This is a genomic window from Rhodoferax sp. SPJ21, from assembly GCF_058216335.1.
This window is the reverse complement of sequence record NZ_JBYZMO010000001.1, coordinates 512,794-568,991: the sequence shown is the minus strand read 5'-3', so window position 1 is coordinate 568,991 and position 56,198 is coordinate 512,794. Positions and strand designations below refer to the sequence as shown.

Here is a 56,198-nt window from a genome sequence, read left to right as displayed (position 1 = left end):
TGGATTGCCGCGGGGGCGGCTGTGGTTTGCTCGTTCACCTATGTGGTGGCGCAGATTTACGCCGTGGGCTTGATCACCTCGCGTTTGACCGGGGTGCAGTTTGAGATCGGCATTCTGTTGGGTCTAGGGGGCGTGCTGGTGTGCTCTTTCCTGGGGGGGATGCGGGCGGTCACCTGGACCCAGGTGGCGCAGTATGTGATCTTGATACTGGCGTTTTTGATCCCCGTTTCCTGGCTGGCATATAAGCAGTTGGGCAGCCCCTTGGCACCCTTGGCACCCTTGGTCTACGGGCAGCAATTACCCAAGATTGCCGCCCTGGAAAAGCAACTTACCGAGTCGCCCGCAGAGATTGCTGTGCTGGCTGAGTACAGCCGCAGAGCAGCGCGGTATGAGCAGATGTTGCTCGACGTGCCTCAAACTCTGGTGCAAGAGCGTGTGGCTGCGCAGGCGCATCTGCGGCAGCTGAGGGCAGACCACGTGGATGCAGCGCTGGTGCGCAAGGCCGCACGTGAGTTGGCTGAACTGCCGCCCGATGCAGCTTCGGCCCGTGAGCAATGGAGCCGAGCCCGGCAAGACAACCTGGACCGAGCCAGGCCGCTGGGCGGCATGTCGCCACATGCTCAGGTATTTGCTGGCGACCCGGAGGGAGCCCCAGCCGAGGCGGCCCTGTTCAATACCAGCCGTTTGAACTTTCTGGCCTTAGTGTTTTGCCTGATGACCGGCACCGCAGGTCTGCCGCATTTGTTGACGCGTTTCTACACCACTCCCTCGGTGGCCGAGGCCCGTAGCTCGGTGGCGTGGTCGCTGCTATTCATTGCCTTGTTGTATCTGGCGGCGCCGGCCCTGGCTGTGCTGGTCAAATTCGAGGTGATGAGTCATTTGGTGGGCCAAAGCTTTGAAAGCCTGCCTACTTGGATCGCCCAGTGGGCCCAGGTGGATCCAGGCTTGCTGGCAGTGAATGATGTGAATGGCGACCATGTGCTGCAATTTGCTGAATTGAAGCTGGGGGCAGACCTGGTGATGCTCGCAACCCCCGAGTTGGGTGGTTTGCCCTATGTCGTGTCTGGTCTGGTGGCTGCGGGCGGCTTGGCGGCGGCCCTGTCCACGGCCGATGGTCTGTTGCTGACGATGGGGAATGCTCTGGCCCACGATTTATATTTGGAAGGGAGGGGGGGGCGGTCCGATCCCATGGTGCGGGTGCTGTTGTCTAAGTTTGCTTTGTTGTTGTTAGCCCTGGTGGCGGCCTACGTGGCAGCGCAGAAACCTGCAAACATCCTGGTTCTAGTTTCGGCCTCGTTTTCTCTGGCGGCCGCAGCATTCTTTCCGGCCATGGTGGCGGGTATCTTCTGGCAGGGCGCGACCCGAGCCGGAGCAGTGGCCGGCATGCTGGTGGGCTTGGTGGTCACCACGGGGTATATGGGTTTGAACGCATCTGTTGTGCGGGCATTTCTCGGCCTGCATGAAAGCGGACTGTGGTGGGGTATTCAGCCGGTTTCTGCCGGGGTGTTTGGACTGCCAGCCGGTGCGCTAACGGTCTGGCTGGTCAGTCTCTTATCGAGGCGATGGGCTGGGGGCGAAAAAGCCGCGCTATAATACTTGGCTTTGCCCTTGCTACACCACTACAGACGCAGTGGGTGGCTTTACATCCCTAAGGAGAAATATGCGTCATTACGAAATCATTTTGATGATCCACCCGGATCAAAGCGAACAGGTTCCAGCCATGCTGGAGCGCTACAAGGGCATGATCACTGCCGGCGGCGGCAAGATCCACCGCGTGGAAGACTGGGGCCGCCGTCAACTGGTGTACCTGATCAACAAGCTGGCCAAGGCCCACTACCTGTGCGTCAACATCGAAGCCGACCAAGCCATCATGGCTGAACTGGAACACGCGTTCAAGTTCAACGACGCCGTGCTGCGCCACCTGACCGTGGTGATGAAGAAGGCTGAAACCGGCCCATCTTCGATGATGAAGACCGTTGAGCGCGAAGAAGCCCGCAAGACGCAACAGGCGGAGTACGCAGCCCACTAAGGTGGTGTGCTTACGCGGAGTCACCGAACGGAGTGAACCACGTTGTTTTGACGGCCTGTATTGCAGAGCTTAAAAGTCTGCGCTACACGCCCGCCGGGCTGCCGGCCCTGGATATGGTGCTCGAACATGAGTCCAGTCTGGAGCAAGCAGGCCACACAAGGCAAATCAAACTTGTGGTCAAGGCAATTGCCTTTGGCGCGATAGCCGAGCGGATCCAGCAGCAGCCCTTGGGCAGCCGTTGGCAATTCACCGGTTTTCTTGCAAGCCCCCGATTGGGTAAAAACCCCGCGCTCCATATTCAAGAATTTCAACCAGATTAATTCAGGAGTCCATCATGGCCGGACCAAAACGTTTCAATAACAAAGACAAGCGCCCGAAGCGCAACACCCAGTCCCTGCTGTTCAAGCGCAAGCGCTTCTGCCGCTTCACCGTGACCGGTGTGGAACAGATCGACTACAAGGACATCGACACGCTGCGTGATTTCATTGCTGAAAACGGCAAGATCATTCCCGCACGCCTGACCGGCACCCGCGCTATTTTCCAGCGCCAGCTCAACACCGCTATCAAGCGTGCGCGTTTCCTCGCCATGCTGCCGTACAGCGACCAGCACCGCATCTAAGGAAGTACGAACATGCAAATCATTCTGCTCGACAAGGTTGTGAACCTTGGAAACCTCGGCGACATCGTTAAGGTCAAAGACGGCTACGCCCGTAACTTCCTGATCCCTTCTGGCCGCGCTCGTCGCGCCACCACGCTGGCCAAGGCCGAGTTCGAAGCCAAGCGCGCCGAACTGGAAAAGGCTGCTGCTGCCAAGCTGGCTGAGTCGCAAGCTCTGGGCGCAAAGCTCGGTGGCACGACCATCAAGCTGACGCAAAAAGCCGGTGTGGATGGCCGTCTGTTTGGTTCCGTGACCAACGCCGACATCGCCGAAGAGCTGAGCAAGCAAGGCTACAAGGTTGCCAAGGCCCAGGTTCGTCTGCCTAACGGCATGATCAAGACCATCGGCGACAACACCGTGAACGTGGCTTTGCACACCGACGTGGTTGTGGAAATCACCGTTTCCGTCTACGGCGAAACCGCTTAATTAGCGTTTTTCTGTATGAGGCCGCCAGGGCGTAAGCTCTGGCGGCCTTTTCCTTTGGCGCCGGGCTTTATACCGGGTTGTCCAGAGCTTATCCACGGCTTGCGCACAGACTTGTGCCTAGCCGTTCCCGGCGCCACCGCGTAGCATCCAGCCTCACCCCAGGAAGCAAGCCCCCATGTCTGCCGTTTTCCCCCCCTTGGACGAGTCCCCCAGTCGTGACCGCGAAGTTGCGCAGCTGCGCATTCCTCCCCATTCCATTGAGGCCGAATCCAGCGTGCTGGGTGGCCTGTTGCTGGACAACAACGCCTGGGACCGGGTGGGTGATCTGCTCAAGGATGACGACTTTTACCGTTACGAGCACCGGCTAATCTTCACCGCGGTGCGCGAGCTGATCAACGCCAGCAAGCCGGCCGACGTGATTACCGTGTTCGAGCGCCTGCAGGTGATCGGCAAGTCTGACGAGGTAGGCGGCTTGGCCTATCTGAACTCGCTGGCGCAGTACGTGCCCAGCGCCAGCAATATCCGCCGCTATGCTGAAATCGTGCGTGAGCGCGGCGTGCTGCGCAAATTGGTCACGGTCAGCGATGAGATCGCCACCAATGCCTTCAACACCCAGGGCCGGCCTGTGGAGAAGATCCTCGACGAGGCCCAGCAGAAGATCTTCAATATCGGCGAAGAAGGTGCGCGCAGCAAACAGGGCTTCCAGGCCATGGACACCCTGGTGGTTGACTTGCTGGACCGCGTGCAGGAGATGGCTGACAGTGCCGGCGATGTGACCGGTGTGGCCACGGGTTTTGCTGATCTGGACCGCATGACCTCTGGCTTGCAGCCAGGCGACATGATCGTGCTCGCAGCGCGTCCGTCCATGGGTAAGACGGCTTTCGCGGTGAACATCGCCGAACATGTGGCGCTCAACGAAGGCCTGCCGGTTGCCATCTTCTCGATGGAAATGGGGGCATCCCAGTTGGCTGTGCGTATCGTGGGCTCGATCGGCCGCGTCGACCAGGGCCATTTGCGTACCGGCAAGCTGACCGACGAGGAATGGCCGCGCCTGGCCGAGGCGGTGGAGCGTCTGCGTACGGTGTCGTTGCACATCGATGAAACCCCGGGTCTGTCGCCCAGCGAGCTGCGTGCCAACTCGCGCCGTCTGGCGCGCCAGTGCGGCAAGCTAGGCCTGATCGTGGTTGACTACTTGCAGCTGATGAGTGGCTCCAGCTCCAGCGGAGGTAGCGACAACCGCGCCACCGAACTGGGCGAAATCTCGCGCGGCTTGAAGATGCTGGCCAGAGAATTGCAATGCCCGGTGATCGCCTTGTCCCAGCTCAACCGTTCGGTGGAGCAACGCCCGGACAAACGTCCCATGATGAGTGACTTGCGTGAATCCGGCGCCATCGAGCAGGATGCGGACATCATCATGTTCATTTACCGCGACGAGTACTACACCAAGGACGCGTGTAAAGAGCCGGGCGTGGCTGAGGTCATCATCGCGAAGCACCGTAACGGGCCCGTCGGCACCGTCAAGCTGGCGTTCTTGCGTAACATCACCAAGTTTGAAAGCCTGGCCAGCGGCTATGGCAGTGACGGCTATTAAAGTATGAATCACTCTGAAATTGATAGCGCCTTGCGCAGGTTCGATCTGCGCTCCAGCCCTTTTTTACGTAAAACACCGTTGTGGAAGTTATCCGGCGCAGCGCTGGGCCTGGGCTGCGCCGAGGTCTGGCTCAAGCTGGAGCACACCCAGGTAGGCGGCAGCTTCAAGGCCCGAGGCATGCTGAACCGCCTTCTGGCCAACCCCATCCCGGAAGCGGGCGTGGTGATCGCCTCGGGTGGCAATGCGGGTATTGCGACGGCGGCTGCAGCGCAGGCTTTGGGCGTGCGCTGCGAGGTATTTGTGCCCACCGTGTCGCCCGAAGCCAAGCGTGCCCGCTTACGCGATCTCGGAGCCGAGGTGGTGGTGACCGGGGCGGTGTATGCCGAGGCTTTCGAGGCCTGCATGGCGCGCCAGCAGACCACCGGTGCCCTGTTGACCCATGCCTACGACCAACCGGAAGTGCTGGCTGGTGCCGGCACCCTGGCCCACGAGATGGAAGCCCAAGGCGGCCTGCCCGACAGCGTGCTGGTCAGCGTAGGCGGTGGTGGCCTGATCGGCGGCGTGGCGGCCTGGTTTGAACAGCGCAGCCGCGTGGTGGCCCTGGAGCCTAGCTTGGCACCAACGCTGTACCGTGCGCGCCAGGCGGGGGCACCGGTGGATGTGGCGGTGGGTGGTATAGCCGCTGACTCACTGGGTGCCAAGCGCATCGGGCAGTTGGGCTGGGACGTGACGCAACGTTTTGTACGCGACGCCTTGCTATTGGAAGACGATGCCATCCGGGCCGCGCAGCGCTGGCTGTGGAAGGAGCTGAAGCTGGCCGTGGAGCCCGGTGCGGCACTGGGTTTGGCCGCCTTGCAGTCTGGCGCCTACCAGGTGCGTGCGGACGAAAAAGTGGCGTTGATACTCTGCGGCGGCAACGTCGATCCAGCCACGCTGGCGTGAAACTAAAATGCGGGGATGCTAGACATCACCTTCCTCCGCAAAGACCTCGACGCCGTCGTAGCCCGCCTGCTAACGCGTAAAAATCCGCAAGCCTTCCTGAACGTGGACTCGTTCCGCGCGCTGGAGTCCGAGCGCAAAACCATACAGACCCGTACCGAGGAGCTGCAGGCCCAGCGCAACGCGCTCAGCAAGCAGATCGGTCAGCTCAAGGCCAAAGGGGAGAGCGTTGATGGCGTGATGGCTGCCGTGGCAGCTATCAAGGACGAGCTGGAAAGCTCGGCCCTGCGTCTGGACCATCTGCAAGCCGAGCTGCAAGCCCTGCTGCTGGCCGTACCCAATCTGCCGCACGCCAGCGTGCCGGTCGGTGCCGACGAGTCTGGCAACGTGGTGGTGCGGACCTGGAGCCCCGCCGAACGCGCGCCGGGCGCTATGGATTTTGCAGCTAAAGACCATGTGGATCTGGGCGAACCCCTGGGCCTGGACTTTGAAATGGGCGTCAAGCTCACCGGTTCGCGCTTTACGGTCATGCAGGGCCCGATTGCCCGCTTGCACCGGGCTTTGGCGCAGTTCATGCTGGATGTGCAGACCACCGAGCATGGCTATACCGAGTGCTATGTGCCCTACATCGTGAATGCCGACTCCATGCGCGGCACGGGCCAGTTGCCCAAGTTCGAAGGCGATTTATTTGCCGCTAAAAAAGGTGGCCAGGACGGCGAAGACGTGCCTGACAACAGCGCGCTCTACCTCATCCCCACCAGTGAGGTGCCGTTGACCAATTTTGTGCGCGACACCATTGCTGCCGAGGCCGATCTACCCATTAAGCTGACCGCCCACACACCGTGCTTCCGCTCCGAAGCCGGCAGTGCCGGACGTGACACGCGGGGCCTGATTCGCCAGCACCAGTTCGACAAGGTCGAGATGGTGCAAATCGTCCATCCCGACCACAGCTACGAGGCTTTGGAACAGATGACTGGCCACGCTGAAGCCATTCTGCAAAAGCTCGGTTTGCCCTACCGCGTGATGTCCTTGTGTACCGGCGACATGGGCTTTGGCGCGGCCAAAACCTATGACCTGGAAGTCTGGTTACCCGCACAAAACACCTACCGCGAAATCAGCTCGGTCTCCAACTGCGAAGCCTTCCAGGCCCGCCGCCTGCAAGCCCGTTTCAAGAATGCGCAGGGCAAGAATGAATGGCTGCACACGTTGAACGGCTCTGGCTTGGCCGTGGGGCGTACTCTGGTGGCCGTTTTGGAGAATTACCAGAATGCCGATGGCTCGGTCACCGTGCCGCAGGCGCTACGTCCTTACCTGGGCGGTTTGGAAAAATTGGGCGGATAAGCCGAATATGGCCGCGCCAGCTGCTAGAATGGCGGGCGTTGCTTAGTCCCGGGGCCACTAGGACCAAGCTAAAGACACACCAGGAAAGGTGGCAGAGTGGCCGAATGTACCTGACTCGAAATCAGGCGTACCGCAAGGTACCGTGGGTTCGAATCCCACCCTTTCCGCCAATTGTGCTTGTAAGTCGTTGATTATTAAAAGATTTTTAATTTAATACCATCTGACTCATAAAGCAACTCATAACGGCACAGCGAGTTATATCGTTGTGCCGTTTGTGTTTTCTGGATCGTATTTCCGTACCTTTGAATGACAGCGCTCGGCTAGAGTTGATGTCATCCAAAGTTATTTAGTCGGTCGTCACAAGTTTGTAGGCGCCTACGCTGAAAACGTCTTGGACCACCGCTGCAAGACGGGCGCATGGACGGCGCGGGACAACGCTAGGAGTCTGCCGGACGCTGGAAAGCGTCGGCTGCCAATCGACCGCAGCGGTCCATTTTTATAGAACCTGCGCTTGCACCGTCTTTTTTCCCTGTAGTGGAGCTATGGGCCCGCAAATCCGGCAAAACTGTCTTGGCTGGGGCCGATTTGGGTGAAGTCATCGGTTTTCGCATTCGATGTTCCAAGCCGGATAGGCTCCTAGGTAAAGAAGCGCTACCCGCGTCGGAATGGCGGTGAAAACAGGTAAAAAGGGCGGATGTTAGATCGTGTGTTGAAGCGTTCCCTGGCCTGGGGCCTGGGACTATGGTGGGGTGTCTGCGCCGTCGGTTTGCAGGCGGCAGAGCTGGCTAATGTGGGCAAGGGCGCGCTGGTGCTGGATGTGTGCAAGATCCATGTGCCGGGTGACGCCTTGCGTACCTTTTGGCGCGGGCCCGATGGCCAGGCCTTTGCCAGCCTGCCGCAGGTGGATGGCTGGCTGCGCACCCGCAACGAGCGGCTGCTTTGCGGCAGCAATGCCGGCATCTACGGCAAGGACCTGCGACCTATCGGGCTGTATGTGGAGGACCGCCAGGTCTTGCGGCGCTTGAGCACCCGCAAGGATGGCTACGGCAACTTCTACCTGCAGCCCAACGGTGCCTTGGTGCTGACCGAGCAAAGCGCCACCATCTGGGACACCGATGCGCTGGCTACCGTCTGGGACCAGCTGGCGCCCAGCGTGCGCTACGCCACGCAGTCGGGGCCGCTGCTGCTGCAGAACCGGCAGATCAACCCGCTGTTCACCCCCGGGTCGGACAACCGCCTGGTGCGCAACGCCGTGTGCACCCGCACGCCGCAAGAGGTGGTGCTGGCCAAGAGCCGCTACCCCATCAATTTCTACGACTTTGCGATTACGCTGCGCGACAGCCTGGGCTGCCAGGACGCGCTGTACCTGGATGGCTCCATCTCCGAGCTGTTCCCGCTGGAAGGCGGGCTGGGCGCGCCGCTGGGGCCCATGCTGGGCGTGGCCGTGCCGCTCAAATGATGCGACGGAAACTTTAAGGAAATAGTGGCTCAGGCGCAGGTAGAACCTGCGCCAGTAGCTATTAATTGTGTAGCGTTTTGCGCACCCAGGCCTCGAAGTCCGCCAGCGGCAGCGGGCGGCTGAACAGATAGCCCTGGTAGGCGTGGCAGCCGTGGCGGGCCAGGAAGTCGCGCTGGGCTTCGGTTTCCACCCCTTCGGCGATGACGTCCACGCCCAGGCTGTGCGCCAGGTTGACCACCATGCAGGCGATGGCCGCGTCGTTCGGGTCGGTCAGCAGGTCTTTGACGAAGCTTTGGTCGATCTTGATCTGTTCCAGCGGCAGCAGCTTGAGGTGGGACAGCGACGAATACCCGGTGCCAAAGTCGTCCAGCGAGAAGCCCACGCCCACGCTTTTCAGCGCATGCATCTTGGCGCCCACCTCGGTGATGGAGGCCACCAGCAGGCTCTCGGTCAGCTCCAGCTTCAGGCGCTGTGGATTGGCGCCGGTGTGGCGCAGCACGCTGAGCACCTGCTCCACAAAATCGGGCTGGCGGAACTGCCGAGGGCTGACATTGACCGACAGCGTCAGCATGGCCAGCTCTGGAATGGCAGCCCACTGCGCCAGCTGCGCGCAAGCCGCGTGCAGCACCCACAGGCCCAGCGGCAGTATCAGGCCGGACTCCTCCGCCAGCGGGATGAATTCGGCCGGCGACACCATGCCGCGCTGCGGGTGCAGCCAGCGGACCAGGGCCTCGGCACCCGTCACCTGCAGCGAACCCAGCATCTGCGGCTGGTAGTACAGCTGGAATTCGCCCTGCGCCAAGGCCTCGCGCAAGCCCATCTCCAGCGCCGAGCGGGCGTGCACCACGGCCTGCATTTGCGGGTCGAAGAAGCACAGGGTGTTGCGGCCTGCCGCCTTGGCCTGGTACATGGCCATGTCGGCGCGCTTGAGGGGCTCCTCCAGCCCCTCGGCCTGGGGGCCGAACAGGGTGATGCCCAGGCTGGGCGTGACGTGGTAGCGGGTGCTGCCCAGCAGGTAGGCCTGGTTGAGGGTGGCCAGGATTTTCTCGCCAGCCGCCTGCGCCTGCTCGGTGGCCAGGGGCGGCAGCGGGTCCAGGTCGGCCAGCATGACCACGAATTCGTCGCCACCCAGACGGGCCACGGTGTCGCTGTCGCGCACACTGGCGAGCAGGCGCTGGGCCACCTGCTGCAGCAGTTGGTCGCCCATTTCGTGGCCGTAGCTGTCGTTCAGGGTCTTGAAGTTGTCCAGGTCGATGAACAGCAGGGCGCCGTGGCGGGCGTGGCGCAGGCAGGCAGCCATGGCCTTGTCCAGGCGGTCCAGCAGCAGGCGCCGGTTGGGCAGGCTGGTCAGCTGGTCCGAGAAAGCCAGGTGTTTGGCCTGGGCTTCGGCGTCTTTGCGGTCGGTGATGTCGATGGAGATGCCGCCCACCGCGTCTACCTGGCCTTGGCGGTTTTGCAGCGGAAATTTGATGGTGTAGTAGCAACGCCTGCCGTTCGGCGTCTCGGCCCAGCCCTCGCTGATCCGCTGCTGGCCGCTGTCCAGCACCTGCTGGTTTTCCAGCGCGTATTGCTGCGCCAGGGTGACGGGAAAGACCTCATCCATGCGCCGGCCTACGGCGTCGGCGCGCGGGGTGGCTGTGTCGTATTCCCATTGCCGGTTGACCAGGTGCAGGCGTTGGTCGTGGCCGGTGACGAAGATAGACACCGGCGCAAAGTCCAGCAGATTGCCCATGAAGACCTGCGTCTCCTGCAGCTGCAGCTCGGTGCGCCGGCGCGCCGTGATGTCGCGCCAGTAGACGATGACGACCTGCTGCTCGGCAGCGGTGAGCGGGCTGGACGCATACCGCTCCAGGATGCGGCCGTCGTGCAGCTCGAATTCTTGCGGTTGGCCGGGTATGCCCCAGCACGCATGCGGTTCGCAAGCCTCTGTTGCCGCTGAGCGGACCAGCTGCCTGCACTGCTGTAGCAAGTCTGCCGGGTTGCACCGCTGCAGCACATCCGGCGGGATGCACCAGATCTTTATGAAGTGGGCGTTGAACGCCAGCAGTTCGCCCTGTGTGGTGATGGCCGCCGCGCCGTCCGGAGATGCATCCAGCAAGGTTCGCAGCAGGGCCAGCCCGGCGTGCGGCGCATTCGGCAATGGCGCGGTACCGCTGGCCAGGGCGGCAGTGAGTAGGTCATCCAAGGGGTGCATAGGCCGTAGGCGTTGGAAGGCCAGGGCTGAAGTGCTGGCCGACGGGGGCGGAGGAAGGACCCATACGCCAGCAATCTACCTGCAACTGCCAGGCTTGGCCAGGGGCGCGTGCGCTTGCGATGTTGCGGATGCGTCGCAGCTGCCTTCTGGATATAAGAGAAATAGGCCACCAGCGCAGGTAGAGCGTACGCATGGTGCTATTAAATAAGTAGCGTTTTGGATGCGGCCGTGAACGCTACTGGGCTGCCGCGCGCTAGCGTGTGCTGCCGGGCTTGGACGGCAGGTTGAGGTTGATCTGCGTGAGCCTGACGCGGACCTTTTCAGCCGAGACAGCACCTTCTACTTCCCGCAGGTTGACGAATAGATCGCCCTTGCTGATAAGCACATGGCCGACGGTGTAGGGCTTGTCTTGAAAGCGGACCTCGGTGCCCGGCTTGAGCAAGGGCATCCACAGCGTGGGTGGGTCCAGAAACGGGGCCTTGACGGCTACCGGTGCCGGTGCTGGCATGGCGGTCGGCGCGGCCGTGGGCGCAGTGACCTGGAGAGGCGTGGCTGGGGATGCTGGCGTCGAAGCGGGGCTGTCAAACAGTTCGTCAAAATCGTCGCTCAACTGCAGATCTCCCTTGTCGATGGCTTAAGGTTTATACGCTGTGTCGGACCGGCGCTGGGTAGAAAGGTTCATACCCGTTCTACCCGCTTTGGGCCCGCCGTTCGTAACTCATTGTATCGACGCCATGCAAGGCTACACGGTTGGGTGCAGGCTATGCCAGGTGCTTCAGCAGGGTTTCGGCTACGGGCTCGGACGAGGCCGGGTTCTGGCCGGTAATCAGCAGGCCGTCGGCCACCACGTAGGGCTGCCAGTCGGCCACTTTGGAGTAGCTGCCGCCATTGGCTTGCAGCATGTCTTCCACCAGAAACGGCACAACGTCGGTCAGGCCCACGGCGGCTTCTTCGGTGTTGGTAAAGCCGGTGACGGCCTTGCCCGCGACCACCGATGTGCCGTCGGCATTCTTGGGGTGGCGCAGCACGCCGGGCGCATGGCACACCGTTGCCACCGGCTTGCCGGCGGCCAGCATGGCCTCGATCAAGGCGATGGATTTGGCGTCTTCGGCCAGGTCCCACAATGGGCCGTGGCCACCGGGGTAGAACACCGCGTCAAAGTCGGCGGCCGATACGCTGGCCAGCGTGCGCGTGCTGGCCAGCACGGCCTGGGCGGCGGCATCGGCCTTGAAGCGTTCGGTGGCCGGGGTTTGCGCGCTGGGGTCGTCGCTCTTGGGGTCGAGTGGGGGCTGGCCGCCCAGGGGCGAGGCTACGGTGATGTCCACACCCGCGTCCTTGAAGACGTAGTAGGGCGCGGCGAATTCTTCCAGCCAGAAGCCGGTCTTGTGGCCGGTGTTGCCGAGTTGGTCGTGCGAGGTCAGTACCATCAGAATTTTGGTCATCTTGTTTCCTTGTGTTCGTGTTGAGTTAGTCGTTGGCCACGCGAATGACCAGCTTGCCGAAGTTCTTGCCTTCCAGCAGGCCCATGAAGGCATTGGGGGCGTTTTCCAGGCCGTCCACGACGTGCTCCTTGAACTTGACTTTGCCGGCGGCCAGCCAAGGGCCCATGTCTTTGGCGAACTCGGGGTAGCGGTGGCCGTAGTCGTCAAAGATGATGAAGCCTTGCATGCGGATGCGCTTGGTCAGCAAGTCACGCACCAGGCGGCTGCTGCGGTCCGGGCCGCTGGGCAGTTCGGTGGCGTTGTACTGGGCGATCAGGCCGCATACCGGCACGCGGGCCTTGTTGTTCAGCAGCGGCAACACTGCGTCAAACACCTTGCCACCCACGTTCTCGAAGTACACGTCGATGCCCTGTGGGCAGGCTGCAGCCAGCTGGGCGGCCAGGTCGGGGCTGTGGTGGTCTATGCAGGCGTCAAAGCCCAGTTCTTCCACGGCCCAGCGGCACTTTTCTGCGCCGCCGGCAATGCCGACAACGCGGCAGCCCTTGAGCTTGGCGATCTGGCCCACGGTGGCGCCCACTGGGCCGGTAGCGGCGGCTACCACCACGGTTTCGCCGGCCTGGGGCTGGCCAATGTCCAGCAGGCCCATATAGGCGGTAAAGCCGGGCATGCCCAGGATGCCCAGGGCGTAGGAGGGGGGCGCCAGTGTGGGGTCCAGCTTGGTCAGGCCCGTGCCGTCAGACACGGCGTAGTCCTGCCAGCCGGTATAGGCCAGCACCCAGTCGCCCTCGGCAAAGCCGGGGTGCTGGCTGGTCTGCACGCGGCAGACGGTGGCGCCGACCATGGTGGCACCCACGGCTACCGGTGCGGCATAGCTGGGCGCGTCGCTCATGCGGCCGCGCATATACGGGTCCAGCGACAGGTAGACCGTGCGCAGCAGCACCTGGCCTGGGCCAGCCACGGGCACGGGGCCGCTGGCCAGGTGGAAGTTGGTCGCAGTGGGGGCGCCGTGCGGGCGCGAGGCCAGCTGGATTTGGCGGTTGACGGTGCTGCTTTGGGTGGTGGTTTGGCTCATGTGTTGGGGTCTTTCGCCGGATCGGTTTAAAGGGCTGCTTCCAGGATACGCCGGCTGATGGCGGGCGTGATGTCACCGTGTTCGCTGAGCTGGGTCATGCCGTGGTCCTGCAGTTGCTGCACCACGGTGTCGATGGCGTCCGCGCCCAGGCCGTAGGCGCTCAGGCGGGTGGCAATGCCCATGCGCTCAAAGAAGCCGCGGGTCTGGGCGATGGCGGCGGTGATGCGTTCATCGTCCGTGCCGGTGCGTATGCCCCAAACGCGTTCGCCGTACTGCAGCAGCTTGTCGCGCTTTTGCACGCGGCGCTCTTCCAGCATGGCGGGCAGCACGATGGCCAGGGTGCGGGCATGGTCGATGTTGTGCAGCGCGGTCAACTCGTGGCCCACCATGTGGGTAGCCCAGTCTTGCGGCACGCCGGAGCCTATGAGCCCGTTGAGTGCCAGGGTGGCGGCCCACATCAGGCTGGCGCGGTCGTCGTAGACCGGGGTGGGGGCTGCCAGCAGGCGCGGGCCTATCTCCACCAGGGTCTGCAGCAGGCCTTCGGCAAAGCGGTCTTGCACCGGTGCGTTGACCGGGTAGGTCAGGTACTGCTCTACGGTGTGGACGAAGGCATCGACCACGCCGTTGGCCAGCTGCTGGGGCGGCAGGGTGTAGGTCTTGGTCGGGTCCAGCACCGAAAACAGCGGGAACACCTTGGTGCTGCGGAAGGGCAGCTTGGCGCCGATGTCGCGCCGGGTGATGACGCCGCCGTTGTTCATCTCTGAGCCGGTGGCGGGCAGGGTCAGCACGGCGCCAAAGGGCAGGGCCTGGCCGATGTTGCGGCCGCGCTGCAGCAGGATGTCCCAGGCATCGCCCTCGAATAGGGCCGCTGCGGCGATGAACTTGGTGGCGTCGATCACCGAGCCGCCGCCCACAGCCAGCAGGAAGTCGAAGCCTTCGGCCCGGATGCGGGCCACGGCCTGCAGCGCGGTGTCATAGCTGGGGTTGGGCTCGATGCCGGCAAACGTGCTGTGCTGGCGCGCGCCCAGGGCCTGGCGCACCTCGGCCAGGGTGCCGGTTTTTTCGGCGCTGGCACCGCCGACCAGGATCAGCACCTTGGCGCTGGCGGGCACCAGCTTGGCGATATCGGCGATGCGGTCCTTGCCAAAGACGATGTGGGTGGGGTTGTGGAAGTCAAAGTTCAGCATGGGGGCTCCTTGTGTGTAGAACGTATGGTTATAAATAGACCGGTCGGCTAGTTTGGCCGGCGAAAAAATTGATGGGCATGCCTGGTTCAGGTGGTGCGTGTGCCCAGCAGCAGTTCGGTGCTGCGGGTGGCTTGGTCAAACGCGCTGCCGTCGCGGCGCAGCTTGGACAAGAGGCTGGCGCCCAGCCACAGTGCGTACAGGGTTTCGGCGGTGCTGGGCGCGTCCAGGCTGGCGGGCACGGAGCCATCGAGCCGGGCTTCTTCCAGGCACTGGGCCAGGCGTTGTTGCACGCCGTCGGTGCCTTCGCGCAGGGTTTGGCGCATGGGTTCAGAGATGTCGGCCACCTCGGCGCTGAGCTTGACGATCAGGCACTTGGGGCTGGACGCAGGCTCTGCGCTGTCGCCGATGCCGCATTGCGACATGTTCCAGTGCGACCAGTAGCGCATCAGCCGGGCACGTGCCGGCGTGCCGTCTGGCTGCAGCAGCGCGTCTAACTGTTGCAAATAGCGCTCGATGTAGCGCGCCAGCAGCACTTCGCCAAAGCGTTCCTTGGAGCTGAAGTAATGGTAGAACGAGCCCTTGGGTACGCCTGCGCTGGCCAGTATCTCGGCCAGGCCCACACCCACGAAGCCCTTGCTGGAGATCAGGCGTTCTCCGCAGTCGAGGATCTGGTTACGTGTGGGGGAGGCGTCGGCAAGCATGGATTGGATTATGGGCTAAGTAGACCAGTCGTCTAGTTCGGGCGTATGAAAAACCCGCCAGTGCGGCGGGTTTTAGCTTGAAGCCAGGTTTGCTATGAAATCAGTAGCTTCTTGCGCAGTAACTACCTGCGCTGGAGGCCTATTCCGTGGCTAGTGGATGAGCTTCACTGCAGCAATTGCCAGCCAGCCCAGCACAAAGTTCAGCACCACCATGTTGTGGATTTGGCCGGCGGCGCGCGCGGCGGTGGGCCATTCGGCGGCAGCTACGGCGCGCTTGAACTTGGCAAAGCCGGCAAAGTAGATGTGGCCAAACACCAGCACCATCAGCAGGCCCAGGCCGGCCATCACGCTCCAGCCCAGGGGCAGGCTTGCACCGGCGGCGCGCGCGGCCTTCATGCTGCTGCCGTACATATGGCCGCCGGTAGCCAGCAGCAGCACGATGGCGCCCAGCACCAGGCGGAAGAAGCGCTGCATCACCTGCACCATCAGCCGGGCGCGGGGCTGGGCCTCCATGGCGACCAGTGCGGCGGGGCGCAGGGCGAACAGCATGAAGGTCATGCCACCCATCCAGACGATGGCGGCCACTAAATGGAGAAAGGTAAAGGCTTCAAACAGCATGGCGGTGTTTCGTGGGGGAAAGCTGGATTGTGACGGCTTCTGGCCCACACCCACGGCATGCTTCTAAATCCATAGCTGCCAGCGCAGGCTTTATCTGCGCTGGGGCCAAATTCCCTTAAAAATTCAGGCGTAGGTATTGACCTGTGTGCCCAGGCTGCCCGAGGTGGCCAGGGCGGGTGCTGGGGCGGGCTGGGGCAGGGCGTCTAACAGGGTTTGCGCGTTGCTTTCCTGCTGGTCCAGGGCCTTTTTCAGCACGCGGATGTTCAGGCTGTCAGACGCGGGGGCCTGGGCGGCGGCAGTGGCCGACTGCACGGCCGTGGTGTTGGCAATTCCCATGGTGCGGGTCTCCTGGTGGGGTGTGAAACGCGGTTCTTGGTTATCGGCGGTTTGCGCGCAGTCTGGAGTCGGGCTTTCCCGCTTCTAAGCAAAACGGCCTGCAGCGCATGTATTACCTGCGCAGCCAGCTATGGAATACATAGCGGCTACCACATAGCAACTACCAAGTGGCCAGCGCCTGCAACAGCTGCTGGCGCGTGGCGGTCGGGGCAAAACTGGCTTCGATAGAGGTGCGGGCCATGGCGCGCAGATCGGCGTCTGTCCAGCCAAACGCGGCCTGGCAGCGCTGGTATTCACCCACCAGGCTGGCGCCCAGCAGCGAGGGGTCGTCGGTGTTCAGCGACACGCGCACGCCGGCACGGTACAGCCGGTCCACCGGATGCTCGGCCAGCGAAGGGTAAACGCCCAGCACCAGATTCGAGCTGGGACAGATGCCCAGCGGTATCTGCCGCTCTACCAGCAGGGCGACCACCGAGGGGTCTTCGATGGCGCGCACGCCGTGGTCGATGCGGTCTGCGCCCAGCAGCAAGATGGCGTCGCGCACGCCCTCGGGCCCGCTGGATTCACCGGCGTGCACGGTGCGCTTCAGTCCGGCGGCCCCGGCGCGCTGGAAGGCATCGGCAAAGCGTGGGCCGGTGCGGCCGGCTGCGGCTTCGTTGCCGTCTATGGACAGGGCCACCACGCGCGGGTGGCGCAGCGCGACCAGTTGGTCCACCAGCTGCACCGCCGCGTCGGCCGACTGGGTGCGCAGCAGGCTGATGCACAGGTTCACCGGCGGCAGGCCTTCCTGCTCTGCCGCACTCAGCCCGGCGTCTATGGCGTCCAGCATGGCGGGCAGCCGGCCGTGCCAGGCCTTCCAGTGGCTGGGGTTGACGATCAGGTCGGCGTAGCCCGCACCGTTGTCGGCCAGGCGCTGGCTGTAGGCATAGGCCAGCTGGGCCAGGCGTTCGGGCGTGTTGGCCAGCCCGCAGGCCCAGTCCAGAAAGTGCAGAAAGTCGGCCAGGCCCTGGAAGGCAAACAGCTGGTCCACCGGGCGGGGCAGCGCCACACCTGCCTGCTGCGCCCAACTTGCCAGCAAGCCGGGCTCGAAACAGCCCTCCAGGTGGGCATGTACTTCGGCCTTGGGCAAGGCTCGCAGGCGGTCTTGGGTGGTGCTGGTGGGGGCAGGGGGCGTATGCATACGGCATCTTAGAAGGTGTTCCGCTTGGAAAACCGCTTTGGATGCGGCGCTGTGGGCGCGGAGCAGTCCCCTAAAATGAAAAGATACAAAAAGTAGGGAGTGCGCATGGAAGCCTCTTATGAAGAGTTGATAGCGCAGGTCTTCAAATTGCAAACCACCTTGGACCATGTGGGCGCCTTTGTGTATGCCAAGGATTTGCAGGGCCGTTACACCTACGCCAACAGCATGGTGTGCAAGCAATTTCGCTGCAGTCTGGAAGACGTAGTGGGTGCGGCGGATGACAAGTTTTTTGATCTCGCGGTGTACAACCACTTTCTGGCGAATGACCGCCATGTGCTCACCACCGGCGAAAAGGTGGAGGTAGAAGAGGTCAGCCTCACCAAGGGCGACCCGGGGCCTACGATCTGCTGGTCCGTCAAGCTGCCGCTGCGCGCACCCGGTGGCGAGATCGTTGGCTTGTGCGGCATATCTACCGACATCACCGAGCGTAGGCATCTGGAAACCACGCTGATGGCCCAGAAGACCCTGCTGGGTACGGTGCTGAACAACCTCGAAGCCCTGGTCTACATGAAGGACCGGCAGCGCCGCTACCTGTACGCCAACGCCAACGCCGCCGAGCTGTTCGGCCAGACGCAGGAGAGCATCGTGGGGCAGACGGACGCGCAGATGATTCCCGCCGAGGAAGCGGAGCGCTTGGGCGTGATGGACCAGCAGGTATTTGACAGTGGGCAAAAATCCACTGGCGAAGAAACCCTGGTGGACGCCGACGGCGTGACGCGCCACTACTGGTCCATCAAGGTGCCCATCACCAACCACGGCGTGGTGGACGCCTATGTGGGCATCTCCACCGACATCACCGAGGTGGTGCAGCTGAAGAACCAGTTTCGCCTGCTGGCCAACACTGACGCACTCACCGGCATCCTGAGCCGGCGGCATCTGTTGGAGCGAGCCGAGCAGGAGCTCAAGCGCGTGCGCCGCGCGCAGACGCAAATCGCTGTGATCGCATTCGATATTGACAATTTCAAGCTGGTCAACGACGGCTTTGGCCACTCGGTGGGCGACCGTGCCATCGTCACGGTGGTGCAAGCCTGCCAGCACAATCTGCGCGAGACCGATCTGTTCGGCCGCATCGGTGGCGATGAATTCGTGGTGGTGGCGGTGGATTCCGATCTGGCCGGTGCCCTGGCCCTGGCCGAGCGCATGCGCCAGGGCGTGGAGCAGGCACTATGCCTGTCCAACGACGGCAAGCCGGTGCCCCTGAGCTCCAGTTTTGGCGTGGTGATGTCCGAGCCCGATGCCACCCTGGACGATCTGCTGACCCAGGCCGACGGCATGCTGTACTGCGCCAAACGTGCCGGCCGTAACTGTGTCTGGCATCTGCCGGGCGACCCGCCATGAGAACCCTGAACCTGGTGGGCGCGGGCCGCGTGGGCCAAACCCTGGCACGTTTGTGGCAGCAGCAGGGCAGCTTTGTCGTGCAGGACGTGCTGACCACCTCCCTGGCGCGCGCCGAGCTCGCCTGTGCCTCCATCGGCGCGGGCCGTGCGGTGGACAGCCCGCAGGCCTTGCGCCCCGCAGATGTGTGGATGCTGGCCGTGCCCGATGCGCAGATTGCCGCCGCAGCCCAGGCGCTGGCGGCGGCCCTGCCTGCCGATGCCGCGCCTACGCTGGCCTTTCACTGCAGCGGGGCCCTGGGCCATGGCCTGCTCGCACCGCTGGCTGAGCGGGGCTGGCAGACGGCCAGTGCGCATTGCATTCTGAGTTTTGCCTCGGTAGACGCGGCCGTGGCCCAGTTTGCCGGCACCGCCTGCGCGCTGGAGGGCGACCTGGCGGCCTGTGAGATTTTGCGCGTCGCCTTTACGGCGATTGGAGCCCAATGCTTTGGCGTGGCCACGGAACACAAGCTGCTGTACCACGCGGCGGCGGTGTTTGCCACCAACTTCTTGCCGGTGCTACAGAGCGTGGCCGAAGACGCCTGGCGCAGCAGCGGCGTGCCGGCCGAGCTGATCCCGGGGTTGCGCCACATGCTGCTGCACAACGCCGTGGCCAATATCACCACGCTGGGCCCAGCTGCTGCGTTGACCGGGCCGGCCGCGCGCGGCGACACCGCAGCGATTGCCCGGCAGGCCCAGGCGGTGACAGCCTGGGACGCCCAGGCCGGCGCGGCCTGTGAGGCGTTGAGTGCGCTGGCTTTGCGGATTGCCGGTAAAACCTAGATCTGGGTGAGCCCCAGTACAGCCATCAGCCGGTTGGCACAGGCACGCAAGGGTGCGCAGGGCGAGTGCAGCGCGAATTCCAGGCAGCCGCTGGCGTAGGCGGGGTCGTGCATCAGCCGTTCGGGGTCTACATCACGGCCCTGGCCTGCCATCAGCCATTTGAAGTCCACCTCTAGCAGCAGGCCGCTGGGCGATGCCCCCGCCGTGCCGCTGTCCAATGTCATCGTGTCCGTGTACATAAAAGCTCCGCCAAAAATGAGGCTGGCTGTCCATTTCAATATAGGCAAGGCCATGCAGAACAAGGGCTGGAATAAAGCCCTGGATAGGCCGTATATAGGGCCGTATTTACAAAACGCATCAGGCGCACAAAGCGGCTACGTGAAACAATATTGGCAATGGCAAAAAATGCACGCAAACCCTTGTTTCTGGCCACTGCCGGTCTGTGGCTGGCCCTGCCTGCGCTGGCACAGCTGCCGCAGCGCAACCTCACGGTAGAGTTGCGCCAGATCGACGAGGCCGCTGCCTACACCGTCAGCACCCAGGCCACCAGCGCCCCGTTGGTGGCACAGCAGGTACAGGTGCGTAATGGCGAAAAGGCCACGCTGCACATGGGCCAGACCGTGCCGATCCGCTTTGTGCAGTCGGTGGCCGGGGGCAGCAGCAGCCAGTCGGGCAGCAACGGCACGGGTAGCAGCAGCGGCGGTGGTGTCAGCTACGGCATGGTCTGGATGCAGGCTGGTCAAAGCATGGCGGTGCAGCCGCGCTGGCCCGGTGGCAAGCAGCCGGTGGTGGTGCAGATCGACGTGCAGGCCGCTGGCGTGGAGGCACCCACGGCCAATGCCGAGCTGCCCAGCCAGTCGCGCAGCCAGATGGCCAACACGGTCAGCGCAGCGCTGGGCCAGTGGGTCACGGTAGCCGCTACCGGTGCGCAGGCCCAGGCCAATACCTACAGCAGCGAAGCCGTGGCGCAGACGCGCCGTCTGGTGCAGATTCGCGTGCTGGCGCCCTGACGCCATGCTGGGGCTGCGCTTGAGTTGTGCCGTGCTGGCGCTGGTGGCGGGGTTGGTCCATGCCGAGCCGGTGGTCTATGTGATCGACCCTGCGCGCACCGTGACCCAATATGAACTTGGCAGCATCCAGAGCGGCCGGTTCGAGCAGCACACGGGCAGCATCCAGCTGGACCTGCAAGCCAAAACCGGCTTGGCCGACGTGCATATCGCCGCTGCGTCGGTGCGTTCGGGCGTGGCTTTTATCGACAGCATTTTGCAAAGCGCGGAGCTGTTCAACGCCAGCCAGTACCCGACCATCCATTTCATGGGCGACCAGTTTGCCTTCAACGGCGACACACTGACCGAGGTGGGCGGCAGCCTGACTCTGCTGGGCAAGACCCTGCCTGTAGTGCTGCACGTCACCCATTTCGCCTGCACCGTGCCGCCCGCGCCCGAGGTGTGCAGCGGTGGTTTTGAAACCACCATAGACCGTACCGACTACGGTATGGACATGGGTGTCAGCTGGGGCTTGCCCAAGGCTGTGCACCTGCTGGTACAGGTGGAGGCGGTGCGCCTGCCTTAAGGCGACGCTGAATAAGTCCCCGCGAGGCTGCGCGCCCTGGCTCGGGATGGGATGCAAGGCGCAAACCGCAGACATAGCTTTGTCTATGGCGAGGATTTGCAACGCCGCAGACCGCCCGAGGCCAGGGATGCGCAGACCGCAAGGGACTTGTTCAGCGTCGCCCTAGCGCTGGTCGGTCGGTGATGTCGATGATCTTCATCTCGCAGACATCGGCCGTCTTGGTTGTGCTGCTCAGCGGCGCGTCGGCGGTGTCAGCCAGGCATTAGAGGTGCCGGCTCTGCGGCGTGGGGCACCGGAAGAAGCCGAAGTGCCGGTGCGTGGCGGCCAGCTCGTCGTGCTGGGCCATGCAGCAATCATGCCCGTCTGTGGCCTGCCAACATACCCAGATTCAGTCTGCGGTTCAAGGCCCCACACCAGCGTTTGGCGCAGGCTGGCTTTGCTGCGCCTTGGCCAGCAGGCCCAGCGTCTTGATGCCTTGCTCCAGTTCGCGGTCCCAAGGGCGGGCGATGTTCAGGCGCAGATGGTTGGCAAACTTGCCCGACGCCGAGAACAAGGCACCCGGTGTGAAGGTGATGCCGCGTTGCGCCGCAGCGTGGAGCAGCGCCATGGTGTCCAGCGCGTCAGGCAAAGCGATCCACAGCCACCAGCCGCCAGCCGGGCCCCCGGCACGCGTGCCCAGCGGGAAGTGCTGCAGGACCGCCTGCGTGGCAGGCCCCACCGTGGCCGCCAGCCGTTCGCGCAGCTTGCGCAGGTGCGAGGGCAAGGCCCCGGACGCGATGAATTCCGCTAGCACCGCTTGCTCGAAAAGCAGCGTGGTCAAAGAGTTGCTGAGCTTCAGCGACTCCAGCAGCCGCTGGTGGCGGCCGCCCACCACCCAGCCCAGGCGCATGGCGGGCGCCATGCTTTTGCTGGCCGAGCCGCAGTAGATCACCCGTCCTGTGCGGTCCCAGGCCTTGACCGGGCGTGGGCGCTCGGCGGCTGGGGCCAGGTCCCCAAAGGCATCGTCTTCGATCAGCACGCTGTTGTGCTTCTCCACGATGCCGAGCAAGCGCCGCTTGGCCGCGTCTGGCATGCAGGACCCCAGCGGGTTCTGGAAGCTGGGCATCACTACCACGGCGCGCACGCTGCCGTGCTGTTCAAGGGCGTATTCCAGCGCTTCCAGGCTGATGCCCTGGCTGGCGGTGCAGGGCACTTCCAGCACCTTCAGGCCCAGGTGCTCCAACATCTGGACAATGCCGAAGTACACCGGCGACTCCACCGCCACGGTGTCCCCTGGTCGGGTGACCGCACGCAGTGCGATCTGCAGCGCCTCGGTGGCGCCGTTGGTCACCAGCAGGTCGTGAGGGCCCAGTTCGATGCCGCAGCGCGTCAAATGGCCGACCAAGGCGGTTTTCAAGGCCGGCAGTCCGGTGCCTGTGGCATAGGCGCCGAATGCCAATACGTCGCGGCGCAGTACGCGCTGGCCTATGCGCGTCATGGCATCGCAGGGGTACCACGGTGGGGCGGCCAGTGCCAGGTGCAGCGGCAACGTCAACGGCTGGGAAGTCAGCGCATACAGCTGCGTCATCCGGTGTTGCAGGGATGCCAGCTGCTCGTACTGCACAGCCTGTGCGGGTGGAGGGGCCATAGCCGAGCTGGCGGGGGCGCGTGCCTGCTGCGCTTTCCAGTCGGCCACGTACATGCCCGACTTGGCGCGGATTTCCACATAGCCTTCGCTCTCCAAATGGCGGTAGCAGCGCACCACGGTGGACGCGCTGACACCTTGGGATTCGGCATACTGCCGCACCGACGGCAGCTTGGCGCCCACCTGGTAGCGCTGGCGGCGGATGTCGAGCTTCAAGAGCTTGGAAAGCTGGATGTAACTGTGCTGCATAACAGATATGGTTTGTCGTTATCTGTATAGCACATGTGTCTTAATTTCTGGTGCCGTTGGCCGGTGGATACGCAGCATCATCGGTACTTGCCCCCAGCTAACCCATCACAGGACTTTTCTATGCAAGCCGAGAATTTCAACCTGCAGCGCTACTTTCAGCGGATCGGATACACAGGCAATGCCAAGGCCGATGCCGCCACGCTCGCCGAAATCATGCGTTGCCAGCTGTTTACCGTGCCTTTCGAGAATTTGGACGTGCAGGCCGGCAAGGTCGTTTCCCTGGTGCCGGAGCACATCGTTGAAAAGATCATCGACCGCCAGCGCGGCGGCTACTGCTACGAGGTCAACGGCATCTTTGCGATGGCCTTGCGTGCGCTGGGCATACCGTTCCGGTTGATCGCGGCACGGCCCATGTTCTACCCGGTGCGGCGCCCCAAGACGCACATGGCCATCATTGCCACGGTGGACGGGGAAGACTGGTTGTGCGACCTGGGCTTTGGCAGCTATGGCATCCGGGCGCCTATGCGGCTGGCACTGCTAGACGTGGAGGTGCCGCAGGACGCAGACCGCTTCAAGCTGAGCCGTGCCGAGAGCGGCGACTACCTGCTGCAGGCCTATGCGGGAGGACAGTGGCAAAACCAGTACGGCTTCGATCTGTCGCCGCAGGAGTGGATCGACTTTGAACCCGCCAACTACATGAACTCGACGCACCCGGGTGCCATCTTTGTGCAGAAAGTGGTGGTGGTTTTGCACAACCCGCATGGGCGCGACATCCTGGTCGGCAGCCAGCTGAAGACGGTCACGCACGGAAAGCTTGAAGAGCGTGCGCTGGATGCAGAAGAGCTAGGCACCATCCTGGGTAGCAAGTTTGGTCTGCCTGCGCTTGCGCCGCGTGCGTAGAACCTAGGCGCCTTGTTGCTGTGCATGGGCGGCCTTGGGCTTAGCCACCAATGCCCGCCTGTACGCCACCCGGCGTATTTCCGTATCTACGGGTACTCCCTAAAGTTCACCCATCGCCGCACAAAGCCTGTGTCCAACACATGCCGGGCGCGGCGAACCGGGTTCATTTACTTAACGGAGAAGCACACATGCAACGTCGATTCACTCTCAAGGCGCTGACCGCCGCGGTCGCCCTGTCCTCCCTGTCCGTCATTCCCGCGCATGCGGCCGACACCATCAAGGTCGGCGTGCTGCACAGCCTGTCGGGCACTATGGCCATTTCGGAAACCGTGTTGAAAGACACCGTGCTGATGGCGATTGACGAAATCAACGCCAAGGGCGGCGTGCTGGGCAAGAAGTTGGAGCCCGTAGTGGTGGACCCCGCCTCCAACTGGCCCCTGTTCGCTGAAAAGACCAAGCAGCTGCTGGGTCAGGACAAGGTCGCCGTGATCTTCGGCTGCTGGACTTCTGTGTCGCGCAAGTCGGTGCTGCCTGTCGTGGAAGAAATGAACGGCCTGCTGTTCTACCCCGTGCAGTACGAAGGTGAAGAGCTGTCCAAGAACGTGTTCTACACCGGTGCTGCGCCTAACCAGCAAGCCATCCCTGCGGTGGACTACCTGATGAGCAAGGCCGGCGGCGGCGCCAAGCGCTGGGTGCTGCTGGGTACCGACTATGTGTACCCCCGCACCACCAACAAAATCCTGCGCGCCTACCTGAAGAGCAAGGGCGTGGACGACAAGGACATCGACGAGAAGTACACCCCGTTTGGTCACAGCGATTACCAAACCATCGTGGCCGACATCAAGAAGTTCTCTGAAGGCGGCAAGACTGCTGTGGTGTCCACCATCAACGGTGACTCCAACGTGCCTTTCTACAAGGAACTGGGTAACGCCGGCCTGAAGGCCAAGGACGTGCCAGTCGTCGCCTTCTCCGTGGGTGAAGAAGAGCTGCGCGGTGTGGACACCAAGCCGCTGGTCGGCCACCTGGCTGCCTGGAACTACTTCATGTCCATCAAGAGCCCGGCCAACACCGAGTTCATCAAGAAGTGGTCTGCCTACGCCAAGGCCAAGAACCTGCCCGGCGCCGACAAGCCTCTGACCAACGACCCGATGGAAGCGACCTACATCGGTATCAATATGTGGAAGCAAGCGGTTGAGAAGGCCAAGTCCACCGATACCGACAAGGTCATCGCCGCCATGGCCGGCCAGAAGTTCAACGCACCGTCCGGCATCGTGTCGGAAATGGACGCCACCAACCACCACCTGCACAAGTCGGTGTTCATCGGTGAAGTCAAGGCCGACGGCCAGTTCAACGTGGTGTGGAAGACGCCTGGCCCTGTGAAGGCCAAGCCATGGAGCCCTTACATAGAAGGTAACGCCGGCAAGCCCGACGCCCCTGTGAAAAAGTAAGCCTCTGCTGTCCATTCCCTCTCTGTCGCGGAGAGGGCTAGGGTGGGGGCGACGCCGGTGGCGCGCCCCCATCTCCTTTTTATTTTTGAAAGCTGGGACATGTTCCGCCCCATCCTTCCCATTTTTACTGCTGCTCTGCTTTTGATAGCTGGTCACGCTTATGCAATAAGCGCTGGCGAGGTAAAAGCGATGGCAACCGGCGAAGCCGAGACGCGCATCGAGGCGCTCAATAAAGCTGTCATCAACGCCGACGAAAAGACCGTCGCCTTCATCCAGGCGCTGTCGGACGACCAGATCAAGATCCAGGGCGACAAAGTCTTTTGGGTCCAGAGCGACAAGACCGTGGACCCTGCCAGCGGCGCCGCTGTGGCCCTGCCGGAAGACGCCGAAGACGTCATCAACAACAACCAAATGCGGGGCGAGCTGGACAACGCGCTGGCCGCCCTGAAGCTGTTTTCCAAAGACGACAAGGTGCGTGCCGCCTCCGTCAAAACCCTGCTGGCCGAGCCCGACGAGAGCAAGCTGGCGCTGGTGGAAAAAGCTTTTGCTACTGAGGCCAATGCCACCATCAAGGAGCAGCTGGGTCTGCTGCGTGGCGCCTTGCTGCTGAACAGCACCGACAAGGCGCACCGTCTGGACGCCATCAAAACCCTGGCCGACAGCAGCAACCCAGCCACCAAGACGGTGCTGCTGGCCCGCATGAAGGAAGAGGCAGAGCCCGACGTGAAAGTGGCCCTGTCCGCCGCGCTGGCCAAGGTGGACGCGGCACTGGCCTGGGGAAATAAGCTGGGTGCGATTTTCAGCGGCATCAGCCTGGGTTCTATCCTGTTGCTGGTGGCCCTGGGCCTGGCCATCACCTACGGGCTGATGGGCGTGATCAACATGGCCCACGGCGAGCTGATGATGATCGGCGCCTACGCCACTTACATGGTGCAAACCGTGTTCATCAAGTACCTGCCCGGTGCCTTTGATTGGTACCTGCTGGCCGCCGTGCCGGTGTCTTTTCTGGCATCGGCCCTGGTGGGCGCAGCGCTGGAACGCAGCGTGCTGCGCTTTCTGTACGGCCGTCCGCTGGAGACCTTGCTGGCCACCTGGGGTATCAGCCTGATGCTGCAGCAGCTGGTGCGCAGCATCTTCGGCGCGCAAAACGTGGGCGTGGAAAACCCGGTATGGATGAGCGGCGGTGTGCAGGTGCTGGCGAATCTGTCGCTGCCCTATAACCGCCTGGTCATCATCGCCTTTGCCATCGCCGTGCTGTTGGGTGTGGGCTGGCTGATTGGCAAAACCCGCCTCGGCCTGTTCGTGCGCGGCGTGACGCAAAACCGCCCGATTGCCTCCTGCATGGGCGTGAATACGGCCCGCATCGACACCTACGCATTCGCACTCGGCTCCGGCATCGCGGGGCTGGCCGGTTGCGCGCTGAGCCAGGTGGGCAACGTCGGCCCCGACCTGGGCCAGGGCTATATCGTCGACGCCTTCATGGTGGTGGTGCTGGGCGGCGTGGGCCAACTGGCCGGCACCGTGTACGCGGCCCTGGGCCTGGGCATCTTGAACAAGCTGTTGGAGGGCTTGACCGGCGCCGTGCTGGCCAAGATCGCGGTGCTGGTGCTGATCATTATCTTCATCCAGAAGCGTCCCCAAGGTATTTTTGCGATGAAGGGCCGCTCTGCGGAGGCGTGAGATTATGAGCACTACCTCGAAAGTAATTTTGCCTGTCAAAGGCCCGCTGCTGACCCGTTCCGGCTGGAGCAGCTTCTTCGTCGCGCTGATCCTGGTCTGCGCAGTGGCACCAGTGCTGAACCTGTTGACCCCGGCCGACAGCATCTGGCACTTGAGCGACTACGCCATTGCGCTGGTCGGCAAGATCATGTGCTACGCCATTGCAGCGCTGGCCATGGATTTGATCTGGGGCTATACCGGCATCTTGAGCCTGGGCCACGGCCTGTTCTTCGCGCTCGGCGGCTATGCCATGGGCATGTATTTGATGCGCCAGATCGGCCGCGACGGCAACTACAAAAGCGATCTGCCCGACTTCATGGTGTTCCTGGACTGGAAGGCTTTGCCCTGGCACTGGAGCTTAAGCGGCAGCTTCGGCGCCACGCTGTTCCTGGTCGTGCTGGCCCCGGCGCTGGTGGCGGGCATCTTCGGCTTCTTCGCCTTCCGCTCGCGCATCAAAGGCGTGTACTTCTCCATCATCACGCAGGCGATGACCTTTGCCACCATGCTGCTGTTCTTTCGCAATGAAACCGGCTTTGGCGGCAATAACGGCTTTACCGACTTCAAGCGCATTTTGGGTATCCCCATGGCGACGACTTCCATGCGCATGACCTTGTTTGTGCTCACGGGCTTGACCTTGCTCGGCTTCTTCCTGTTCGCCAAATGGTTGGTCGGCAGCAAGTACGGCCGGGTGTTGCAGGCGATACGCGACGCGGAAACGCGTGTCATGTTCTCCGGCTATTCGCCGCTGGGCTACAAGCTGAGCATCTGGGTGATTTCTGCCGTGATGTGCGGCGTAGCCGGGGCTTTGTATGTGACGCAAGTCGGCATCATCAACCCGAGCGAAATGAGCCCGGCGAACTCGATCGAGATCGCTGTGTGGGCCGCAGTGGGTGGCCGTGCCACGCTGATCGGCCCCATCCTCGGCGCCTTTATCGTCAACGGTGCCAAGAGCTGGTTGACCGTGGCCTACCCCGAGTTCTGGTTGTACTTTTTGGGTGCCTTGTTTATTGCGGTGACATTGTTTCTGCCCGATGGCGTGGTGGGTTTGGTGAAGAAGTTGAAGGGAGCCAAGGCATGACGCCCGACTTGATGGAAGAAGGCACAGAGCGCCTGGAGAAGAAAGAGCGCGCTAAGCAGCAGACGGGCCAGACCGAATCCGGTGGCCGCGAAGCCGGCTTCTCGCGCATCCACACCCCGGGCGAGGTGGACATTGCCCATGGGCGCATCCTGTACCTGGAAGACGTGCACGTGAGCTTTGACGGCTTCAAGGCCATCAACGGACTGAGTCTGGATATCGCGCCCGGCGAGCTGCGCTGCATCATCGGCCCCAACGGCGCCGGCAAGACCACGATGATGGACATCATCACCGGCAAGACGCGGCCGAACAGCGGCAAGGTGTTCTTCGGCAGCACTATCGACCTGCTGCGCCACAACGAGCCCGAGATCGCCCAGCTGGGTATAGGCCGCAAGTTTCAGAAGCCTACGGTGTTCGAAAAGCTCAGCGTTTTCGAGAATCTGGAGCTGGCGCTGAAGATGAACAAGAGCGTCAAGTCGTCCATGTTGCACAAGCTGGATTCGGCGCAGAGCGACAAGCTGGCCGAGATGCTGACCACCATCCACCTGGCCGACAGCGTGACGCGCCAGGCCGGCAACCTCAGCCACGGGCAAAAGCAGTGGCTGGAGATCGGCATGCTGCTGATGCAAGACCCCAAGCTGCTGCTGCTGGACGAGCCGGTAGCCGGCATGACCGACGAGGAAACTGCCCGCACCGCCGAGCTGTTCCTGACGCTGAAGGGCAAGCATTCGCTGATGGTGGTGGAGCACGACATGGGCTTCATCAAGACCATCTCGGAGATCGTCACCGTGTTGTGCGATGGCTCGGTGCTGGCGCAGGGGACCTTGGATCAGGTGCAGGCCGATGAGCGCGTGATTGAGGTTTATCTTGGCCGATAGAGCTGCGCTTCTAGCCAATGGGGGTCAGATCCCAATTGCGCGCCGTGTGCATGCGGATCGAGCGTGCTGTGTCTCGCATTTGGGCTCAGACCCCGATTGGCGGGTTGACGTTAACTTGCATCCCCGGCCGGGATGTGCGCCCGGCGGCGCAGTAACTTTTATAGAAACCCGCGAGCGGGTTTTCTTTTGCGCAAAAGGCGTGCTTTGCACGCGGAGTTCGCTCACTTTGCGCAGCAAAGTTACGCGAACACCAAAAGTCACCAAAAGAAAGGCGCCCCCACTACCTGCGTCCCAGTGCTATCGCACTGGGAAACCTGCGGTGCTCGCCTCAGGCGGGGTCTGGCTAAACTCGCTGCGCTCAAACAACGCCAGCCCTTATCCGCCTGAAGCTGCGCTCCTCGGCGCATCTAGAGGGGGACCCCGGGGATCGGGATCGGTGGCGCTGTGCGCCACATCGCGCCTAGGGCGCGAGCCCAGCATGCCAGTTGACGACCTCCATCGTCCAGACAAGGCTTACGTCAAAAGCGGAAAGTGACCACCATGCTCAACGTCAAAAACATCAACCAATACTACGGCGGCTCGCACATCCTGCGCGACGTCAGTTTGCAATGCACCAAAGGCAAGGTCACCGTGCTACTGGGCCGTAACGGGGTGGGCAAGACCACCTTGCTGAAGTCGCTGATGGGCCTGGTGCCCATTAAGACCGGCAGCATCGAGCTGGACGGCAAGGCCATCCAGGGCTACACGCCTTATGAGCGGGCCCGCGCAGGTGTCGGCTTTGTGCCGCAAGGCCGCGAAATATTTGCCCGCCTGACGGTGGAAGAAAACCTGCGCATGGGCCTGGCCTACAAAAGCGCCAGCACGCCGATTCCGCCCGAGCTGTTCACCTTGTTCCCGGTGCTCAAGCAGATGCTCCACCGCCGTGGCGGCGACCTGTCTGGCGGGCAGCAGCAACAGCTGGCCATTGCCCGCGCGTTGGCCGCAGGCCCCAAGCTGCTGATACTGGACGAGCCCACCGAGGGCATACAGCCGTCGATCATCAAGGACATTGGCCGCGTGATCCGTATGCTGGCCGACCGGGGCGATATGGCCATTCTGCTGGTCGAGCAGTACTACGACTTCGCTCAAGAGCTGGCCGACGACTACCTGGTGATGGAGCGCGGCGAGTTCATCGCCCGTGGCCTGGGCAAGGACATGGAAGCCAACGGGGTGCGTAATCTGGTGGCGATTTGATGTCCGCTGTATCCGGGTGATCCGATAAAAGGCCCACAAAGGTCTGAAATCTTTAGAGGAAGGCCTTAGAGTCAGGTACCACGTATTTTTGCCGTACCCGCCATGACTTCCTTTTTTAAACGCCTGATTCCCAAGTTTGGTCAGAACGCTCCCGAACCTGCCGCTCCGCCGCAGTCCGCCCCAGCGTCGGTCGCGGTGACCAAGCCGCCCGTGTCGCCACGTCCGGTGTCGGCAGTGGCCCGCCGGCCTCTGGTTTCTGCCAACGGCGATGTGGCCGGTTTTGAATTCCGTGTCGACGCTGCTGTGCAGCGTAGCCTGGGCGCCAGTGGCGATGTTGCTGCACAAACCGCCCAGGTGGCGGTAGTGCTGGTGTCGGCGCGGCTGGTGGCCATGCAGGGCCGCATCGGTTTTGCCCGGCTGCCGGCGGCATGGCTGGCACAGGCCGTGGTACCCAAGGATGATGCCGGTTTGGTGGTCGGCGTGGAGGCCGATACGGCGCAGCCGCTGGCACCTGAGGCGCAGCAGGCCTTGCGTGACACGGTGGCGGCTTTCCGCTCGGCCGGGGCTCGCCTGGCCTGGAGCAGTAGTCTGGATATGGGCGTGGCCCCGGACTTCTGGCTGTTGCGGCCCGGCGAAGCCGGTGTGGACGCCTTGCTGGAGCAGCTGAAAACCCAAACCAGCACGGCACCCAAGATACCAGCCATCGTCACCGACCTGGACCAGGTCGAGCACATGGAAATGGTGCTGCAGGACGGCGCGCAGTTTGCCAGCGGTGCCATGCGCACTGCGGTACCCGTAGCCAAGCCCAAGGCGGCAGTCCTGGCACCAGAAGTGGGGCGTTTGTCCCAGCTGCTGAGCCAGCTCTCTGCCGGAGCCGATACGTCGGTGATCGTGGCGGCCATCAAGGGTGATGTGAGCCTGACCTATCGCCTGCTGCAGCGCATGAACAGCGCCAGCTTTGCGCATTTGGGTGGTATCGCCAGCGTGGACCAGGCGGTGCAGATGCTGGGCCGCAACGAACTGCACCGCTGGCTGTCGTTGATGCTGATGAAGTTTGCCGGTAGCCGCAAGATGGCCTCGGCCTTGCAAGAAGTTGCACTGTGCCGTTCCCGGCTGGTGGAGCTGCTGGCCATCGAACGCGGCGAGGCCGAGCCGGGCCGCTTTTTCACCCTGGGGCTGGCGTCCATGCTGGGCCTGATTTTGAAGATCGCCCCTGAGGAAGTGGTGGCCACACTCAGCCTGCCACCTGAGGCCGAGCAGGCCCTGCTGGGCCAGACAGGGCCGTGGCACGTTTATCTGCATACCGCCGCGCAGGTGGAGAACCAGACTGTCAGTGATGCCAGTGTGGTGGCCGACGGCTTCAGCAGTTTGGATCGGGTGCTGGAACTCTCCAGCCAAGCCTGGGCCTGGGCAGATGCCAATGCGGTGAAAGACGGCCCTAGGCCGGCTTGAACCACGGGACTGGGTTGCTATTTATTTAGTAGCTGCTGGTGCATATACTAATTGCGCCAGAGCTACTTTTTATCTGTAACCCTATGACGCAGCCTGCACCGTGCCTACGCAGGGGCCAAAGCCTATGCGGGCCTGGCCGGCGCGTTCGCACCAGCCGCGAAGGGCCACCCGGTCGCCGTCTTCCAGGTAGCGGCGCTGTACGCCACCGGGCAGCGCCAGCGGCACCTGGCCGCCACGCGTCAGCTCCAGTAAACAGCCTTCTTCACCCGGCTCGGGGCCGGACTGGGTGCCAGTGCCCAGCAGGTCGCCGGTTTGCAGATTACAGCCATTGCTGCTGTGGTGGGCCAGCATGTGCGCCACCGACCAGTAGGCGTGGCGGTAACTGGTGCGCGACAGGCGTGTGGCCTGGGTCTGGCCCGCAGGTGTCAGCCAGGTCTCCAGCTGGATGTCTATGCCCTGCACTCGGGGCGAATGCAGATAGGGCAGGGCTGGCGGGTCGTTCGCGGCGCGCGGCAGGGCTGAGCGGTAGGGCGCCAGCGCCTCCAGCGTGACGATCCAGGGTGACACAGTGGTCAGAAAGTTCTTGGCCATGAAGGGGCCTAGCGGCATGGATTCCCAGGCCTGCACGTCGCGAGCCGACCAGTCGTTCAACAGGCATAGGCCGAACACATGCAGCTCTGCATCGTCCAGTGCGATGGCGCTGCCGCGCAGGTTGCCGGGGCCGACGTAGATGCCCAGCTCCAGCTCGTAGTCCAGCTTGGCGATGGGGCCGAAGCGGGGCGTGGCGGCGTCGGGTGCGTGGGTCTGGCCCTGCGGCCGGGGCACGCCGGTGCCGCTGATGGCCACCGAGGATGCGCGCCCGTGGTAGCCGATGGGCAGCCATTTGAAGTTAGGCGGCAACGCGTTGTCGGGCTGGAAGGCGCGGCCCGCATTCAGCGCGTGGTACTGCGAAGTGAGGAAGTCGGTGTAGTCGCCGATCTGCGCCGGCACCGCATATTCCGCATCTGCCTGGGCCACCAGGCAGGTTTGCAGCTGTGCGGCCTCGGGCGCGCCCTCGCGCAGCAGTCGCGACAGGGCCATCCGCAGCGCGGACCACGCACTGGGGCCGAGTGCCATCAGGCCATTCAGCGCGCTGGCTCTGGCCGCCTCGGCCGCCTGGGCGGCCAGTCCGCTGAACACATCCTGCGCATAGGCTGCAGCCAGGTCGAGGATGGCGTCGCCAATGGCCACACCGCCGCGCCAGGCCTCCTGGCAGCCGCTGCGGCGGAACACGCAGTAGGGCAGGTTTTGCAGCGGAAAATCGCTGCCCGGTTGCTGGGCTGAGGCGACCCAGCTGCGCAGGCTGGGATCATGGGTTTCGTTGAGCATTGATTGCCTTTCATAAACAAATTACGTGCTGTGAGCTTCTAGCAACGGGTGGAAAGTCCTCTTCCAGAGATACCGTGGAACCGGCTTTGCCGGGCCACTGGTATCGCCCCCAGCAAGGGGGTTGGCGGAAAGCGCGCAGCGCTGGAGCCTGGGGGTGTGCCTTAAAACCGGTGGCGTATGCCGACACCAAAGCTGTTGCCGCTGGCGTCGATGGTGGTAATGGGCGCGAGAAGGGTGCGCGTGCGGGTGGTGTCGTGCATCCACATGGCGTAGACGTCGGTACGTTTGGACAGGTTGTGGTCATAGCCCAGGCTGAGGATCTTGCGTTCCACATTGCCACCGGCCACGCTGGCCGGCACGGGCGCCACGGTGTCGTGGGTGGTACGGGCGGCATAGCCTGCCAGGATGCGGCCGGCGCCTACGGGCACTGCGGCGCTGATGTCCCACAAGCGGTAGCCCACGTTCTGCGGTGTGGCCTGTGTGCCGTCGTTCTGGATGTGGCCGATGTGGGCAAACAGCTTCACCGCGTCGAAGTCGTACGAGGCCGCCAGCTGCCAGCTGCTGGTGTCGTTCGGCGTGGTGCCGTCGGCAAAAGTCAGCGGGTCCTTCTTCACGCTTTGCCACACCAGCGAGGTGGCCAACGGGCCTTGGGCATAGGCCAGGCGCAGCGCGCTGTTGCCACCGCCCTGGCCTTCGGACAGCGAGCGCGCCACCGTTGCCGAGGCTCCGGCAAACGTGGGTGTTTCGTAGACCAGGGAGTTGGTCCAGCTGGTGCCGCCGCCGAGGATGCCGCCGGTGAAGGTCAGCAGCGGCAGCGGGCCAAAGACCATGGAGTCGCCAAAAGCGTTGGAGCCAATGGTGTTCAGGAACAGCTGCGAGATGATGGTGCCCGCGCGCAGCCGTCCCCAACTGGGGCTGGACAGGCCTACCCAGGCGGCCCGCGAAAAGAAGGGGTCGGCCGCCACATTGACCGGTGCCGGCAGTGCGCCGCTGCGGCCGGATGCACCGACATCGCTGCGGAAGAAGGCCGACAGCTCGAATAGCGCGGCCAGCCCGCCGCCCAGATCCTCGTTGCCGCGAACGCCCCAGTGGCTGGTCGACATGCCGCCGTCTTCTAGCTTGCTGGTGCGCACGCTTTGTGTGTTGATGCCGCTGATCGAACTGGCAAAACTGCCGGCAACGTTGTCCACCAGGCCGTACATCTGCAGACCCGGCGTGACGGCTGGCTGGGCCTGGGCGGTGCCTGCGTAAGAGCACACGGCGACCAGGGCCAAGGGGGTGAGTGTGGATAGTTTGGATTGCATGGTTTTGTCTCCTCGGTGGGGTGGTGGTGAATTTCGGAACGAGCCGGTCCCTGGCGCAGTCGGCGGGCGACTGCGCCACAAGCGGAATCAGCGGAGAGGGCTTGACTAAGCTTGGCTAGGTGTTCATCGCGCGCTGGCCTGCAGTGCGGCGTCGAAGATGGCGACGGCGCGGGTCCAGCCGGCCGAGGCGGCGCGCACCTTGACCGGGAAGCAGCTGATGTAGAAACCGTGCGGCGGCAGGGCCGACAAGTTGTGCAGCTTCTCCAGATGGCAGTAGCCGATCTCGCGGCCGGCCTTGTGGCCTTCCCAGATCAGGCTGGCGTCCCGGGTGTCTGCATAGCGCTGGGCGGTTTGCGCGAACGGCGCGTCCCAGCTCCAGGCATCGGTGCCGGTCAGGCGCACGCCGCGCTCCAGCAGGTACAGCGTGGCCTCGCGGCCCATGCCGCAGCCGGCGCGGGTATAGCCCGGCGAGCCGTAGGCGGCCTCGGCGGCGGTGTTGATGACCACGATGTCCAGCGGCTGCAGCGTGTGGCCTATGCGCGCCAGCTCGGCCTGTACATCGGTAGGCTGCACCACGTAGCCGTCGGGGAAGTGGCGAAAGTCCAGCTTCACGCCGGGCTGGAAGCACCAGTTCAGGTCGACCTCGTCGATGGTGATGGCGCGCTGGCCGCCGTCCATGGTGGAGGCGTAGTGCCAGGGTGCGTCCAGGTGGGTGCCGTTGTGGGTGTTCAGCTGCACGTCTTCCACCGCCCAGGCCTCGCCGTCAGGCATGTCTTCTTGCTGCAGGCCGGGGAAGAAGCGGGCCATCTCCGGGTAGCTGGTCTGGTGGTCGATGTAGCTGATCTTGGGGCCCAGGCCGGGCGGGTCGGAGGGCACGTCGTTTTCCAGGTGCATGGAGATGTCGATAAAGCGGCGGGTCATGCTCGGTCTTTCGTGGTTTGCTATGGATTCAGTAGCTGCCTGCGCAGGTAATATTTGCGCTAGCGGCTGTTTTGTATAAATGCTCAGCGGTGTAGCGCCTGCTGCGCGCGCATCAGCACCATGGCCGCTACGGCTGCCACCACAATGCCGGGGCTTGAAGCCGCCATCACCCCGCCCAGGCCCATGCCGGCGGCCAGTACCTGCCCGGCAATCATGGGTCCGCTGATGGCACCCAGCCGGCCGACGGTGATGGAGGCGCCGACTCCGGTCGCACGGATGGCTGTGGGGTAGAGCGTGGGCGCCAGCGCATACAGAACCATTTGGCCACCCAGGGTGCAGAAGCCCGCGCCCAGCCCGGCCAGCAGCATCAGCCCCAGGCCGTCTGACAGACCCAGCCCGGCCAGCGACAGCAGCATGCCCAGATAGATGCAGATGGCGGTGAATACGCGCTCCTTGCCGTCCATCAATTTGCCCACCAGCAGCGAGCCGGCGGCGCCGCCGAAGTTGAAGAACAGCTGCACCAGGCCCGCATCGGCGCGCCGAAAGCCTTTGCCCTGCAGCAACGAGGGCAGCCAGTTCAGCAGCATGTAGAGCACAGTCAGTACGAAGAAGCTGGCCAGCCACAGCAGCAGGGTGGACTTCCACATACCGCCCTGGAACAAACCGGCCATGCTGCTGCTAGCGTTGCTGGAGCGGGGCCGGTCTGGCTGTGCCTGGCCCAGGTCGCGGTTCACAAAGGCGCGCGACTCCGGCAGCAGCACGACAAGCAGCAGCGCAATCGCCATCGGCAGCACGCCACCTACATAGAACAGGCCGCGCCAGCCACCGCCAAAGTTCAGCATGCCCAGTACCGCAGCCAGGGCCCCGCCCAGCGGAATGCCGGCATAGGTCAGGCTGACGGCCATGCCGCGCTTGTGCTCGTCGGCCGCTTCGGACGACAGTGCGATCAGAATCGGCAGCGCCGCGCCCAGGCCCAGACCGGCCAGAAAGCGCGCCGCCAGCAGGCTGGGGTAGTCCCACACATGGGCCGTGGCCAGCGAGAACAGGCCAAACAGCAGTACCGAACCAATCAGCACCTTCTTGCGGCCAATGCGGTCGGCCAGCCAGCCGCCAAACAAGGCGCTGGGCAGCAGGCCGACCAGTCCGGCGCTGAACATGCCGCCCATCTGCGGTGGCTGCAGCTTGAATTCGGCACCGATGCCGGGTGCGGCAATGCCGGCGGCCTGCAGGTCCAGGCCTTCGAGCAGGGCCACGATGAAGCAGAGCAACAGAGTGAGCCGCTTGCTGGAGTTGGGTAGGGCCGCGCCGGTAGGGGCGCTGGCGGTGGGGGTGGTCATTTCTTGTCTCCTGGTGGTTTGTGTTGTTGCTTGTGGGGGCGTGCGCACCCCCGGCGCGGTCGGAGTGCGACTGCGCCTTGCTTGGCAGGCGAAGGGAGCGGGAGAGCGGCGGGGGGCTTATGGCCCCATGGCCTGGCCGCCGTGTCTAGGCTGTGTTGGCATGGCGGCCCTTAGTGCTCAGTGGGTAGGGGCGGCGCAGGCGCCGCGCAGGCCGTGGGTGATGAAGGCCACCAGCAGCGGCCCGCTGGTGTCGAAGTCGCCCGGCTGGTTTTGCCCCAGCGACAGGCGTTCTATGCGGCGGTCATTCACATGGTGCAGCAGCGCGCCTAGCGCAAACTGGTAGCACCAGGCGGCCTGGCTGCGCGTGGCCTGGGGCAGGGCAGCGGCCAGCGCGTCGATGAATGCATGGGCCAGCGGGTCGAACAGCTCGCGTATCACCGGCTCGTCTTCCTCCTGGTGGTTGTTCATGCCACGCGACAGGATACGCATGAAGTTCTGCCCGGTTGGCTGGGCCGCCACCTTCAGCACGGGCAGCACAAAGGCCTTGACGATGCCCTCCAGCAGCTGGCCCGGCTCGGCATTGCGCTGGGCCGCGGCCAGCGACTCCAGCCGCTCGCCGATGTAGCCCGCACGCTCCCGGAAGATGGCGTGGTACAGCGACAGCTTGGGCCCATAGTAGTAGCCCACCAGGGCCAGGGGCACGCCGGCTTCTTCGGCGATATCGCGTATCGACACGCCATGGAAGCCCCGTGCGGCAAACAACTGCTCGGCCGCCAGCAGGATGTTCTGCTGGCGATTGGGCGCGAGCGCACTGTCGCCTGATTCTGGAGATGCACTACGCCGGGTGGCCGGGATTTTGCGAAGCGTTGGAGTAGGTTTGCTGATTGGCATAACCCAGTTTATACACTTGTACAAAAAATTGAACACTCGTACAAACACCAATGTCGGAATCGTTCCGAAAGGTGTTGTACGAGTGTACAAAATATTGTGCAGCCTCGTGCAATGGGGCTGCGTGTACCGGATGGGGGCCATGCATGCGCTGCGGTGGTGCATGCATGGGGTAGTCGTTTCTGGGGCAAGCACCGAGCTAGCAAGCGCCGGTGCAAATGGCTGTCAGCGGAGGGCTTGGGTGCAGCATGCTGCACCCAAGCCCGGGTTGTTCATCGATAGGCGCGTGTCTTCGACGCTATAGGTTTACTGGGTCGTGATTACTGCCGTAGTGCCGGTGTGTGCGGTGAAGCTGGTGCCCGCCCTGGTCAGTGCACCGCTGGTGCTGTTAACGGTGTAGCACCATACGCTGCCATCTGTGAAGTTGGCCACATAGACAAACTTGCCCGTGGGGTCTGCTGTAACGGAGAACGGACCAACGCCGGTGGCGACGGCAGCTCCTACCTGGGTTAGTGCTCCGGTACTGCTTTGTATGCTGAATGCCGTCACGGTATTGTCGACAACGTTGGCAACATAGGCGAACTTGCCACGTGGGTCTACCGCGACCGCGCGGGGCGCGGTTCCTGTGGCATAAGTGCCTACCGTAGTCAGGGCCCCCGTGTTGGCATTGATCGAGTAGGCCGACACCGTACTGCCCCCTCCGGTTCCATAGTTCGTGACATAGGCGAACTTGCCCGTGGGATCTATGGCTATAGCACGAGGGCCGGCGCCAGTGGCATAGTTTCCAACAAGGGTCAGCGTGCCTGTGCTGCTATCCACTGCATAAGCCGACACCGTTGCGCCACTGCCGCTTCCGTAATTGACGACATAGGCAAACTTGCTTGAAGGGTCAACAACCACAGACCGTGGGTCGATCCCAGTTGTGGCCACTCCGTTGGCAGTCAGTAAACCGGAACTGGTGTCTCGGGTATACATGGCAATTTGACCCGGGCTGGCGCCGCTGATGACGCTGGTGATTGCAGCATAGGCGAATTTGCCATTAGGGCTGAGGGTTACCGAAGGCGTTGTGTCAGACGTCGCGTAGGTAGCCAGTAAGGTCAAGGCCCCCGTACTGGTATTGATGGTGTATGCCGACAGACTGGGGTCGGAGAAGTTCGCCACATAGGCAAATTTGCCCTGAGGGTCTACAACGATCGAATCGGGAGTGGTGCCGGTAGCGTACTGGCCTACGGCAGTCAGGGCGCCGGTACTGGCATCGACGGTGTAGGCTGAGACATCGTCCGTACCACTATTTGCCGCGTAGGCAAAGCGTACTGGAGGTGTCGCACAGCTGACGACTACATTGGTGACTGCTGCACTAGCAGTCCCCGAGCCGTTTGTGACGGTGCAGGTCTGGCTGGGCAAGTTGGGTTGGCTGCTCACGGTGACGTTGTAACTGGCGCCATTGGCCAATGCTGTGGCCATCGTGAAGCTACCGTTGTCGGAGATGGACAGGTTGTCTCCCGAATTGTTCTGCAACACAAGCCCGGTGCCGGTCAGTCCGCTGACAGTGCCACCAATGCTGACGGTGGACGTGGTGCTACCTCCACCACTATCGCTGCTGCTACCGCTGCTACCGCCACCACCACCACAGGCTGCTAGACCCATTGCCAAGCCCAGCAATGTGCCGGCAAACTTGAGCTGCCTGGCATTGGTTGGGAGAAATATTGATGTGTCCACTGTTCGTTCCTAACAAGGTATTTATTCATTTCCATGTTAGGAGCGCGGTGCGTAATTAAGTGCGACGAAATGCGACGAAATGCGACGAACGATGTCGTTTAAGGCAGGCCTGCCTTTGAACACGTTCTCAGGCCTACAGGCTTCAATTTCGCTGTGGTGTGTGCGACTGCCGCCAGCGCGGCCACAGCAGGTTGATCACCAGTCCCAGCATCACCAGGCCCGCGGCCATCAGCTTCCAGGCCGGCAGGGGTTCGCCCAGCCACCAGGCCGAGGTGCCCATGCCAAACACCGGCACCAGCAGGGCCAAGGGGGAGATGGTGGCCGCAGGGTGGCGCGCCAGCAGCCAGGCCCACATGGCGTAGCCAAACAGGCTGTTGCCCCAGGCCTGCCACACGACGGCGACCCAGGTGGCGAGGTCGGCGGTTTGCAGGCTGGTCAGTAGCGCGGCACTGCCTTCAAACACCCACGCCAATGCCAGCAGCGGCGGTACCGCAAACAGGCTGGACCACACCACATAGGCCAGCATGTTGACCTTGCCAGCCTGGCGCGATGCCGTGTTGCCGCCACCCCAGGACAGCGCCGCCAGCAGCACCACGGCCAGGCCCAGCGGCGTGGTGCTGCCGTCTGTGTGCAGCATGATGACCACGATGCCGCTGGCCGCCAGCAGCAGGCCGCACCACTGGTAGGCCTGCATGCGTTCCTTGGTGGTGCGCATGGCCAGGGCAATGGTGAAGAACACCTGGGTCTGTACCACCAGGGACGCGAGTCCCGGCGAGATGTGGCCCTGCATGGCCCAGTAGATGAGCCCGAACTGGCCCACGCCAATCAGGAAACCATAGGCCGCCAGGTTGCGCCAGGGCACGGCCGGGCGCGGCAGGAAGAACACCGCCGGCAGCAGCACCAGGGCGAAGCGCCAGGTGGCTAGCCAGAGCGGCGTGAAGTGCGCCAGCGCAATCTTGATGATGGCGAAATTGCTACCCCACACCGCGACGATGGCCAGAGCCAGTAAAAAGCGACGCAGGGTTAGTTGTGTAGACATGTAACGGAAACAAGTGAAAAGGCAGCTATTGTGGGGCTTGTGCTTCACCTCGTTATGCGTGCTCCTCTTTTGGTAGCTGCTGGCGCAGGTTCTATCTGCGCCAGTGGCACTTTTTATGCCAGGTTTTGGCGGCGCGTCAGCTGTAGCGGCATGCCGCCCGCTGGACGCAGCGTGACGTTCAGCACCGGCTGGGGCGGCGCAGCGCTGCCCGGTGCCAGGCGGAAGCGCTGCAGCACCATGGCGGCGATCAGCGTCATCTCGGTGGTCGCAAACAGATTGCCTATGCACACCCGTGGCCCCGCGCCAAACGGCAGGTAGCTGCCGCGTTCTTGGGCGGCTTGGCCGGTGCTGGAAAAACGCTCGGGGTCGAAGCGCTCGGGCTCGGGGAACCAGCGCGCATCGTGCTGCAGCACCCAGGGCGTGACGCGCACCAGCGCACCTTGGGGCAGCTGCCAGGGGCCGATCTGCACCGGGCGCAGCGCGCGCCGGCTGATCAGCGAGGGCGCGGGCGGGTACAGGCGCATGGTTTCCTTCAGCGTCTGGGCCAGGTAGGGCAGCTGGGGCAGGTCTTCATAGCGGGGTGGGCGCTGGCCCAGCACCTGGTCCACCTCGTCCTGCGCGCGCTGGGCAAAAGCGGGGTGGGCGGACATGGTGTGGCCCCACCAGGTGAGCGCGGCGGCCGTGGTTTCGTGGCCGGCCAGGAAGATGGTCATGCACTGGTCGCGCACCTCTTCGTCGCTCAGCGCGCCGCCATCACCGCTGTCTTCGCTGTCATCTCGTATGGCCATCAGCATGGCCAGCAGGTCGCTGTGTTCGGTGCTGCCTGCCTGGCGGCGCTGCCGGATGTGGCGGCGTACCAGGCCGTCCAGCATGTGCTTGGCACTGCGAACGCTCCACTTGTGCGGCATCCAGTCGGGCAGGCTGAAGGGCCAGAAGAATTCCTCCATGCCGGCGCGGCTGATCACCTGCACCGCCTGTTCGGCCGCCAGCGCTTCGGCCCGGTTGCTGTCGCTGATCTGCTGGCTGAACAGGGTGCGCAGCACCACGTCCATGGTCAGCTGGGTCACCATGTGTTCGAAGTTCAGCGTCTGCGTGGGCTGGGGCGGCAAGGCGTCCAGTGCCTGGGCGGCGGCGGCCACCATGTGCTGCGCGTAGCCGGCCATGCGCTTGGGGCCAAAGCCGGGCTGCAGCATGCGGCGCTGGCGCTGCCAGGTATCGCCCTCGGTCACCAGCACGCTCTGGCCGTGCACCTTGGCGAAGACCGCCGTGCCGCGCTCCCAGCGGATGAAGTTGCGCGCCTGCTCCACCAGCACCTCGCGCACCCAGTCGGGGCGGAAGAACTCGAAGGTTTGCTCCGGGCCTATGCGCGCGTGCACCGCATCACCGTAATGGCTGTGCATATGCCGCGCCGTACCCAGGTAGTCGCGGCGCATTTGGCCCAGCAGCGGGAAGCCGAAAAAGCGGCTGACCGGGCCAGGGGGGACTGTTGTGTTGTGTGGGGGCATGGTGGCTACTGTGCGCCTGCTTGGCCGGCGTGTATTGAACGATTGCGACAAGCCCGGCTGGCTACACTTTCACCATGCTGTCCCACACTTCGCCCAAGGGCGCTATCGCCCACCTGATTGCCCCCGGCATGGGCCTGGGCGCCTGCGTGCGGGCCTATATCTCGCGCAGCACGCTGGGCGTGGACCTGCTGCCGCAGGAACGCTACAACCATTTCCCCGCCAGCCCGCTGTGCGGCATCTCGTGGTTTACGCACGGCGTGGCCGATGTGATGCCGGGCGATGGCCGCGATGCCGTGCCGCAGCGCCTGCCGCCCATCTCGTTTTTTGGCCCGCACACCCGGCCCTCGGTGTCATACAACCCAGGCCCGGCCCAGGGTTTCATGCTGCTCATGCTGCCCGACGCCCTGTACGCCATGACCGGTGTGGATGTGGCCGCCCAGGTGGACCGGCAAAGCCCTTTGCACCAGGTGCTGGACGCCAGCTGGTGCCAGATGGCCCAGGCCGCGCTGCAGGCGCCGGACGACGCGGAGCGGGTGCGTGTCATCGAGGCGTTTTTGCTGCCGCGCTGGCAGCAGGCGCGCACCCAGGGCGCGGTGCCGGTGCGTAGCTTCCAGGACTGGGCCGAGACGCTGGCGGTGCGCGCCCTGGCATCCGGCGCGGGCCAGAGCTTGCGCCAGGCCGAGCGCCGGGTGAAGGCCTGGACCGGCCAGTCCCTGCGAGCGCTGCAGGGGCGCAGCCGGGCAGAAGCTGCGTTCTTCCAGGTGCGGCAGGCGGAGGATGCGGGCAACGTCGTATGGGCCGACTTGGCGGCCGACGCAGGTTACGCCGACCAGTCCCATTTGTGCCGTGAGACGCGCCGCGTCACCGGCCTGAGCCCTGAGGCCTTGCGCCAGCGGGTGCAGGACGACGAGAGCTTCTGGGTGTACCGCATCTGGAGCTGAGCCGCAGCTTGATTGCAAGTGCTGGCCCGCACTCGTAAAATCAGCCGATCCACTCCAGGAGCCAGACATGGATGTTTCATCGGTCTATCGGCAACCCGTTCAGCCTACCCAGCCCACCAACATCGCGTCGGAAACCCGCAACGCGCAACGCCGCGCCGCCCAGCGCGATGACCCCGAGGTCAGCAAGGCCGCGCAGGACCAAAACCCACCAGCCAAGCCGCCGCCTGTGGTGAACAGCCAGGGCCAGACCACAGGCCGCATCGTCAACACTACTGCCTGAGTCGGCCATGGTCGCCATCGTTGGCACCAGTCTGTCGATTCCGCAGGTGCAAACCGGCCCCGACAAGGCGCAGGTGGCACAGGCGCGGCGCGATGCGGATGCCGCCCAGAGCCGGGCGGACGATTTGCGCGCCGCCGCCGACCAGGCCGACCGCTCGGCCCGCACCAGCCAGGACACGGCCAACGACCTGAACACCCGCAGCAAGCAAATGGACGCCACCTACTCGCAGCAACTGCGCCGCTCCAGCCAGACCAAGGGCTTGATCATCAACCTCAGCGTGTGAGCGATATGCTGCGAAAGTGATAGCTGCTTGTGCAGGTAAATCCTGCGCTACAGCCTGTTTTTATCTAAGGCGACGCTGAATAAGTCTCCGCGAGCCTGCGTGCCCTGGATCGGGATGGGATGCAAGGCGCAAACCGCAGACATAGCTTGGGCTATGGCGAGGATTTGCAACGCCGCAGACCGCCCGAGGCCAGGGATGCGCAGACCGCGAGGGACTTGTTCAGCGTTGCCCTAAATCGTTCCCTGCTACCAGGCCGCCGTATCCAGGCGGTAATAGCCTTGCAGCTCCCGGTACAGCGCCGGGTCGTAATCGGCCAGCGCAGCGCCTTGTTCAAAAAACACCTCTGACACCACGGCGAAGAACTCCGCCGGGTCTTGCGCGCCATAGTGGTTCAGCAGGCCGGGTTCGCCCACATGGGCCTCGCGGCGCAGCTTGGCGTAGGCGGCGTGGAATACCTCTGACCAGCGCTGCGCGTCGGTGCCCGGCATGCGCCGGGGCGCGCCATTGGCGTGGCCGGTTTCCTGGTCCAGCTGGTGGGCAAATTCATGGATCACCACGTTGCGCCCGTCGTCTGCCGTGGCTGCGCCTTCCAGGCTGTCCTGCCAGGACAGGATAACCTGGCCCTGCGACCATGATTCGCCGGCCAGCGCATGGCGCTGCTCCTGCAGCACGCCAGTTCCGTCAGAGGTGGCGCGGTCCACCGCGAAGGCGCCGGGGTAGACCAGGATTTGCCGCAAATTGGCGTAGCGGTCGATGGACCGGTTCAGCACCAGCAGACAGGCCTGGGCGGCAATGACCACGCGCATTTCCTCCGTCACCTCCAGGCCGGCGCAGCCTATGAAGGCCTTTTCGGCTATGAAGATCTGCATGTGTTTCTTCAGTTGCAGTTGCAAATCGGCAGGCAAACGGCGAAACAGCGGCACCCGGCGCCGCAGTATGTTACGCCAGGCGGTAGGGAAGGCCTGCTGCTGCAGCTTGCGCCTGCGCCGCGCCACCCACCATCGCGGCAGCAGCCAGCCCAGGGCGCACACCAGGCTCAGGATCAGCAGGGCGATGAAGGTGGCGGTGGGGGTGTCCATAGAAATCGGGTTGGCAACAAATCGGTGCGGAACCTGCTAGCTGGGTGCCAGCGCGGCGTTTGCAATGCCAGCGCCTATGATTTTGCGGGTAGGTGTGGGAGGGTCCACCCTAGGTACAAAGCGGCGTAGCAGGCGCAAGATTCATCAGCTGTGGTGCAGGCCGGGTGCAAATGAGGTGGCGCTCGGCTGGTACCGCACGGTGGGGCAGATGTTCATAAGGGGCCAACTGTCTTTCGTCGAGTCGTTTCAATGTGGAAGCTGTGCGGGTGGTGCAAACACCCGCAAATAACATGATGCAAACTGACTGTGACTCGGCCAAGCCGCCCGCAGGCTTGCTTTCCACGGAGCCCGCCGGGCGCCGGGAGATTCGGCACGCTGCTGTTTCTGTCGTGATCTCTCTGCTGGTTTTTGCGGCGGCCCTGCCGTATGCCAGGACGCAGCTGGTGCAGATTCCTGCCTTTATCCCGATATACGTGTCGGTGCTGGTGGTCTGCGATTTGATCACCGCCGTGCTTTTGTTTGGTCAGTTCAGCGTGGTGCGCACGCCGGCTTTGCTGCTGCTGGCCAGCGGTTACCTGTTCACTGCATTTGCTACGGTGGAGTACTTGTCGATATTTCCAGGTCTCTTATCGGCAACCGGTCTCTTCGGGGCTGGTCCCCAGACTTCTTCTGCGATGTATATGTTCTGGCATACCGGCTTTCCACTGGCCGTCATTGGCTATGCGCTGTTGAAGGGCAAGGCCTTTAAACCCTGTTGGCCGCAGCGGCTGATGCGGGATCGCCCGCCCATCGCGATTGCCGTTGCCGCGCTGGGCGTGCTTGCTCTGGTGGCTGGGTTTGGGATTTTCGCCACGCAGGGCCACGCCTATATTCCGACTTTTCTTAATGGCAACCGCACCACTGATATAGGGCGCATGTTTCTATTTGGCGTGTGGGCTCTCAGCCTGCTCGCCTTGGTGGCGGTGTGGAAGACGAAGCCGCACACCGTGCTGGACGTCTGGCTGCTGGTCGTCATGTGCGTGTGGTTGTTCGATATTGCGTTGGCGGCACTCTTTAATACTGGCCGGTACGATCTGGGCTGGTACGTGGGCCGGATCTATGGTCTGCTGGCCGCAAGTTTTTTGTTGATCGGTTTACTGGTTGAAGATATCAAGCAGTACCAGCGGCTGTTCCAGCTTTCGGTCAAACTCGGTGCGGCAAACAAGGTTCTGGCCAATTTGGCGCGGCATGACGGTTTGACGGGGCTGGCGAACCGGCGGTATTTTGACGAATATCTGGCGGAGCAGATCGCTATTGCCAACCGCTTCCATCGGCCATTGGCTCTGATCCTTTGCGACGTGGACCATTTCAAGGGCTTCAACGACCACTATGGACACCAGGCGGGCGACGCCTGCCTGAAGCATATTGCGCGCGTACTGAAATCCTGTTCGCAACGTCCGGCTGACTTGGTGGCGCGTTACGGTGGCGAGGAGTTCGCCTTCATCCTCCCCGATACGGGTCTGCAGGCTGCGGCCCATATGGCGAAAGAGATACTCTCCGAGGTAAGCCGGCTAGGCATCGCACATGCGCATTCCTCGACGGGTTCGTGTGTCAGTGTCAGTTGCGGAGTGTCCGAGCTGGTGCCGCCCATGAAAGCACCGCAGCTGATTGCGGCAGCCGACGAATTGCTCTACCAAGCCAAGGGCTTGGGTCGAAACCAGGTGGTCAGCGCTTGGGCGAACATTTAGCCACGGCGCACAACATCAGCCTGTACTCCGCTGCGCGAAGGCCAGTGCGGCTTGCACCATGCGGCGCAAATGTGGCTGGATGCGGGCAGCCACCTCTGGTAGGTAATCAAAGGGCATGGCTTCCTGCATATAGCTGCACTGCGTCATCTCCAGCTGGATGGCGTGGATGCCCTGGGCCGGTTGGCCGTACTGGCGGGTGATGTAGCCGCCCTTGAAGCGGCCGTTCAACACCGCAGTGTGGTCGGGTGCGGACTCGGCAATCGCCAGCAACTCGGCCGACATGGCGGGGTCGCAACTAGAGCCGTTGCCACTGCCCAGGTTCAGGTCCGGCAGCTTGCCTTCAAAGAAGCGCGGCAGCACCGAGCGGATGGAGTGTGCGTCCCACAGCACGGCCTTTCCATGTAACGCCTTCAGCCGCGCCAACTCAGCCTGCAGTTGCTGGTGGTAGGGCTGCCAGATGCTGTCGCGGCGCTCGGCGATCTCGGCTTCACCGGGGGCATCCTGCGGGTCGCGGTACAGGGGCTTGTCGTCAAAGTCGTCCACCGGGCACAGGCCGGTGACGCTCTGGCCGGGGTAAAGACTGGCACCGGACGGGTCGCGGTTCAGGTCGATCACATAGCGCGAATGGGTGGCGATCAGCAGCGATGCGCCCAGGTCTTGGGCAAAGTCGTAGAGGCGCTCCAGGTGCCAGTCGGTATCGTGCACCTGTTGCGCCACGTCGGTCAGGCGCGCGGCCAGGGCCGGCGGCACGTAGGTGCCTACATGGGGCATGGAGATCAGCAGCGGTTGTGTGCCTTGGTGGAAGTGAAAGGCTTGCATGGTTTACACCTGGGTGAGTTGTGTGCGGGCGGCGATGAAGGCAGCGGCAGCCGACTCTCGCAACGGATGACGGCTGCCGCTGCCGGTGCGCTGCTGACCGGCGACCCAGACGGCATCCAGCGCGGAGGTGCGGTGGCTACCGAATACATGGGCCGAGAACATGGCGGGCGCTGGCAGGCCGTTGAGTGCCAGGTGCTGCGCATCCAGCACGCAGAAGTCGGCGCGCTGGCCCACGGCCAAGCCGTTGGCGTTGCGGCCAGAGGCTTGCGCACCGCCTTGCACTGCCTGCTGCAGCATCGCACTGGCGACTTGCGCCTGCTGCAGGCTGGCCAGCACATTGCGTTGGCGGAACTGCAGGCGCTGGCCGTATTCGAGCAGCATTAGTTCTTCGGCCGCATTCACGCAGGCATGGCTGTCCGAGCCCAGGCCCCAGACGCCGCCGTGGCCTAGCCAGCACGGCATGTCGAACAGGCCGTCGCCCAGATTGGCTTCGGTGCTGGGGCAGATGCCGGCGACTGCGCCGCTGGCGGCCGCGCGCTGGTATTCGGCGTCAACCATGTGCGTGGCGTGGACCAGGCACCAGCGGGCGTCCACCGGTGCGTGGTCCAGCAGCCAGGCGACCGGGCGCTGGCCGCTCCAAGCCAGGCAGGCGTCGACCTCGGCGGTTTGCTCAGCGATGTGGATGTGCACCGGCGCGCTGGAGTCGATGGCATGCAGGCCGGCTACGGCATCACGCAGGCTGTCGGGCGGCACGGCGCGCAGCGAATGCGGCGCCATACCGAGGCGCGCGCCTTGGGCATCGCACAGGGGTTTGAGCGTTTCCAGCAGGCGCAGCATGGAGTCGGTGGAGCGGATGAAGCGCTTTTGACCGTCGTTCGGAGGTGTGCCGCCGAAGCCGCTGGTCTGGTACAGCACGGGCAGCAGCGTGACGGCGATGCCGGCCGTCTGTGCGGCGCGCAGCAGGGCTTTGGACAGCTCGGCGTCATCGGCATAGGGGGTGCCGTCGGCGCTGTGGTGCAGGTAGTGGAATTCGCAGACCGAGGTGTAGCCGGCCTCCAGCATTTCGATGTACAGCCAGGTGGCTATTGCTTCGACCTGGTCGGGCGAAAGGCGGGCGGCGAATTGGTACATCAGCGTGCGCCAGCTCCAGAAGCTGTCTTGGGCGGCACCCCGGAATTCAGTGAGGCCGGCCATGGCGCGTTGGAAGGCGTGGCTGTGCAGGTTGGGCAGGCCGGGAGTGAGTGGCCCTGCGGCTGTGGGGGCGCCGTTAGGTTCTGAGTTGGGGGTGACGGTGGTGAGTTCGCCCAGGCTGTTCCATTCCAGCAGGACGTTGCTGGCCCAGCCGGTGGGGAGTAGGGCGTCTTGGGCGAAGATTTGGTTTGTCATGGCTAGGGCTTGTTTATTTGCATCGTCGGCCGGGATATGCGCCCGGCGGCGCAGTAACTTTCTTTTGCGTGGCCAAAAGAAAGTCACCAAAGAAAAGGCCACCTCACTGTCTGCGCCCCAGCACTACCGTGCTGGGGAACCTGCGGTGCTCGCGCCAAGTGGGATCCCGCTCGAACTCGCCTTCGGCTCAGACAATCGCGGGCCCTGATCCACTTGCCGCTGCGCTCCTCGGCGCATACAGAGGGGGCCCGGGAATCGGTGGCGCTGTGCGCCACATCGCGCCTAGGGCGCGAGCCTGGCGGCCCGGCGCAGCCGGGCTGGATGTCCGCTCCCGCTCCCACGCCGTGTGGCGTCGGCGAGTAGCGCAGGGCTGGGCGGATCAGGGCCCGCGATTGTCTGAGCGTAGCGAGTTCGAGCGGGACCCCGCCCAGACCGAGCAACGCAGCGTACCCCGGAGCGCAGCGCAGGGGGCGACGACTTCGGCTCGCCTTTTCTTTGGTGACTTTCTTTTGGCGAAGCAAAAGAAACGTTACTGCGCCGCCGGGCGCATATCCCGGCCGGGGAGGCCAATTAACGCCCAGCAAACTCACAGCACCCCCAAACCATCCAAAGCAACAAGCCCCTGCCGAACAATCGTCCGCCCAGGCTGCTGCCCCAACCAGTAAACCAGTTCGGAGGGTTCCAGCAAATCCCACAGCACAAAATCCGCCGCCCGCCCCACAGCCAGCGTGCCGTGCGTGTCCTGCAAACCCAGCGCGCGAGCGGCGTGGGAGGTGATGCCCGCCAGCGCCTCCGGCACCGTCAACCGGAACAGCGTGCACGCCATGTTTGCCATCAGCAGCAGGCTCAGCGCGGGCGAGGTGCCGGGGTTGTGGTCGGTAGACACGGCCATAGGTACGCCCGCGGCGCGCAGAGCTTCGATGGGCGGCAAATGCGTATCGCGCAGCGTGTAGTAGGCGCCGGGCAGCAGCACGGCCACCGTACCGGCAGCACGCATCGCATCGATACCAGCTTGCGACAAATGCTCGATGTGGTCGCACGACAGCGCGCCATAACGCGCCGCCAGCGCCGAGCCGCCCATGTCGGACAGCTGCTCGGCGTGCAGCTTCACCGGCAGACCTAGCGCCTGCGCGGCTTTGAAAACCTGCTCGGTCTCGGCCAGCGAAAACGCGATGCGCTCGCAGAACACATCGACTGCATCCACCAGGCCTTCGGCATGCAGCGCGGGCAGCATCTCATTGCACACCAAGTCGATGTAGTCTTGGCTGCGGCCCGTGTACTCGGGCGGCAGCGCGTGCGCGCCGAGGAAGGTGGTGCGCACCGTCACTCCAAAGTCCTGGCTCAGCCGCCGGGCTACGCGCAGCTGTTTGCGCTCATGCTCCAGGCTTAGGCCGTAACCGGACTTGATTTCGATGGCGCAGACGCCGTCATCCAGCAACTGCTGCAGGCGCGGTGCCGCCTGGGCGTAGAGCGCCTCTTCGCTGGCGGCGCGCGTGGCTTTTACCGTCGAGACAATGCCGCCGCCGGCTATGGCGACTTCTTCGTAACTGGCGCCCGCCAGACGCATCGCAAACTCGTTCGCGCGTTGACCGCCATAGACCAAATGCGTGTGGCAGTCGACCAGGCCGGGCGTTGCCAGGGCGCCTTGGGCGTCGATGTGCGGCAGGCGGGTGAAGGCTGCGGGCACAGCCGCCACGTCACCCATCCAGGCGATCTGGCCATGCTGCACCGCCAGGGCGGTGGCCGTGCCGCCATCTGCCAGGCGCAGGTTGTGCCATAGTCCGTCAGCGCTGGGGTGTTGGGTTGTCATGGGGTATTGCTATTTAATTTGTAGCTGCTTGCGCAAGTATTACCTGCGCTAGAGGCCTTTTTCTTATACATCATGCAGGCACACCCATACCAGCTGCGCCTGGTTTTCCAGCGGCGTGGCCTGCCAGCTGGTCGGTAGATCCCACCACAGGCCGCTGCCGCTGGTGCAGTGGAGATCATGCGCTCCGGCTTGCAAATGCCAGGTGCCGCGCACGGCCAGCACCAGGCCTCGTGGGGTGGCCGGGATGGGGCTGGCGGCGTGTAGCACCTGGACCTCGGCACGCAGCCGGCTGCGCCGGGCCATCACATTGAAGTCGGTGGACGTGCCGCCTAGCAGATCGCAGTCCAGCGCCAGGTCGCCAGAGAACGCGAACGGTTGGCCCGGCGTGTCCAGCGCGTGGTCGATACCCGCTGCCTGCAGGCGCACACCGGCGCCATCCAGCAGCATGATGACCCGGTCCACACCGGGGAAGGCCGAGAACGGCCCGGCCTGCGTGATGCTAGCGATGCTGATGCGCCAGTCGAAGCTGTCCATGCCGGCTCCGGCGGGCTGGCAGACGATCTCGCGCGTAGTGCCGCCGCCGTTCTTCCACGGCGTGGCGGGCAGGGCGGCGGTGTCGAAGGGGTGGATCACGGTAGCAGTCCAGATGGCTGGCGCAGTAGCTTGGCAGCTTGGGCGATGTCGGGCGCGAGAAAGCGGTCGGCATCAAAAGAGGGCACTTGCTCGCGCAGCTTGCGCCATGCCTGGCCCGTGCCTTGGCCGAAGCGTTGCGTCTTCAGGAACTCGAAGGCCTGCGCGGCCAGCAGGTACTCGATGGCCAGGATCTGGGTCAGGTTCTCGGTGGACTTGTGTAGGTCCAGTGCAGCGCTGGTGCCCAGGCTCAGGTGGTCTTCCTGGTTGCCCGAGGTGATGAAGTTGTCTACCACCACCGGCTGGGCCAGGCGGCGGTTTTCGCCGGCCAGCGACGCGGCGGTGTACTGGGTGATCATCAGGCCGGAATTCACCCCCGGCTCGGCCACCAGAAACGCGGGCAGCCCGCTGACCAGCGGGTTCACCAGCCGGTCGATGCGGCGTTCGGCCACGCCGCCGAGTTCGGCCACGGAGATGCGCAGCAAGTCGGCGGCCATAGCCACCGATTCGCCGTGCGGATTGGCTTGTGACACGACACGGTAGGCTTCGGGCGTGCCGAGCAGCAGCGGGTTGTCGGTGGCGGAATTCAGCTCGATTTCGATCTGTTGTGCCGCGTGGGCAATCTGGTCGCGGCAGGCGCCGTGGATCTGCGGCATCGAACGGATGCTGAGGGCATCCTGGGTCCGGATGCCCCGGCTGCTGGCGATGACTTCGCTGCCTTCGAGCAGGCTGCGCAAGTTGCGTCCGACTTGCTGCATACCGGGGTGCGGCTTGAGGGCGATGATGTCGGCATCAAAGGCCGCAATCTGCCCGCGCAACGCCTCGAAGCTCATTGCGCCGACCACGTCGGCCCAGTCGGCCAGGCGCTCCACATCGGCCAGCGCCAGTGCTGCCAGGCCGGTCATGCAGGGCGTGCCGTTGACCAGGCACAGGCCGTCCTTGGCGCCCAGCGCCAGCGGCTGCAGGCCGATGGCGGCCAGCGCCTCGGCGGCCGGCTGGATGCGGCCCTGGAACTGGACCTCGCCAACACCAATCAGCGCCACGCTGACGTGCGCCATGTGTGTGAGGTAGCCCACCGAGCCCTGGGATGGCACGCAGGGGGTGATCCCAAAGTTCAGCAGCGCCAGCAGGCCTTCAACGACCTCAGGCTGCAGGCCGGAATATCCTTGTGAAAAGTTGGCTAGCGCCGCGACCATGATGGCCCTTGTCTGCGCCACGGTCAGCAGCGGGCCTACGCCGACAGCATGGCTGAGCAAGGTGTTGCGCGACAGCTGGGCCAGTTGCTCGCCGTGCAGCAGCACATTGCTCAGGGCGCCCAGGCCGGTGCTGATGCCGTAGGCACGCTCACCGCTGGCGACGATGCGGTCCACGATGGCGCGGGCATTGGCGATGCGGGCCCAGGCGGTGGGCGACAGCGCCAGCGGCGCGCCGTCGCGGGCCACGGCGACCAGTTCGCGCCAGCGCAAGGGAGAGTCGCCGAGGGTGATGGTGTTCAGAGGGGAGGTCATTGATGGAGTGCTGGTGAGGTCAGGCCGCGGCACGTTCCTGGTGGCCGGAATTGAACTGGCGAAAACGTTCGGAGCTGTGGGCGCCAAACACCTCGGCCGGTGCGCCTTCCACATCCACCACGCCCTGGTGCATGAAGACCACGCGGTTCGACACATTCCGGGCAAAGCCCATTTCGTGCGTCACTACCAGCATGGTACGGCCCTCTTCGGCCAGGGAGCGCATCACCTTCAATACCTCACCGACCAGCTCGGGGTCGAGTGCCGAGGTCGGCTCGTCAAACAACATCACCTGCGGGCGCATCGCCAGCGCCCGGGCAATCGCCACGCGCTGCTGCTGGCCGCCGGATAAATGCGCCGGGTAGTAGTCACGGCGCTCGAACAGGCCGACGCGCTGCAGCAGTGCCTCGGCCTCTTCCACGCATTCGGCGCGGGCGCGTTTTTGCACCCGCATCGGGCCTTCGATCAGATTTTGCAGCACCGTCATATGCGACCAGAGGTTGAAGTTCTGGAACACCATCGCCAGCTGCGAGCGCATGCGCTCGACCTGCTTGCGGTGCACCGGCTCCATGCGGCCGTCCTTGCGCTGGCGCATCTCCAGGGTTTCGCCGTCCAGGCAGACGCTGCCCTGGTCCGGTGTTTCCAGCAGGTTGATGCAGCGCAGGAATGTGCTCTTGCCCGAGCCGCTGGCGCCGAGGATGGAGATCACATCGCCCTTCTGCGCGGTCATGGAAATGCCCTTCAGCACATGGTGGCTGCCAAAGGATTTGTGGATGCCGGCGACAGCCAGCGTGGCGGTGGTGGTGGTCATGGTCGGGTCAAACGGTTTGGGCTTGGGGTTGCACGGCGTCGGTGGGGCGCTTGCGCAGATGCGGCGACAGCCGGTGCTCCAGCATCGCCACGGCGCGCACCAGCAGGAAATTCAGCACCAGGTAGATGGCGGCGGCGCAGACGAAGACCTCCATCGTGCGGTAGGTGCGCTGGATGATCTGCTGGGCCACGCCGGTCACGTCCCACACCGTCACCAGGCTGGCCAGCGCGGTGGACTTCACCAGCAGCACCAGCTCGGTGGAATAGGCCGGCAGGCACTGGCGCAGCGCAATCGGCGCAATGACCCGCTGCAGCAGCGTCCAGCGCGACATGCCGGTGGCCAGGCCGGCCTCGATCTGGCCGTGCGGCACGGCCATCAGCCCGCCGCGCAGGATCTCGGCGGTGTAGCCCGCCGTGCACAGCGCCAGCGCCAGCACCGCGCAGGCATAGGGCGAGCGCAGAACGATCCAGAACATGCTGTCGCGCACCGCGTCGAACTGGCCCAGGCCGTAATAGATCAGGAATAGCTGGATCAGCAGCGGCGAGCCGCGGAATACCAACACATAGCCGCGGGCGAACCAGCTGAGTGCTGGATACGGGCTGACGCGCATCGCCACGATGAGCAGCGACAGCGCGCCGCCGCAGAGCATGGACAGCGTAAACAGGCCCAGCGTGGTGGGCACCGCGGCCAGCAGCTTGCCCAGCGTGTCGAGGAGGAAGTCGAAGTCCATGTCAGTGGCCTCCCGCCAGGCTGCGGCGTTGCGATTTGTTCATGCGGCGTTCGGAGCGGCTGAATACCTGGTTCGACATGCCGGTGAGCAGCAGGTAAATCAGGCCGCCGACGATGTAGAAAGTGAAGTACTGGCGCGTCGAGCCGGCGGCGATTTGCGTGCTGCGCATCAACTCGGCCAGGCCGGTGACGGAGATCAGGGCCGAATCCTTCAGGCTCATTTGCCAGACATTGCCCAGGCCGGGCAGCGACAGGCGGAATATTTGTGGCAGCAGGATGCGCCGGGCCAGCATCATGGTGGGCATGCCGATGGAGCGCGCGGCTTCCAGCTCACCCGGCACCACGGCCAGGAAGGCACCACGGTAGACCTCGGCCTGGTACGAACCCGAGATCATGCCGACGGCCAGCGCGCCGACCAGAAATGGCGGTGTGGCGATAAAACCTTCGGCGCCAAACCACTGGCCGATGGTGGTGATCAGGGTCGAGCCACCGAAGTAGAAAAGGTAGATCACCAGCAGCTCGGGGATGCCTCGGAATACCGTTGAGTACAGCTCACCCAGCCAGCGCAGGCTGCGCCGTGGCGACAGCTTGGCAGCCGCCACCAGCGCGCCGAACACCGAGCCCACCAGTAAGCCGCACAGTGTCAGGGCCACCGTCAACAGGGTGGCCAGCAGCAGGGCAGGGCCCCAGCCCTGCTCGCTGAAACCTAGCATTGTGAGGAGTTCCATCATGGTCTTTCGGTCAGGGCTGTAGCACGCATGGTGTTGGTCGGGTGGATCTCGCCCCGTTCGCCCTGAGCCTGTCGAAGGGCTTCGACAGGCTCAGGGCGAACGGGATGCTGCACTTGGCAGATGCCAAATGCCGCTTTACGGTGTTTACAGGGTTCCAGTCAGGTCGGTCTTGAACCACTTCAGCGACAGCTTCTTCACCGTGCCGTCGGCCAGCGCGGCCTTGATGGCGGTGTCGAACTTGGCTTTCAGGTCGCCATCGGCCTTGCGGAAGCCGAGAGCTTCGCCTTCGCCGAATACCAGGCCGCCGATCTTCGGTCCGGTGTAGGCCAGGCCCTTGTTTTCCGGCTTTTCCAGGATGGAGTTGATCAACGTCACATCGTCGAAAGCGGCGTCAATGCGGCCGGCCTTCAGGTCCAGCATGGTGTCGGCCGAGGCACTGTATTCGCGGATGGTGGCGATGTCCTTGAAGTGCGCATCCATGAAGGCGGTGTAGACGGTGCCGGAGGCGATGCCGATGGTCTTGCCCTTCAGCGCAGCGCGCAGCGGCTCGATGGCGGCGCGCACGGTTTTGGCGTCGTTGCCCAACTTCAGTGCCGGGCCTTTGGCTTCGGGCAGCAGCTTGCCGCTGGCGGTGACGAAGCTGGCCGAGGTGGAGGCGTAGGGGGCGGAGAAAGCGATCTCTTTCTTGCGCTCGTCGGTGATGACGATGGAGTCCATCATCACGTCGAACTTGCCGGCTTTCAGGCCGGCGATCATGCCGTCCCAGTTCTGCACCACCAGCTTGCAGCTGATCTGCATGCGCTTGCACAGGTCCTCCATCATGTCGACCTCGAAGCCGCCGAGCTTGCCGCCTGGCAAGGTCAGGTTCCAGGGTTCGTACGCGCCTTCGGTGGCGATGGTGACGGACTTCCAGTCTTTGGCCTGGGCCGGTGCGGCGCAGGCCAGGACGCCCAGTGCGAGCAGGCTGGTGGAGAGGAGTTTTTCGATCTTCATGGTCTGGCTTTCAAGGGTTGAGGACAAAGGAAAATTTATAAAAAACAGGGCGCTAGCGCAGTGTTTATCTGCGCTAGCAGCTATCAATACCGTAGCGTTGCCTTACTTGACGCTTTACTTCACCATCGGCAGGTGCAGGCCCTGCTTCTTGGCGGTGGCAATGGCGATGTCGTAGCCGGCATCGGCGTGGCGCATCACGCCGGAGCCGCTGTCGTTGACCAGCACGCGGGCCAGGCGCTCGGCCGCGGCGTCGGTTCCGTCGGCCACGATGACCATGCCGGAGTGCTGCGAATAGCCCATGCCGACGCCGCCACCGTGGTGCAGGCTGACCCAGGTGGCGCCGCCGGCGGTGTTCAGCAACGCGTTCAGCAGCGGCCAGTCAGACACGGCGTCCGTGCCGTCCTTCATGGCTTCGGTTTCGCGGTTCGGGCTGGCCACCGAGCCGGTGTCCAGGTGGTCCCGGCCGATGACGATCGGTGCCTTCAGTTCGCCGTTCTTCACCATCTCGTTGAAGGCCAGGCCGGCGATATGCCGTTCGCCCAGGCCCAGCCAGCAGATGCGTGCCGGCAGGCCCTGGAAGCTGATGCGCTCGCGCGCCATGTCCAGCCAGCGGTGCGTGTGGTGGTTGTTCGGGAACAGTTCCTTGATCTTGGCGTCGGTCTTGTAGATGTCTTCCGGGTCGCCCGACAAGGCTACCCAGCGGAACGGGCCCTTGCCTTCGCAGAACAGCGGGCGGATGTAGGCCGGCACAAAGCCGGGGAAGTCGAAGGCGTTCTGCACGCCCACGTCGAAAGCCACCTGGCGGATGTTGTTGCCGTAGTCCACTGTGGGGATGCCCATGGCCTGGAAGTCCA

The 56,198-nt window shown here is 63.8% G+C and carries 54 protein-coding genes and 1 tRNA gene (2 of these 55 only partly in view); 25 read left to right on the top strand and 30 right to left on the bottom strand.

The features are described from left to right. The 10 genes from AC4BBN_RS02505 to AC4BBN_RS02460 all read left to right on the top strand — a co-directional run. Window positions 1-1,593, top strand: partial view of a VC_2705 family sodium/solute symporter gene (locus tag AC4BBN_RS02505; protein WP_490590367.1) — the 3' portion only. It extends 678 nt beyond the left edge of the window; 1,593 of the gene's 2,271 nt are visible here — the last part of the coding sequence; the start codon falls outside the window, past its left edge; its stop codon occupies window positions 1,591-1,593. Window positions 1,594-1,660: 67 nt separating this feature from the next. Beyond that, complete coding sequence (gene rpsF, locus AC4BBN_RS02500) at window positions 1,661-2,029, top strand: 30S ribosomal protein S6 (RefSeq protein ID WP_092761765.1); 369 nt, start codon at window positions 1,661-1,663, stop codon at window positions 2,027-2,029. A 32-nt stretch (window positions 2,030-2,061) separates the two neighbouring features. After that, on the top strand, window positions 2,062-2,349 hold the full coding sequence (gene priB, locus AC4BBN_RS02495; protein ID WP_490590366.1) for a primosomal replication protein N: 288 nt from the start codon (window positions 2,062-2,064) through the stop codon (window positions 2,347-2,349). A gap of 14 nt (window positions 2,350-2,363) precedes the next feature. Further along, a complete protein-coding gene (rpsR, locus tag AC4BBN_RS02490) occupies window positions 2,364-2,648 on the top strand; it encodes a 30S ribosomal protein S18 (RefSeq protein WP_092761761.1) in 285 nt (94 codons plus the stop codon). A gap of 12 nt (window positions 2,649-2,660) precedes the next feature. Then, a complete protein-coding gene (gene rplI / locus AC4BBN_RS02485; protein WP_490590365.1) occupies window positions 2,661-3,113 on the top strand; it encodes a 50S ribosomal protein L9 in 453 nt (150 codons plus the stop codon). A gap of 175 nt (window positions 3,114-3,288) precedes the next feature. Then, on the top strand, window positions 3,289-4,704 hold the full coding sequence (gene dnaB / locus AC4BBN_RS02480; RefSeq protein WP_490590364.1) for a replicative DNA helicase: 1,416 nt from the start codon (window positions 3,289-3,291) through the stop codon (window positions 4,702-4,704). Between the two features lie 3 nt (window positions 4,705-4,707). After that, entirely contained in the window at window positions 4,708-5,646 is a 939-nt protein-coding gene (locus tag AC4BBN_RS02475) for a threonine/serine dehydratase (protein ID WP_490590363.1), read from the top strand. Between the two features lie 15 nt (window positions 5,647-5,661). Then, a complete protein-coding gene (gene serS, locus AC4BBN_RS02470) occupies window positions 5,662-6,984 on the top strand; it encodes a serine--tRNA ligase (protein WP_490590362.1) in 1,323 nt (440 codons plus the stop codon). 82 nt (window positions 6,985-7,066) lie between these two features. After that, window positions 7,067-7,154 (top strand) — tRNA-Ser (locus AC4BBN_RS02465). A gap of 536 nt (window positions 7,155-7,690) precedes the next feature. Then, window positions 7,691-8,443 carry a phosphodiester glycosidase family protein gene (locus AC4BBN_RS02460; protein ID WP_490590361.1) on the top strand — a complete coding sequence of 251 codons (753 nt, stop codon included), beginning with the start codon at window positions 7,691-7,693 and terminating at the stop codon, window positions 8,441-8,443. Window positions 8,444-8,504: 61 nt separating this feature from the next. Here AC4BBN_RS02460 and AC4BBN_RS02455 read toward each other — a convergent pair whose 3' ends face one another. The 9 genes from AC4BBN_RS02455 to add form a co-directional block, all read right to left on the bottom strand. Beyond that, window positions 8,505-10,628: a putative bifunctional diguanylate cyclase/phosphodiesterase gene (locus tag AC4BBN_RS02455; protein ID WP_490590360.1), complete on the bottom strand. Its 2,124-nt coding sequence runs from the start codon at window positions 10,626-10,628 to the stop codon at window positions 8,505-8,507. Window positions 10,629-10,890: 262 nt separating this feature from the next. Then, a complete protein-coding gene (locus AC4BBN_RS02450) occupies window positions 10,891-11,247 on the bottom strand; it encodes a hypothetical protein (protein WP_490590359.1) in 357 nt (118 codons plus the stop codon). Window positions 11,248-11,398: 151 nt separating this feature from the next. Continuing rightward, window positions 11,399-12,079 (bottom strand): type 1 glutamine amidotransferase domain-containing protein, encoded by a 681-nt coding sequence (locus AC4BBN_RS02445; protein ID WP_490590358.1) that lies wholly within the window; start codon window positions 12,077-12,079, stop codon window positions 11,399-11,401. A 25-nt stretch (window positions 12,080-12,104) separates the two neighbouring features. Beyond that, complete coding sequence (locus AC4BBN_RS02440; RefSeq protein WP_490590357.1) at window positions 12,105-13,151, bottom strand: NADP-dependent oxidoreductase; 1,047 nt, start codon at window positions 13,149-13,151, stop codon at window positions 12,105-12,107. Between the two features lie 26 nt (window positions 13,152-13,177). Continuing rightward, on the bottom strand, window positions 13,178-14,338 hold the full coding sequence (locus AC4BBN_RS02435; protein ID WP_490590356.1) for an iron-containing alcohol dehydrogenase: 1,161 nt from the start codon (window positions 14,336-14,338) through the stop codon (window positions 13,178-13,180). A gap of 86 nt (window positions 14,339-14,424) precedes the next feature. Then, window positions 14,425-15,039: a TetR/AcrR family transcriptional regulator gene (locus AC4BBN_RS02430; protein ID WP_490590355.1), complete on the bottom strand. Its 615-nt coding sequence runs from the start codon at window positions 15,037-15,039 to the stop codon at window positions 14,425-14,427. 150 nt (window positions 15,040-15,189) lie between these two features. Further along, complete coding sequence (locus tag AC4BBN_RS02425) at window positions 15,190-15,657, bottom strand: CopD family protein (RefSeq protein ID WP_490590354.1); 468 nt, start codon at window positions 15,655-15,657, stop codon at window positions 15,190-15,192. 123 nt (window positions 15,658-15,780) lie between these two features. After that, window positions 15,781-15,993, bottom strand: coding sequence for a putative motility protein (locus AC4BBN_RS02420; protein WP_490590353.1), 213 nt, complete (start codon window positions 15,991-15,993; stop codon window positions 15,781-15,783). A gap of 160 nt (window positions 15,994-16,153) precedes the next feature. Further along, the gene (gene add, locus AC4BBN_RS02415; protein WP_490590352.1) at window positions 16,154-17,173 is read right to left on the bottom strand and encodes an adenosine deaminase; all 1,020 of its coding nucleotides are present in this window, start codon (window positions 17,171-17,173) and stop codon (window positions 16,154-16,156) included. 105 nt (window positions 17,174-17,278) lie between these two features. Between add and AC4BBN_RS02410 the strand changes: the two genes are divergently transcribed. Together AC4BBN_RS02410 and AC4BBN_RS02405 are read left to right on the top strand one after the other, a co-directional pair. Next, window positions 17,279-18,571 carry a sensor domain-containing diguanylate cyclase gene (locus AC4BBN_RS02410; RefSeq protein WP_490590351.1) on the top strand — a complete coding sequence of 431 codons (1,293 nt, stop codon included), beginning with the start codon at window positions 17,279-17,281 and terminating at the stop codon, window positions 18,569-18,571. Further along, window positions 18,568-19,389, top strand: a complete 822-nt coding sequence (locus AC4BBN_RS02405) for a Rossmann-like and DUF2520 domain-containing protein (RefSeq protein ID WP_490590350.1) — start codon at window positions 18,568-18,570, stop codon at window positions 19,387-19,389. The genes AC4BBN_RS02410 and AC4BBN_RS02405 overlap by 4 nt, the downstream gene beginning before the upstream one ends. Here the strand turns inward: AC4BBN_RS02405 and AC4BBN_RS02400 are convergent. Beyond that, entirely contained in the window at window positions 19,386-19,628 is a 243-nt protein-coding gene (locus tag AC4BBN_RS02400) for a hypothetical protein (protein WP_490590349.1), read from the bottom strand. The genes AC4BBN_RS02405 and AC4BBN_RS02400 overlap by 4 nt on opposite strands. Window positions 19,629-19,784: 156 nt before the next feature. On the opposite strand from AC4BBN_RS02400, the gene AC4BBN_RS02395 reads away from it, so the two are divergent. Together AC4BBN_RS02395 and AC4BBN_RS02390 are read left to right on the top strand one after the other, a co-directional pair. Continuing rightward, a complete protein-coding gene (locus AC4BBN_RS02395; protein WP_490590348.1) occupies window positions 19,785-20,399 on the top strand; it encodes a secretin GspD/PilQ domain-containing protein in 615 nt (204 codons plus the stop codon). A gap of 4 nt (window positions 20,400-20,403) precedes the next feature. Next, window positions 20,404-20,961: a YceI family protein gene (locus AC4BBN_RS02390; protein ID WP_490590347.1), complete on the top strand. Its 558-nt coding sequence runs from the start codon at window positions 20,404-20,406 to the stop codon at window positions 20,959-20,961. A 400-nt stretch (window positions 20,962-21,361) separates the two neighbouring features. On the opposite strand, the gene AC4BBN_RS02385 is transcribed toward AC4BBN_RS02390, so the two are convergent. After that, entirely contained in the window at window positions 21,362-22,834 is a 1,473-nt protein-coding gene (locus tag AC4BBN_RS02385) for an aminotransferase-like domain-containing protein (RefSeq protein WP_490590346.1), read from the bottom strand. A gap of 120 nt (window positions 22,835-22,954) precedes the next feature. Here AC4BBN_RS02385 and AC4BBN_RS02380 point away from each other — a divergent pair, with 120 nt between their 5' ends. From AC4BBN_RS02380 to AC4BBN_RS02350, 7 genes are all read left to right on the top strand, one after another. Continuing rightward, window positions 22,955-23,734, top strand: coding sequence for an arylamine N-acetyltransferase family protein (locus tag AC4BBN_RS02380; RefSeq protein WP_490590345.1), 780 nt, complete (start codon window positions 22,955-22,957; stop codon window positions 23,732-23,734). 188 nt (window positions 23,735-23,922) lie between these two features. Continuing rightward, complete coding sequence (gene urtA, locus AC4BBN_RS02375) at window positions 23,923-25,182, top strand: urea ABC transporter substrate-binding protein (protein ID WP_490590344.1); 1,260 nt, start codon at window positions 23,923-23,925, stop codon at window positions 25,180-25,182. 99 nt (window positions 25,183-25,281) lie between these two features. Continuing rightward, window positions 25,282-26,862, top strand: coding sequence for an urea ABC transporter permease subunit UrtB (urtB, locus tag AC4BBN_RS02370; protein WP_490590343.1), 1,581 nt, complete (start codon window positions 25,282-25,284; stop codon window positions 26,860-26,862). Between the two features lie 4 nt (window positions 26,863-26,866). Then, entirely contained in the window at window positions 26,867-27,979 is a 1,113-nt protein-coding gene (urtC, locus tag AC4BBN_RS02365; protein WP_490590342.1) for an urea ABC transporter permease subunit UrtC, read from the top strand. After that, window positions 27,976-28,854 carry an urea ABC transporter ATP-binding protein UrtD gene (gene urtD / locus AC4BBN_RS02360; protein ID WP_490590341.1) on the top strand — a complete coding sequence of 293 codons (879 nt, stop codon included), beginning with the start codon at window positions 27,976-27,978 and terminating at the stop codon, window positions 28,852-28,854. Before urtC ends, urtD begins: the two co-directional genes overlap by 4 nt. 540 nt (window positions 28,855-29,394) lie before the next feature. Next, entirely contained in the window at window positions 29,395-30,087 is a 693-nt protein-coding gene (gene urtE, locus AC4BBN_RS02355) for an urea ABC transporter ATP-binding subunit UrtE (RefSeq protein ID WP_490590340.1), read from the top strand. Window positions 30,088-30,189: 102 nt separating this feature from the next. After that, window positions 30,190-31,539: an HDOD domain-containing protein gene (locus AC4BBN_RS02350; protein WP_490590339.1), complete on the top strand. Its 1,350-nt coding sequence runs from the start codon at window positions 30,190-30,192 to the stop codon at window positions 31,537-31,539. An 81-nt stretch (window positions 31,540-31,620) separates the two neighbouring features. Here AC4BBN_RS02350 and fahA read toward each other — a convergent pair whose 3' ends face one another. The 8 genes from fahA to AC4BBN_RS02310 form a co-directional block, all read right to left on the bottom strand. Next, a complete protein-coding gene (gene fahA / locus AC4BBN_RS02345) occupies window positions 31,621-32,907 on the bottom strand; it encodes a fumarylacetoacetase (protein ID WP_490590338.1) in 1,287 nt (428 codons plus the stop codon). A gap of 161 nt (window positions 32,908-33,068) precedes the next feature. After that, window positions 33,069-34,211, bottom strand: coding sequence for a porin (locus tag AC4BBN_RS02340; protein ID WP_490590337.1), 1,143 nt, complete (start codon window positions 34,209-34,211; stop codon window positions 33,069-33,071). A gap of 123 nt (window positions 34,212-34,334) precedes the next feature. Further along, window positions 34,335-35,132: a cyclase family protein gene (locus AC4BBN_RS02335; RefSeq protein ID WP_490590336.1), complete on the bottom strand. Its 798-nt coding sequence runs from the start codon at window positions 35,130-35,132 to the stop codon at window positions 34,335-34,337. Between the two features lie 83 nt (window positions 35,133-35,215). Beyond that, on the bottom strand, window positions 35,216-36,469 hold the full coding sequence (mhpT, locus tag AC4BBN_RS02330; RefSeq protein WP_490590335.1) for a 3-(3-hydroxy-phenyl)propionate transporter MhpT: 1,254 nt from the start codon (window positions 36,467-36,469) through the stop codon (window positions 35,216-35,218). A 177-nt stretch (window positions 36,470-36,646) separates the two neighbouring features. Beyond that, the gene (locus AC4BBN_RS02325) at window positions 36,647-37,360 is read right to left on the bottom strand and encodes a TetR/AcrR family transcriptional regulator (RefSeq protein ID WP_490590334.1); all 714 of its coding nucleotides are present in this window, start codon (window positions 37,358-37,360) and stop codon (window positions 36,647-36,649) included. A gap of 303 nt (window positions 37,361-37,663) precedes the next feature. Then, window positions 37,664-39,076, bottom strand: coding sequence for a lactonase family protein (locus tag AC4BBN_RS02320; protein WP_490590333.1), 1,413 nt, complete (start codon window positions 39,074-39,076; stop codon window positions 37,664-37,666). 142 nt (window positions 39,077-39,218) lie between these two features. Next, the gene (locus AC4BBN_RS02315; RefSeq protein WP_490590332.1) at window positions 39,219-40,115 is read right to left on the bottom strand and encodes an EamA family transporter; all 897 of its coding nucleotides are present in this window, start codon (window positions 40,113-40,115) and stop codon (window positions 39,219-39,221) included. Between the two features lie 113 nt (window positions 40,116-40,228). Then, window positions 40,229-41,620: a cytochrome P450 gene (locus AC4BBN_RS02310; RefSeq protein ID WP_490590331.1), complete on the bottom strand. Its 1,392-nt coding sequence runs from the start codon at window positions 41,618-41,620 to the stop codon at window positions 40,229-40,231. Window positions 41,621-41,694: 74 nt separating this feature from the next. On the opposite strand from AC4BBN_RS02310, the gene AC4BBN_RS02305 reads away from it, so the two are divergent. The 3 genes from AC4BBN_RS02305 to AC4BBN_RS02295 all read left to right on the top strand — a co-directional run bounded on the left by AC4BBN_RS02305 (window position 41,695) and on the right by AC4BBN_RS02295 (window position 43,124). Further along, window positions 41,695-42,561 (top strand): AraC family transcriptional regulator, encoded by an 867-nt coding sequence (locus AC4BBN_RS02305; RefSeq protein ID WP_490590330.1) that lies wholly within the window; start codon window positions 41,695-41,697, stop codon window positions 42,559-42,561. 67 nt (window positions 42,562-42,628) lie between these two features. After that, window positions 42,629-42,841: a hypothetical protein gene (locus AC4BBN_RS02300; protein ID WP_490590329.1), complete on the top strand. Its 213-nt coding sequence runs from the start codon at window positions 42,629-42,631 to the stop codon at window positions 42,839-42,841. 7 nt (window positions 42,842-42,848) lie between these two features. Continuing rightward, window positions 42,849-43,124 carry a hypothetical protein gene (locus tag AC4BBN_RS02295; RefSeq protein WP_490590328.1) on the top strand — a complete coding sequence of 92 codons (276 nt, stop codon included), beginning with the start codon at window positions 42,849-42,851 and terminating at the stop codon, window positions 43,122-43,124. Between the two features lie 245 nt (window positions 43,125-43,369). Here the strand turns inward: AC4BBN_RS02295 and AC4BBN_RS02290 are convergent, their stop codons facing one another. After that, entirely contained in the window at window positions 43,370-44,203 is an 834-nt protein-coding gene (locus tag AC4BBN_RS02290; RefSeq protein WP_490590327.1) for a M90 family metallopeptidase, read from the bottom strand. A gap of 290 nt (window positions 44,204-44,493) precedes the next feature. On the opposite strand from AC4BBN_RS02290, the gene AC4BBN_RS02285 reads away from it, so the two are divergent. Beyond that, window positions 44,494-45,930, top strand: a complete 1,437-nt coding sequence (locus AC4BBN_RS02285; RefSeq protein ID WP_490590326.1) for a GGDEF domain-containing protein — start codon at window positions 44,494-44,496, stop codon at window positions 45,928-45,930. 15 nt (window positions 45,931-45,945) lie between these two features. Here AC4BBN_RS02285 and hutG read toward each other — a convergent pair whose 3' ends face one another. From hutG to hutU, 10 genes are all read right to left on the bottom strand, one after another. Then, a complete protein-coding gene (hutG, locus tag AC4BBN_RS02280; RefSeq protein ID WP_490590325.1) occupies window positions 45,946-46,749 on the bottom strand; it encodes an N-formylglutamate deformylase in 804 nt (267 codons plus the stop codon). Window positions 46,750-46,752: 3 nt separating this feature from the next. Further along, window positions 46,753-48,135 carry a formimidoylglutamate deiminase gene (locus AC4BBN_RS02275; RefSeq protein ID WP_490590324.1) on the bottom strand — a complete coding sequence of 461 codons (1,383 nt, stop codon included), beginning with the start codon at window positions 48,133-48,135 and terminating at the stop codon, window positions 46,753-46,755. Between the two features lie 586 nt (window positions 48,136-48,721). Then, a complete protein-coding gene (hutI, locus tag AC4BBN_RS02270; protein ID WP_490590323.1) occupies window positions 48,722-49,945 on the bottom strand; it encodes an imidazolonepropionase in 1,224 nt (407 codons plus the stop codon). 63 nt (window positions 49,946-50,008) lie between these two features. Beyond that, window positions 50,009-50,575, bottom strand: coding sequence for a HutD/Ves family protein (locus AC4BBN_RS02265; protein WP_490591376.1), 567 nt, complete (start codon window positions 50,573-50,575; stop codon window positions 50,009-50,011). Continuing rightward, window positions 50,575-52,083 carry a histidine ammonia-lyase gene (gene hutH / locus AC4BBN_RS02260; RefSeq protein WP_490590322.1) on the bottom strand — a complete coding sequence of 503 codons (1,509 nt, stop codon included), beginning with the start codon at window positions 52,081-52,083 and terminating at the stop codon, window positions 50,575-50,577. Before hutH ends, AC4BBN_RS02265 begins: the two co-directional genes overlap by 1 nt. Before the next feature lie 19 nt (window positions 52,084-52,102). Next, a complete protein-coding gene (locus AC4BBN_RS02255; RefSeq protein ID WP_490590321.1) occupies window positions 52,103-52,891 on the bottom strand; it encodes an ABC transporter ATP-binding protein in 789 nt (262 codons plus the stop codon). Between the two features lie 7 nt (window positions 52,892-52,898). Next, window positions 52,899-53,621, bottom strand: coding sequence for an ABC transporter permease (locus AC4BBN_RS02250; protein WP_490590320.1), 723 nt, complete (start codon window positions 53,619-53,621; stop codon window positions 52,899-52,901). Window position 53,622: 1 nt separating this feature from the next. After that, entirely contained in the window at window positions 53,623-54,348 is a 726-nt protein-coding gene (locus AC4BBN_RS02245) for an ABC transporter permease (RefSeq protein ID WP_490590319.1), read from the bottom strand. 147 nt (window positions 54,349-54,495) lie between these two features. After that, window positions 54,496-55,344: a transporter substrate-binding domain-containing protein gene (locus AC4BBN_RS02240; RefSeq protein WP_490591375.1), complete on the bottom strand. Its 849-nt coding sequence runs from the start codon at window positions 55,342-55,344 to the stop codon at window positions 54,496-54,498. Window positions 55,345-55,458: 114 nt separating this feature from the next. Next, window positions 55,459-56,198, bottom strand: partial view of a urocanate hydratase gene (gene hutU, locus AC4BBN_RS02235; RefSeq protein ID WP_490590318.1) — the final stretch only. 955 nt of this gene lie beyond the right edge of the window; only the last 740 of its 1,695 coding nucleotides appear in the window; its start codon lies beyond the right edge, outside the window; the stop codon is at window positions 55,459-55,461.

Bases quoted from the DNA above. Each gene is read 5' to 3' on its own strand.
- hutI (WP_490590323.1), bottom strand. From the start codon at position 49,945: ATGACAACCCAACACCCCAGCGCTGACGGACTATGGCACAACCTGCGC.
- AC4BBN_RS02300 (WP_490590329.1), top strand. From the start codon at position 42,629: ATGGATGTTTCATCGGTCTATCGGCAACCCGTTCAGCCTACCCAGCCC.
- AC4BBN_RS02410 (WP_490590351.1), top strand. From the start codon at position 17,279: ATGGAAGCCTCTTATGAAGAGTTGATAGCGCAGGTCTTCAAATTGCAA.
- AC4BBN_RS02310 (WP_490590331.1), bottom strand. From the start codon at position 41,620: ATGCCCCCACACAACACAACAGTCCCCCCTGGCCCGGTCAGCCGCTTT.
- AC4BBN_RS02445 (WP_490590358.1), bottom strand. From the start codon at position 12,079: ATGACCAAAATTCTGATGGTACTGACCTCGCACGACCAACTCGGCAAC.
- AC4BBN_RS02405 (WP_490590350.1), top strand. From the start codon at position 18,568: ATGAGAACCCTGAACCTGGTGGGCGCGGGCCGCGTGGGCCAAACCCTG.
- hutH (WP_490590322.1), bottom strand. From the start codon at position 52,083: ATGACCTCCCCTCTGAACACCATCACCCTCGGCGACTCTCCCTTGCGC.
- fahA (WP_490590338.1), bottom strand. From the start codon at position 32,907: ATGCTCAACGAAACCCATGATCCCAGCCTGCGCAGCTGGGTCGCCTCA.
- urtD (WP_490590341.1), top strand. From the start codon at position 27,976: ATGACGCCCGACTTGATGGAAGAAGGCACAGAGCGCCTGGAGAAGAAA.
- AC4BBN_RS02435 (WP_490590356.1), bottom strand. From the start codon at position 14,338: ATGCTGAACTTTGACTTCCACAACCCCACCCACATCGTCTTTGGCAAG.
- AC4BBN_RS02250 (WP_490590320.1), bottom strand. From the start codon at position 53,621: ATGGACTTCGACTTCCTCCTCGACACGCTGGGCAAGCTGCTGGCCGCG.
- urtE (WP_490590340.1), top strand. From the start codon at position 29,395: ATGCTCAACGTCAAAAACATCAACCAATACTACGGCGGCTCGCACATC.
- add (WP_490590352.1), bottom strand. From the start codon at position 17,173: ATGCATACGCCCCCTGCCCCCACCAGCACCACCCAAGACCGCCTGCGA.
- AC4BBN_RS02240 (WP_490591375.1), bottom strand. From the start codon at position 55,344: ATGAAGATCGAAAAACTCCTCTCCACCAGCCTGCTCGCACTGGGCGTC.
- rpsR (WP_092761761.1), top strand. From the start codon at position 2,364: ATGGCCGGACCAAAACGTTTCAATAACAAAGACAAGCGCCCGAAGCGC.
- urtB (WP_490590343.1), top strand. From the start codon at position 25,282: ATGTTCCGCCCCATCCTTCCCATTTTTACTGCTGCTCTGCTTTTGATA.
- AC4BBN_RS02275 (WP_490590324.1), bottom strand. From the start codon at position 48,135: ATGACAAACCAAATCTTCGCCCAAGACGCCCTACTCCCCACCGGCTGG.
- AC4BBN_RS02285 (WP_490590326.1), top strand. From the start codon at position 44,494: ATGATGCAAACTGACTGTGACTCGGCCAAGCCGCCCGCAGGCTTGCTT.
- AC4BBN_RS02475 (WP_490590363.1), top strand. From the start codon at position 4,708: ATGAATCACTCTGAAATTGATAGCGCCTTGCGCAGGTTCGATCTGCGC.
- AC4BBN_RS02350 (WP_490590339.1), top strand. From the start codon at position 30,190: ATGACTTCCTTTTTTAAACGCCTGATTCCCAAGTTTGGTCAGAACGCT.
- AC4BBN_RS02420 (WP_490590353.1), bottom strand. From the start codon at position 15,993: ATGGGAATTGCCAACACCACGGCCGTGCAGTCGGCCACTGCCGCCGCC.
- AC4BBN_RS02315 (WP_490590332.1), bottom strand. From the start codon at position 40,115: ATGTCTACACAACTAACCCTGCGTCGCTTTTTACTGGCTCTGGCCATC.
- AC4BBN_RS02305 (WP_490590330.1), top strand. From the start codon at position 41,695: ATGCTGTCCCACACTTCGCCCAAGGGCGCTATCGCCCACCTGATTGCC.
- serS (WP_490590362.1), top strand. From the start codon at position 5,662: ATGCTAGACATCACCTTCCTCCGCAAAGACCTCGACGCCGTCGTAGCC.
- hutG (WP_490590325.1), bottom strand. From the start codon at position 46,749: ATGCAAGCCTTTCACTTCCACCAAGGCACACAACCGCTGCTGATCTCC.
- AC4BBN_RS02400 (WP_490590349.1), bottom strand. From the start codon at position 19,628: ATGTACACGGACACGATGACATTGGACAGCGGCACGGCGGGGGCATCG.
- AC4BBN_RS02390 (WP_490590347.1), top strand. From the start codon at position 20,404: ATGCTGGGGCTGCGCTTGAGTTGTGCCGTGCTGGCGCTGGTGGCGGGG.
- AC4BBN_RS02380 (WP_490590345.1), top strand. From the start codon at position 22,955: ATGCAAGCCGAGAATTTCAACCTGCAGCGCTACTTTCAGCGGATCGGA.
- urtA (WP_490590344.1), top strand. From the start codon at position 23,923: ATGCAACGTCGATTCACTCTCAAGGCGCTGACCGCCGCGGTCGCCCTG.
- AC4BBN_RS02440 (WP_490590357.1), bottom strand. From the start codon at position 13,151: ATGAGCCAAACCACCACCCAAAGCAGCACCGTCAACCGCCAAATCCAG.
- AC4BBN_RS02425 (WP_490590354.1), bottom strand. From the start codon at position 15,657: ATGCTGTTTGAAGCCTTTACCTTTCTCCATTTAGTGGCCGCCATCGTC.
- rplI (WP_490590365.1), top strand. From the start codon at position 2,661: ATGCAAATCATTCTGCTCGACAAGGTTGTGAACCTTGGAAACCTCGGC.
- AC4BBN_RS02335 (WP_490590336.1), bottom strand. From the start codon at position 35,132: ATGACCCGCCGCTTTATCGACATCTCCATGCACCTGGAAAACGACGTG.
- AC4BBN_RS02255 (WP_490590321.1), bottom strand. From the start codon at position 52,891: ATGACCACCACCACCGCCACGCTGGCTGTCGCCGGCATCCACAAATCC.
- urtC (WP_490590342.1), top strand. From the start codon at position 26,867: ATGAGCACTACCTCGAAAGTAATTTTGCCTGTCAAAGGCCCGCTGCTG.
- AC4BBN_RS02295 (WP_490590328.1), top strand. From the start codon at position 42,849: ATGGTCGCCATCGTTGGCACCAGTCTGTCGATTCCGCAGGTGCAAACC.
- rpsF (WP_092761765.1), top strand. From the start codon at position 1,661: ATGCGTCATTACGAAATCATTTTGATGATCCACCCGGATCAAAGCGAA.
- AC4BBN_RS02325 (WP_490590334.1), bottom strand. From the start codon at position 37,360: ATGCCAATCAGCAAACCTACTCCAACGCTTCGCAAAATCCCGGCCACC.
- AC4BBN_RS02245 (WP_490590319.1), bottom strand. From the start codon at position 54,348: ATGGAACTCCTCACAATGCTAGGTTTCAGCGAGCAGGGCTGGGGCCCT.
- AC4BBN_RS02340 (WP_490590337.1), bottom strand. From the start codon at position 34,211: ATGCAATCCAAACTATCCACACTCACCCCCTTGGCCCTGGTCGCCGTG.
- AC4BBN_RS02430 (WP_490590355.1), bottom strand. From the start codon at position 15,039: ATGCTTGCCGACGCCTCCCCCACACGTAACCAGATCCTCGACTGCGGA.
- AC4BBN_RS02290 (WP_490590327.1), bottom strand. From the start codon at position 44,203: ATGGACACCCCCACCGCCACCTTCATCGCCCTGCTGATCCTGAGCCTG.
- AC4BBN_RS02395 (WP_490590348.1), top strand. From the start codon at position 19,785: ATGGCAAAAAATGCACGCAAACCCTTGTTTCTGGCCACTGCCGGTCTG.
- dnaB (WP_490590364.1), top strand. From the start codon at position 3,289: ATGTCTGCCGTTTTCCCCCCCTTGGACGAGTCCCCCAGTCGTGACCGC.
- mhpT (WP_490590335.1), bottom strand. From the start codon at position 36,469: ATGACCACCCCCACCGCCAGCGCCCCTACCGGCGCGGCCCTACCCAAC.
- AC4BBN_RS02385 (WP_490590346.1), bottom strand. From the start codon at position 22,834: ATGCAGCACAGTTACATCCAGCTTTCCAAGCTCTTGAAGCTCGACATC.